Annotated in this window: 52 protein-coding genes and 2 pseudogenes (2 of these 54 only partly in view); 31 read left to right on the top strand and 23 right to left on the bottom strand. The window is 59.9% G+C overall.

What is annotated here, in order from left to right; translation table 11 throughout:
- The 4 genes from KRR23_RS18600 to KRR23_RS18585 all read left to right on the top strand — a co-directional run.
- Positions 1 to 893: the 3' portion of a LysR family transcriptional regulator gene (locus tag KRR23_RS18600; RefSeq protein WP_216743683.1), read on the top strand. The gene continues 25 nt to the left of window position 1, outside the view; 893 of the gene's 918 nt are visible here — the last part of the coding sequence; its start codon lies off the left edge, out of view; the stop codon is at positions 891 to 893.
- 125 nt (positions 894 to 1,018) lie between these two features.
- The gene (locus KRR23_RS18595; RefSeq protein ID WP_216743682.1) at positions 1,019 to 2,941 is read left to right on the top strand and encodes an IucA/IucC family siderophore biosynthesis protein; all 1,923 of its coding nucleotides are present in this window, start codon (positions 1,019 to 1,021) and stop codon (positions 2,939 to 2,941) included.
- Positions 2,931 to 4,142 (top strand): MFS transporter, encoded by a 1,212-nt coding sequence (locus KRR23_RS18590; protein ID WP_216743681.1) that lies wholly within the window; start codon positions 2,931 to 2,933, stop codon positions 4,140 to 4,142. The genes KRR23_RS18595 and KRR23_RS18590 overlap by 11 nt, the downstream gene beginning before the upstream one ends.
- A gap of 14 nt (positions 4,143 to 4,156) precedes the next feature.
- On the top strand, positions 4,157 to 6,268 hold the full coding sequence (locus tag KRR23_RS18585) for a TonB-dependent receptor (RefSeq protein ID WP_216743680.1): 2,112 nt from the start codon (positions 4,157 to 4,159) through the stop codon (positions 6,266 to 6,268).
- Positions 6,269 to 6,361: 93 nt separating this feature from the next.
- Here the strand turns inward: KRR23_RS18585 and KRR23_RS18580 are convergent, their stop codons facing one another.
- From KRR23_RS18580 to KRR23_RS18570, 3 genes are read right to left on the bottom strand one after another with little or no spacing between them, the layout of a single operon-like run.
- On the bottom strand, positions 6,362 to 6,904 hold the full coding sequence (locus KRR23_RS18580) for a DUF2937 family protein (protein ID WP_019692484.1): 543 nt from the start codon (positions 6,902 to 6,904) through the stop codon (positions 6,362 to 6,364).
- Between the two features lie 13 nt (positions 6,905 to 6,917).
- Positions 6,918 to 7,694 (bottom strand): class II glutamine amidotransferase, encoded by a 777-nt coding sequence (locus tag KRR23_RS18575; protein ID WP_216743679.1) that lies wholly within the window; start codon positions 7,692 to 7,694, stop codon positions 6,918 to 6,920.
- A 32-nt stretch (positions 7,695 to 7,726) separates the two neighbouring features.
- A complete protein-coding gene (locus KRR23_RS18570; protein WP_123582251.1) occupies positions 7,727 to 8,224 on the bottom strand; it encodes an MFS transporter in 498 nt (165 codons plus the stop codon).
- A 100-nt stretch (positions 8,225 to 8,324) separates the two neighbouring features.
- On the opposite strand from KRR23_RS18570, the gene KRR23_RS18565 reads away from it, so the two are divergent.
- Positions 8,325 to 10,379 (top strand): S9 family peptidase, encoded by a 2,055-nt coding sequence (locus KRR23_RS18565; RefSeq protein ID WP_216743678.1) that lies wholly within the window; start codon positions 8,325 to 8,327, stop codon positions 10,377 to 10,379.
- A gap of 116 nt (positions 10,380 to 10,495) precedes the next feature.
- On the top strand, positions 10,496 to 10,969 hold the full coding sequence (locus KRR23_RS18560; protein WP_054598263.1) for a cyclic nucleotide-binding domain-containing protein: 474 nt from the start codon (positions 10,496 to 10,498) through the stop codon (positions 10,967 to 10,969).
- Here KRR23_RS18560 and KRR23_RS18555 read toward each other — a convergent pair.
- The gene (locus KRR23_RS18555) at positions 10,966 to 11,256 is read right to left on the bottom strand and encodes a hypothetical protein (protein WP_054598262.1); all 291 of its coding nucleotides are present in this window, start codon (positions 11,254 to 11,256) and stop codon (positions 10,966 to 10,968) included. The genes KRR23_RS18560 and KRR23_RS18555 overlap by 4 nt on opposite strands.
- Positions 11,257 to 11,373: 117 nt before the next feature.
- On the opposite strand from KRR23_RS18555, the gene KRR23_RS18550 reads away from it, so the two are divergent.
- From KRR23_RS18550 to KRR23_RS18535, 4 genes and pseudogenes are all read left to right on the top strand, one after another.
- The gene (locus KRR23_RS18550) at positions 11,374 to 12,060 is read left to right on the top strand and encodes a spermidine synthase (RefSeq protein WP_216743677.1); all 687 of its coding nucleotides are present in this window, start codon (positions 11,374 to 11,376) and stop codon (positions 12,058 to 12,060) included.
- Positions 12,061 to 12,109: 49 nt separating this feature from the next.
- Positions 12,110 to 12,484, top strand: coding sequence for a YajD family HNH nuclease (locus KRR23_RS18545; protein ID WP_054596159.1), 375 nt, complete (start codon positions 12,110 to 12,112; stop codon positions 12,482 to 12,484).
- A gap of 236 nt (positions 12,485 to 12,720) precedes the next feature.
- Positions 12,721 to 13,191 carry an RNA methyltransferase gene (locus tag KRR23_RS18540; RefSeq protein WP_019692493.1) on the top strand — a complete coding sequence of 157 codons (471 nt, stop codon included), beginning with the start codon at positions 12,721 to 12,723 and terminating at the stop codon, positions 13,189 to 13,191.
- Between the two features lie 77 nt (positions 13,192 to 13,268).
- A pseudogene (locus KRR23_RS18535) lies at positions 13,269 to 13,538 on the top strand (DUF2892 domain-containing protein); the annotation flags it as partial.
- Positions 13,539 to 13,722: 184 nt separating this feature from the next.
- On the opposite strand, the gene KRR23_RS18530 reads toward KRR23_RS18535, so the two are convergent.
- The gene (locus KRR23_RS18530) at positions 13,723 to 14,952 is read right to left on the bottom strand and encodes a hypothetical protein (protein WP_216743675.1); all 1,230 of its coding nucleotides are present in this window, start codon (positions 14,950 to 14,952) and stop codon (positions 13,723 to 13,725) included.
- 39 nt (positions 14,953 to 14,991) lie between these two features.
- Positions 14,992 to 15,441 (bottom strand): YcgN family cysteine cluster protein, encoded by a 450-nt coding sequence (locus KRR23_RS18525; protein ID WP_054596149.1) that lies wholly within the window; start codon positions 15,439 to 15,441, stop codon positions 14,992 to 14,994.
- Positions 15,442 to 15,723: 282 nt separating this feature from the next.
- On the opposite strand from KRR23_RS18525, the gene KRR23_RS18520 reads away from it, so the two are divergent.
- Positions 15,724 to 16,317 carry a nitroreductase family protein gene (locus tag KRR23_RS18520; protein WP_216743674.1) on the top strand — a complete coding sequence of 198 codons (594 nt, stop codon included), beginning with the start codon at positions 15,724 to 15,726 and terminating at the stop codon, positions 16,315 to 16,317.
- Positions 16,318 to 16,497: 180 nt separating this feature from the next.
- Here KRR23_RS18520 and KRR23_RS18515 read toward each other — a convergent pair whose 3' ends face one another.
- From KRR23_RS18515 to KRR23_RS18500, 4 genes are all read right to left on the bottom strand, one after another.
- A complete protein-coding gene (locus KRR23_RS18515; RefSeq protein WP_216743673.1) occupies positions 16,498 to 17,430 on the bottom strand; it encodes a D-2-hydroxyacid dehydrogenase in 933 nt (310 codons plus the stop codon).
- A gap of 127 nt (positions 17,431 to 17,557) precedes the next feature.
- On the bottom strand, positions 17,558 to 17,851 hold the full coding sequence (locus KRR23_RS18510) for a YcgL domain-containing protein (protein ID WP_019692499.1): 294 nt from the start codon (positions 17,849 to 17,851) through the stop codon (positions 17,558 to 17,560).
- Positions 17,848 to 18,981 carry a ribonuclease D gene (gene rnd, locus KRR23_RS18505; protein ID WP_216743672.1) on the bottom strand — a complete coding sequence of 378 codons (1,134 nt, stop codon included), beginning with the start codon at positions 18,979 to 18,981 and terminating at the stop codon, positions 17,848 to 17,850. Before rnd ends, KRR23_RS18510 begins: the two co-directional genes overlap by 4 nt.
- A gap of 112 nt (positions 18,982 to 19,093) precedes the next feature.
- Positions 19,094 to 19,756 carry a class I SAM-dependent methyltransferase gene (locus KRR23_RS18500; RefSeq protein ID WP_216743671.1) on the bottom strand — a complete coding sequence of 221 codons (663 nt, stop codon included), beginning with the start codon at positions 19,754 to 19,756 and terminating at the stop codon, positions 19,094 to 19,096.
- A 205-nt stretch (positions 19,757 to 19,961) separates the two neighbouring features.
- On the opposite strand from KRR23_RS18500, the gene KRR23_RS18495 reads away from it, so the two are divergent.
- Positions 19,962 to 20,747 (top strand): transporter substrate-binding domain-containing protein, encoded by a 786-nt coding sequence (locus KRR23_RS18495; protein ID WP_216743670.1) that lies wholly within the window; start codon positions 19,962 to 19,964, stop codon positions 20,745 to 20,747.
- On the opposite strand, the gene cynR is transcribed toward KRR23_RS18495, so the two are convergent.
- Positions 20,741 to 21,613, bottom strand: a complete 873-nt coding sequence (gene cynR, locus KRR23_RS18490) for a transcriptional regulator CynR (protein ID WP_103316213.1) — start codon at positions 21,611 to 21,613, stop codon at positions 20,741 to 20,743. The genes KRR23_RS18495 and cynR overlap by 7 nt on opposite strands.
- A 319-nt stretch (positions 21,614 to 21,932) precedes the next feature.
- Between cynR and KRR23_RS18485 the strand changes: the two genes are divergently transcribed.
- Both KRR23_RS18485 and KRR23_RS18480 read left to right on the top strand, forming a co-directional pair.
- Positions 21,933 to 22,844 (top strand): DMT family transporter, encoded by a 912-nt coding sequence (locus KRR23_RS18485; RefSeq protein WP_216743669.1) that lies wholly within the window; start codon positions 21,933 to 21,935, stop codon positions 22,842 to 22,844.
- Positions 22,845 to 23,040: 196 nt separating this feature from the next.
- Positions 23,041 to 23,976: a LysR family transcriptional regulator gene (locus tag KRR23_RS18480; protein WP_054596141.1), complete on the top strand. Its 936-nt coding sequence runs from the start codon at positions 23,041 to 23,043 to the stop codon at positions 23,974 to 23,976.
- An 18-nt stretch (positions 23,977 to 23,994) separates the two neighbouring features.
- Here the strand turns inward: KRR23_RS18480 and KRR23_RS18475 are convergent, their stop codons facing one another.
- The 8 genes from KRR23_RS18475 to KRR23_RS18440 all read right to left on the bottom strand — a co-directional run bounded on the left by KRR23_RS18475 (position 23,995) and on the right by KRR23_RS18440 (position 31,348).
- Positions 23,995 to 24,357: a 5-carboxymethyl-2-hydroxymuconate Delta-isomerase gene (locus tag KRR23_RS18475; RefSeq protein WP_216743668.1), complete on the bottom strand. Its 363-nt coding sequence runs from the start codon at positions 24,355 to 24,357 to the stop codon at positions 23,995 to 23,997.
- An 84-nt stretch (positions 24,358 to 24,441) separates the two neighbouring features.
- Positions 24,442 to 25,632, bottom strand: a complete 1,191-nt coding sequence (locus KRR23_RS18470; RefSeq protein ID WP_216743667.1) for a low temperature requirement protein A — start codon at positions 25,630 to 25,632, stop codon at positions 24,442 to 24,444.
- Positions 25,633 to 25,710: 78 nt separating this feature from the next.
- Positions 25,711 to 26,655 (bottom strand): LysR substrate-binding domain-containing protein, encoded by a 945-nt coding sequence (locus KRR23_RS18465; RefSeq protein ID WP_216743666.1) that lies wholly within the window; start codon positions 26,653 to 26,655, stop codon positions 25,711 to 25,713.
- 100 nt (positions 26,656 to 26,755) lie between these two features.
- Complete coding sequence (locus tag KRR23_RS18460) at positions 26,756 to 28,852, bottom strand: DUF6311 domain-containing protein (protein WP_216743665.1); 2,097 nt, start codon at positions 28,850 to 28,852, stop codon at positions 26,756 to 26,758.
- A complete protein-coding gene (locus tag KRR23_RS18455; RefSeq protein ID WP_216743664.1) occupies positions 28,849 to 29,235 on the bottom strand; it encodes a GtrA family protein in 387 nt (128 codons plus the stop codon). Before KRR23_RS18455 ends, KRR23_RS18460 begins: the two co-directional genes overlap by 4 nt.
- Positions 29,232 to 29,942 carry a bifunctional 2-polyprenyl-6-hydroxyphenol methylase/3-demethylubiquinol 3-O-methyltransferase UbiG gene (locus KRR23_RS18450; protein ID WP_216743663.1) on the bottom strand — a complete coding sequence of 237 codons (711 nt, stop codon included), beginning with the start codon at positions 29,940 to 29,942 and terminating at the stop codon, positions 29,232 to 29,234. The genes KRR23_RS18455 and KRR23_RS18450 overlap by 4 nt, the downstream gene beginning before the upstream one ends.
- 2 nt (positions 29,943 to 29,944) lie before the next feature.
- Positions 29,945 to 30,913, bottom strand: coding sequence for a glycosyltransferase family 2 protein (locus KRR23_RS18445; protein WP_054596134.1), 969 nt, complete (start codon positions 30,911 to 30,913; stop codon positions 29,945 to 29,947).
- 243 nt (positions 30,914 to 31,156) lie between these two features.
- Positions 31,157 to 31,348, bottom strand: a complete 192-nt coding sequence (locus KRR23_RS18440; protein WP_054596133.1) for a DUF1508 domain-containing protein — start codon at positions 31,346 to 31,348, stop codon at positions 31,157 to 31,159.
- Between the two features lie 422 nt (positions 31,349 to 31,770).
- Here KRR23_RS18440 and KRR23_RS18435 point away from each other — a divergent pair, with 422 nt between their 5' ends.
- From KRR23_RS18435 to KRR23_RS18420, 4 genes are all read left to right on the top strand, one after another.
- Positions 31,771 to 32,430 (top strand): DsbA family protein, encoded by a 660-nt coding sequence (locus KRR23_RS18435; RefSeq protein WP_216743662.1) that lies wholly within the window; start codon positions 31,771 to 31,773, stop codon positions 32,428 to 32,430.
- A 1-nt stretch (position 32,431) separates the two neighbouring features.
- Complete coding sequence (locus KRR23_RS18430) at positions 32,432 to 33,547, top strand: efflux RND transporter periplasmic adaptor subunit (protein ID WP_216743661.1); 1,116 nt, start codon at positions 32,432 to 32,434, stop codon at positions 33,545 to 33,547.
- Positions 33,548 to 33,593: 46 nt separating this feature from the next.
- Positions 33,594 to 36,680 (top strand): MexW/MexI family multidrug efflux RND transporter permease subunit, encoded by a 3,087-nt coding sequence (locus KRR23_RS18425; protein ID WP_216743660.1) that lies wholly within the window; start codon positions 33,594 to 33,596, stop codon positions 36,678 to 36,680.
- An 89-nt stretch (positions 36,681 to 36,769) separates the two neighbouring features.
- On the top strand, positions 36,770 to 38,158 hold the full coding sequence (locus KRR23_RS18420; RefSeq protein ID WP_216743659.1) for a TolC family outer membrane protein: 1,389 nt from the start codon (positions 36,770 to 36,772) through the stop codon (positions 38,156 to 38,158).
- 54 nt (positions 38,159 to 38,212) lie between these two features.
- On the opposite strand, the gene KRR23_RS18415 is transcribed toward KRR23_RS18420, so the two are convergent.
- Positions 38,213 to 39,142, bottom strand: a complete 930-nt coding sequence (locus tag KRR23_RS18415) for a LysR family transcriptional regulator (protein WP_216743658.1) — start codon at positions 39,140 to 39,142, stop codon at positions 38,213 to 38,215.
- A 244-nt stretch (positions 39,143 to 39,386) separates the two neighbouring features.
- Between KRR23_RS18415 and KRR23_RS18410 the strand changes: the two genes are divergently transcribed.
- From KRR23_RS18410 to KRR23_RS18380, 7 genes are all read left to right on the top strand, one after another.
- The gene (locus KRR23_RS18410; protein WP_216743657.1) at positions 39,387 to 40,034 is read left to right on the top strand and encodes an FMN-dependent NADH-azoreductase; all 648 of its coding nucleotides are present in this window, start codon (positions 39,387 to 39,389) and stop codon (positions 40,032 to 40,034) included.
- A gap of 1 nt (position 40,035) precedes the next feature.
- Positions 40,036 to 40,905, top strand: a complete 870-nt coding sequence (locus KRR23_RS18405) for a glutathione S-transferase C-terminal domain-containing protein (protein WP_216743656.1) — start codon at positions 40,036 to 40,038, stop codon at positions 40,903 to 40,905.
- 631 nt (positions 40,906 to 41,536) lie between these two features.
- A complete protein-coding gene (locus KRR23_RS18400) occupies positions 41,537 to 42,145 on the top strand; it encodes a thermostable hemolysin (protein ID WP_216743655.1) in 609 nt (202 codons plus the stop codon).
- On the top strand, positions 42,142 to 43,674 hold the full coding sequence (locus KRR23_RS18395) for an AMP-binding protein (protein WP_216743654.1): 1,533 nt from the start codon (positions 42,142 to 42,144) through the stop codon (positions 43,672 to 43,674). The genes KRR23_RS18400 and KRR23_RS18395 overlap by 4 nt, the downstream gene beginning before the upstream one ends.
- 12 nt (positions 43,675 to 43,686) lie before the next feature.
- Entirely contained in the window at positions 43,687 to 44,556 is an 870-nt protein-coding gene (locus KRR23_RS18390) for a TauD/TfdA family dioxygenase (protein ID WP_216743653.1), read from the top strand.
- Between the two features lie 8 nt (positions 44,557 to 44,564).
- Positions 44,565 to 45,689, top strand: coding sequence for an aminotransferase class III-fold pyridoxal phosphate-dependent enzyme (locus tag KRR23_RS18385; protein ID WP_216743652.1), 1,125 nt, complete (start codon positions 44,565 to 44,567; stop codon positions 45,687 to 45,689).
- The gene (locus KRR23_RS18380) at positions 45,679 to 47,007 is read left to right on the top strand and encodes an aspartate aminotransferase family protein (RefSeq protein ID WP_216743651.1); all 1,329 of its coding nucleotides are present in this window, start codon (positions 45,679 to 45,681) and stop codon (positions 47,005 to 47,007) included. The genes KRR23_RS18385 and KRR23_RS18380 overlap by 11 nt, the downstream gene beginning before the upstream one ends.
- Before the next feature lie 177 nt (positions 47,008 to 47,184).
- Here the strand turns inward: KRR23_RS18380 and KRR23_RS18375 are convergent, their stop codons facing one another.
- Entirely contained in the window at positions 47,185 to 47,823 is a 639-nt protein-coding gene (locus tag KRR23_RS18375; RefSeq protein WP_253912163.1) for a metalloregulator ArsR/SmtB family transcription factor, read from the bottom strand.
- 134 nt (positions 47,824 to 47,957) lie between these two features.
- On the opposite strand from KRR23_RS18375, the gene KRR23_RS18370 reads away from it, so the two are divergent.
- Positions 47,958 to 49,376, top strand: a complete 1,419-nt coding sequence (locus KRR23_RS18370) for an MFS transporter (RefSeq protein WP_216743650.1) — start codon at positions 47,958 to 47,960, stop codon at positions 49,374 to 49,376.
- 195 nt (positions 49,377 to 49,571) lie between these two features.
- On the opposite strand, the gene KRR23_RS18365 is transcribed toward KRR23_RS18370, so the two are convergent.
- Complete coding sequence (locus KRR23_RS18365) at positions 49,572 to 51,017, bottom strand: hypothetical protein (protein WP_216743649.1); 1,446 nt, start codon at positions 51,015 to 51,017, stop codon at positions 49,572 to 49,574.
- 77 nt (positions 51,018 to 51,094) lie between these two features.
- Between KRR23_RS18365 and KRR23_RS18360 the strand changes: the two genes are divergently transcribed.
- On the top strand, positions 51,095 to 51,337 hold the full coding sequence (locus tag KRR23_RS18360; protein WP_216743726.1) for a short-chain dehydrogenase: 243 nt from the start codon (positions 51,095 to 51,097) through the stop codon (positions 51,335 to 51,337).
- Positions 51,338 to 51,446: 109 nt separating this feature from the next.
- On the opposite strand, the gene KRR23_RS18355 is transcribed toward KRR23_RS18360, so the two are convergent.
- Positions 51,447 to 51,923: a hypothetical protein gene (locus KRR23_RS18355; protein WP_253912162.1), complete on the bottom strand. Its 477-nt coding sequence runs from the start codon at positions 51,921 to 51,923 to the stop codon at positions 51,447 to 51,449.
- A gap of 323 nt (positions 51,924 to 52,246) precedes the next feature.
- Between KRR23_RS18355 and KRR23_RS29155 the strand changes: the two are divergent.
- From KRR23_RS29155 to KRR23_RS18340, 4 genes and pseudogenes are all read left to right on the top strand, one after another.
- Positions 52,247 to 52,366, top strand: a pseudogene (locus KRR23_RS29155) (short-chain dehydrogenase); the annotation flags it as partial.
- Positions 52,367 to 52,980: 614 nt separating this feature from the next.
- Entirely contained in the window at positions 52,981 to 54,519 is a 1,539-nt protein-coding gene (gene hutH / locus KRR23_RS18350; RefSeq protein WP_216743647.1) for a histidine ammonia-lyase, read from the top strand.
- 575 nt (positions 54,520 to 55,094) lie between these two features.
- Positions 55,095 to 56,795 carry a urocanate hydratase gene (gene hutU / locus KRR23_RS18345; protein ID WP_216743646.1) on the top strand — a complete coding sequence of 567 codons (1,701 nt, stop codon included), beginning with the start codon at positions 55,095 to 55,097 and terminating at the stop codon, positions 56,793 to 56,795.
- A gap of 204 nt (positions 56,796 to 56,999) precedes the next feature.
- A protein-coding gene (locus KRR23_RS18340; protein WP_253912161.1) for a transporter substrate-binding domain-containing protein crosses the window boundary here: on the top strand, positions 57,000 to 57,201 show its 5' portion. It continues 656 nt past the right edge of the window; 202 of the gene's 858 nt are visible here — the first part of the coding sequence; it begins with the start codon at positions 57,000 to 57,002; its stop codon lies beyond the right edge, outside the window.

Below are 57,201 nucleotides of genomic sequence, written 5' to 3'. Positions count from 1 at the left end.
TCGTTTGGGTCGCCCGGCTGAAAAGCTTTCGCCTGACCGCCGACAAGCTCTTCACCACCCAGGCCTCAATTTCCAGCCGCATCGCGGTGCTGGAAAGCGAGCTTGGGGTGAAGCTGTTCCTGCGTGATTCACGCGGCGTGAAGCTGACGCCCGAAGGCGTGAAGGTGCTCGATTACGCCGAGCAAATGATCGACACCATGCAAGCGCTCAAGCAGTCGCTGGAAACCCGCTCAAGCAAGGTCGGACGGGTTCGCATCGGCGTGATGGACACGGTGATTCACACCTGGCTCAGCCCGCTGGTGGCGCAGATGACCGATCACTATCCGCTGGTAGAAATCGAGTTGGTCGCCGATACCTCGCTGAATCTCTGCGATCAGCTGCAAAAAGGCTTTCTCGACCTGATTCTGCAAACTGACCTGCTGCGCCAGGAAAGCGTGCGCAGCCTGGAACTGGCCAGCCACCCGATGGGCTGGATCGTCGCCAGCAATTCGATCTACAACCGCAACTATGCGAGCGTCGCCGAACTGGCCCGTGAACGGATCATCACCTACTCGAAAAACTCCCACCCGCATCAGGACGTGCTCAGCCTGATGCAGGCCAATGGCGTACTCGCGCCAAAGCTCAATTGCGTGAACTCGGTGTCGGCGATTACCCGATTGCTGCGTGACGGTTTCGGCATTGGAGCCTTGCCGCCGGTGCTGGTCAGTGAAGAACTGGCCCGGGGCGAATTGACCTTGCTGGCCGTCGATCAACGCCCGCCCAACCTGCAAGTGGTGGTGTCGTGGCGGGTCGGCGCGGAATGGGTCGAGGAGATCGTCGCATTGTGTCAGCACGTGGTGGAGAGCTATGCGCAGAAGGTCGGCGAGCACTACATCGTCTTGAGCAAAGACTAGAACGACCTCTGAATAGGAGCTTTCCCACACCACAAGTAGGAATTACTATCATTTGCATTATTATTTTTAGGCGGTATTCTCAGCGCGCATTCAGCTAAACAACTGTCCAGAAGGAGTCGGACCTGATGCGCGCCTACACGCAACAACAGCAGCAACTGCTCGCACACTGGAGCGAAGCCCTCGGCACCCAGGCTTTCCAGTCCCACCGCATCACCCTCGATCATTTGAGCAATGCGCTGGAACCCGCCGCCCAGCGCTGTTTTCAACGCCTGATCCAGGCGCTGTTTCGTGAAGACCTGATCAACCCCGACACCTGCGAATACGATGACAACCGCCGCTGCTGGTTGCCGCTGGGCAACGGCGCACACCTGTGCTTCGATCATCTGTCCGGCGGCAGGATGAGCAGTTGGGACGTGCGCGGCAGCATCGTCCTGCACACCCCTGACGCACTGCCTCACAAGATCCAGCTGCCCAGCGAACTGCTCGCCCATCTCGCCACCCAGCTGAACCCGCCCGCCTCCCCGCAGGTACTGGAACGTCTGGCCCGCGAGCTGGATGACAGCTACAGCAACGACACCCTCTGCCTGGCGTTCCACCATGGATGGACCGAACGTCTGAGGGAGCAGATCGGCACCGAACACGACGACAATCTGCTCGCCTGGCTCAAAACCAGCCCCGCTCACCAGAACCCGACATCACTGCTTGAACAGTGGGGCACGCTCGGCCATCCGTGGCACCCGAACTACAAGACCAAACTGGGCTTGAGCGCCACTCAGGTCATCGCTTTCTCGCCGGAGTTCGAAGCGAGCTTCCCCATTGTGCTGTGCGCCCTGCACCGCCAATACGCCCACGTCGAAACGCTGGCTGGCAGCGCCGATTACTGGGAGTGGTGGCAAGGTCACTTCCCGCAGGCCGCCGAACAATTGCAGCGCCATTTGCAGCAACTGGGCCTGGAAGTTACGGACTACCTCCCGCTCCCGTCGCACCCATGGCAAGCCGATGAAGAGCTGCCAAAATCGTTCGCCAACGAAATCGCCGACAACCTGCTGATCGTCACCGACATCGTGGCCTTCACTGGCCATCCGACCATGTCGTTCCGCACGGTCGTACCTGAGGCCAGTCGCGTTGCGCCAATGGTCAAGTTGCCGGTGGCCTTGCGCCTGACCAGCGTGCAGCGCACCGTGTCGCCGCGTTCGACCCGGATGGGGCCGCGCATCAGTCAGCTGTTGCTGGATATTCTCGATCAGGAGCCGCAGATTCAGCGTTTGCTGAACATCGTGCCGGAGCGTATCGGCGTGCATTACGCGCCACAACCGGCCAATGACGAACTGTCCCGGCATGCCGCCGTGCTCTACCGCGACAACCCGCTGACCCTGCTGCAAGCAGGCGAGTTGGCGATACCGGTCGGCAGCCTGTTCGCCGTCAACGAATTCGAACAGCCGTTGCTGCGCGATTGGGTACGCCTGGCCCAGGGCCGTGACGACAGCGAGGCCATGCTGGCGTTCTTCGATGACTACCTGTCGATTGCCGTACCGAGCCTGTTGGGCATTTACCTGATGTATGGCGTGGCGTTCGAAGCGCACCAGCAAAACAGCTTCATGCTGATGGGCGCTGACGGGCAGTTGAATCGGCTGTTACTGCGTGACTTCGGCGACATCCGCATCGATCGCAAGACCCTGCATGCCAAGGGTCTGGATATCCAGCTGCACGATCCGAAAATGACCCTGTACGACGAGCCCGGTTTTGTCCGCGACAAACTCCTGCACACCACGTTCATGTGCCACCTCGGCGAGCTGACGTTGCTCTGTGCCCGTCACTGGAACGTATCGGAAAACCTCCTGTGGGAGCGATTGGCAGCGCACGTTGCAGAGTGCTTCGACGCCTTGCGCGAACGTGTCGAACCGGCACGCTGGGACAGCGAGCGCGCGGCCTTGCTGGAACAGGATTGGCCAGCCAAATCGTTCATGCGCATGCGCTTGCACGACAGCCACGCCGACATCGTCGGACGCTTGAGCAACCCACTGCGATCCAGCGCCCATGCTCGCTGACAGTCGCGCATTGCGACTGCTGATCGTCATCCAGTTGGTCTCCATGGGTGCCATGGAAATGAGCGGCCCGTTCTGGCCCTTGCAGATCCGCCATCTGCTCGGGCCAGAGGGCGCCGGCTACACCGCACTGTTATCGGCGCTGGTCTATGCCGGTCCGATGCTCGCGGCCATGCTCCTGACTCCCGTGTGGGGCCAGTTGGGTGATCGCACCGGGCACAAGCCGATGATCGTTCGGGCGTTGCTGGCATTGGCGTTGTGCCAAGGGTTGGCGGCCATCACCGTCGACCCGTGGCTGCTGGTGGGCATTCGCGTGATGCAAGGCGCATTGGCCGGGTTTCTCGCCGCCGCGCAAGCCTATGCCCTCGCCTGCTGCGACAGTTCCCGGCGCGGTCACACCCTGGCCCGCCTGCAATCGGCGACCGCCGTCGGCTCGTTGATCGGTCCGGTGCTGGGCGGTTGGTTGATGGATATCTCGGGGTTCGCCCTGCTCTGTTATGGCGCGACGGCGATTTGCCTGCTGTGCGCACTGGGGAGTTTTTTCCTGCCGGCCGACAAGGCGCGCGCCTCGACGAAAATACCGCTTGCGCCGGTGGCCCTGCCCAAAGGCTGGCTCGGTGGAATCCTGCTGGTGATCGTGTTGATTCAGGCCGCGAAGATGATGCCGCAGCCGTTCTACGCACTGTACGTCGCCGAGATTCTGCACGCACCGAGCTGGCTGATCGGCGCCACTTATGCGGCGAGCGCCGCGACCCTGGCCATTTCCGCCCCGCTGTGGGGACGCCTGTTCGACCGCTGGCAACCGGCCTACACCTTGCGCGTCATCGAAGGCGTCGCCTGGCTCTGTGCCCTCACTTTAGCCGCCACCGCACTGGCCAACGAATGGCTGGGGTTTCTCGTCAGCCGGCTGGTCTGGGGTATCTGGCAAGGCGCCCTGCTTCCGGTCGCCTACGCGCTGATCGCCAACACCGTTGCTTCAAGCCAACAGGGTTTTGCCCTCGGCCTCGGCAACAGCGCGGCCAAGGCTGGCGCCTTGCTCGGTGCCGTGCTCGGCGGGATCGGCATGGGGCTGGTCGGGCTGGCCCACAGCTTCTGGCTGGTGGCGCTGACTTACGCGCTGGCCGCCATCGGGATTCGCTGGGTGCGGTCCTTCACCTCCACACCCGGCCCCACTCCCTTATCTACCCACACTTATCAAAACTAAAAAAAGACCACGTCATGACCCGAACCAAACTTTCTCTGTTGATTCCGCTGCTTGGCTCCTTCAGCGCCCAAACCTGGGCCGAGGAGACCGAGCAGCAACCCGGCACCTTGAACATGCAAGCCACCGTTGTTTCCGCGACTCGCAGCGAAGCGAGCATTGCCTCGATTCCGGGCTCGGTCCAGGTCATCGACGAACAGCAGGTCCGCGAGCAGAGCGGCGCGGGTCGCCGGGTCTCCGACATTCTCGGGCAATTGGTGCCCGGCCTGGCACCGTCCAGCGGCGGGATGAGCAACTTCGGCCAGACCCTGCGCGGGCGCAACATGCTGGTGTTGATCGACGGCGTATCGCAGAACGCTACGCGCGACAACTTCCGCCAGCTCAACAGCATCGCACCGGCCAGCATCGAGCGCATCGAAGTGATTTCCGGCGCCAGCAGCATCTACGGTGCCGGCGCTTCGGGCGGCATCATCAACATCATCACCAAGCGCAATCAGGGCCAGGACATTGCCTACAGCAGCAAACTGGGCCTGACCAGCGGCAATAACCTCAACAGCAAAGGCTTCGCCTACGAAGCTTTCCAGAGTGCGACCGGGCGCAAGGATGCGCTGGACTGGTACGTGTCCGCCGACCTGACCCAGCGCAACGATCAGTTCGATGGCAACGGCAAGCGCATCCCTCAGGACACCTCCCAGGGCAGCAACATGGACACCGAAACCTATGACCTGCAAGGTCGTTTCGGTTACGAACTGGATGCCGATAAAAAACTCAGCCTGTCGCTGCAGGACTACAAGGACCAGCAGGACACGGACTTCACCAAAGACCCGAAAAACCTGCAGCAAGCCGTAGCGGTCAAAGGGCTGAAACTCGACGACCAGCCCTACACCCATAACCAGGCGGTCAACCTCAACTACACCGACAAGGACTTCTACGGTCAGGGCCTGCAGCTGGAAAGCTACTGGCGCCGGGCCGACGCGCTGTTCTTCCCGGACCTGTCGCGGGGCAAGGCCGGGATCGCCGACAACAACAGCGTGCAGGATGTCTACGGCTTGCGCGCGGCCATCGACACGCCCTTGCCGGCCATCGGCAGCGCTACGGGCAATCTGGTCTGGGGCGCCGACTACGATCACGAGCGCTCGCGCCAGCGTGGCGACCAGTACACCCTCAAAGGGCTGACCTACACCAAGACCGGCACCACCTACGAGATGGGCCCGGATCTCGAAACCACCACCAAGGCGCTGTTCGGGCAAATGTCCTGGGACGTTGGCGACTGGACCTTGCGTGGCGGTGTGCGTCGCGAGTGGATCGAAAGTGAGGTCGCCGACAGCATCGCCTACGGTCAGATCGTCCAGACCGGTGTGCGCGCCACCCTGCCCGGCGATACCCTCAAATATGACGCCACGCTGTACAACCTGGGCGCGGTCTATCACCTGAGTGAAAATCAGGACATCTTCGCCAATTACAGCCAGGGTTTTTCGCTGCCGGATATCCAGCGCTTCTTGCGTGATGTGAACAGTACCTTCGACATCCAGAGCCTCAACGCCCAGGCCATCAAGGTCGACAGCTACGAGTTGGGCTGGCGCGGTAACTGGGATCAGTGGCAGGCCGACGTCACCGTGTATGAAAACACCTCGGACGTGACCCAGTTCTACGATGCCAATGATCGTGTCCTGCGCCTGATCAACCAGAAGGAACGGGTACGCGGCATCGAAAACAGCCTGACCTACCGCGCGACCGATCACTGGTCGGTGGGGGGCACTTATGCGTGGGCCAAGGGCGAGACCGAGCAGAACGGCAAATGGATCGACCTGCCGGCGACACGCATCTCACCGGCCAAGACCACGCTGTTCGTCGGCTACACCGAAGATGACTACACCCTGCGTTTGCAAGGCATGCGCCTGGCCAGTTACGACGCCGCCGCCAAGGACAACAACGGGCGTGACATCAAGGGCTATACGCTGGTGGACTTGTTGGGTTCCGTGCGATTGCCGGTCGGGCGTCTCGAAGGCGGAGTGTATAACCTGACCGATCGCACGTACGTCAACCTGTTCGCCCAGGCCAACGCCAAAGCGCCGTACGCCAACGCCGAAGGCCGTACGTTGAGCATGAGCTACTCGATCGATTGGTAATTTTTGTAGGAGCAGAGCTTGCTCCGGGCGGCGTTCCGACGATAGCGATCTCAAGGACGCCATCGCCGGCAAGCCATGCTCCTACGAAGGGTGTTACAAACCGCGCAAATCGCGCTCTTCAATCGGCCGGCTCTGGCGCAGCCGCTTGCCGCCCAACACCACCCAGTCGATCAGGCGGAACAGGCATTCCAGCCCGAACGACAGCAACATCGCCCCGCTCAGCCCCCAGCCCATGGCTTCAGGTGTCAGCAACAGCTGGTAGCTGTAGCCATTCCAGGTTTCCTTGCGAATATCCGGGTCAGCCGCCAACACCACCTGCAAGACACGGATGTACCACGGGCCTTGCATGGCCTGGAATTGCTTGTCCAGCGCCAATTGGCGAGTGAGCAAGGTGCTCAGGCTGTCAGCATCGCTGCGAAACACCGGGTCATCACTGGCGCGGTAATGAGCAACCAATGCTTGCAGGTCGCCCTTGAAGAACTGCTCGGCGGTGCCTTGAAACCCTCGCAAGCCGGTCTGCGCTTCGATCAGGTGCGCCTCGACCCGCTTGGCGTAATCGTTGATGAAACCCGGCACCTGCACACCCACCAACAGGCCGATCGCAAACAACACCAGCCGCAAATAACTGAGCAACATAGAAAGGTGTTCCTTATTCGGTCTTGCCCTGGCTGACGCATTCACCGCGTCGCCACAGGCTCCATTGGCCCGGTTCGTAACGGGTCCAGGTTTCGTTTTCGGTCAGGGGTTCGGTAGCAATGACCGTCACCACATCGTTGGGCGTGGTTTCGGCCTGGAAGTCGACGATGACGTCCGCATCCTTCAAGCGTGCCGGACCAAACGGCGCACGTCGGGTGATCTGCGCCAATTTGGTCGAGCAATAACAGAACAGCCAATCGCCGTCGCTCAACAGGCAGTTGAACACACCTTTGCTACGGTATTCGGCGCACGCCGCCACCAGGCTCGGTAGCAACTGCTCGACTTCAACCGGCTCCGGGAAGGCTTCACGTACGCGGTTGAGCACATCGCAGAACGCCGCTTCACTGTCGGTGTCGCCAATGGGTCGGTAAAAACTGGCAGTCGGCTGGAAGTCGGTCAGTTGGCCGTTATGTGCGAAACACCAGTTGCGGCCCCACAGCTCACGCACGAACGGGTGAGTGTTGGACAGGCAGACCTTGCCGACATTGGCCTGGCGGATATGCCCGATCACCACTTCGCTCTTGATCGGATAGCGCTGCACCAGCAGCGCAACTTCGGAATCACAACTCGCCGCCGGGTCCTGAAACAAGCGCAGGCCGCGGCCTTCATAGAACCCGATACCCCAACCGTCCCGATGCGGGCCGGTTCGACCGCCTCGCTGCATCAGCCCGGTGAAGCTGAACACGATATCGGTCGGTACATTGGCGCTCATGCCCAATAATTCACACATGCCTGGACTCTCGCTTCAATGCCGGGGCAACGTCAAAGACGGGGTTCAACTCGCGAACGCTGGGGGTTACTCGGAACCGGCGGACGACCATAACGATCGTCACCAGCACCGCCAAAGGGCTGGTCATCATCCGGATCGGCAGCCTTGGCAGCGGCTTTCGCGGCGGCCTCCCGCTCCTTGCGAGCATTGGAGGCGCGCTCGATGGGAAAGCGGATCAACGCGAAGATCAGGTAAATGCCAAAGGCGATCATGCTGTACATGACCAGGTCGGAAATCGCGCGCCAGATGTTGTTACCGACCTTGAACAGCAGGTCCAGGGCAGTAATAGCGATGGCCGGGGCGAATTTTTCCTTCACCGGGTCGATAATGGTCGGGCTGAACAACAGCACGACCATGAGCAGACGCAGTGGCTCGCGCAACCAGCGCCACATCCAGCGGGTCAGCCGCATCCACACCAACAGGCAGCCTAAAGCGGCAAAGGCGTAAAGGCCCCAAGCGATCAGATAGTCGTTCTCGGTCATGGTGTCCATGGCAAGGCAGGCAAAGAGGCGCTTATGATAACGGCTTTTCAGCGATCAGGCTGCCCCGCTGTCTGTGAAGCCATTTTTACACAACGCTCGAGAGTCCTTCATGCCCCTATCCGCCCACGTTTGCAGCGCCCCGATTGCCCACAAGGCCGACGGCGATGACCCGTACGCCTGGCTGCAGGAGCGCGACAGCGCACAGGTGCTCGACTACCTCAAGGCTGAAAACACCTACCAGGAAGCACAACTGGCCGACCAGGCCGAGCTGCGTGAAACCCTGTTCAACGAAATAAAAAGCCGGATTCTCGAAACCGACCTGTCGCTGCCCTCCCCGTGGGGGCCCTACCTGTATTACACCCGCACCGTCGCCGGTGACGAATATGCCCGGCATTACCGCTGCCCGCGCCCGGCCGACGACAGCCTGCAGGTCGACGAAAGCCAGGAACAGCTGCTGCTCGACCCCAATGTGCTGGCCAATGGCGGTTTTTTCTCGCTGGGCGCCTTCAGCATCAGCCCGGACCACCAGCGCCTGGCCTACAGCCTCGATACCAGCGGTGAAGAGATTTACACGCTGTTCGTCAAGGAGCTGTCCAACGGCAAGGTCAGCGAACTGGCGTTCGAGAATTGCGACGGCAGCATGACCTGGGCCAACGACAGCCTGACGCTGTTTTTCGGCGAGCTGGATGACACCCATCGCCCGCACAAGCTGTTCCGTTATCGTCTCGACGGTACCGCCGCCGAAGAAGTCTTCTTTGAACCGGACGGACGGTTTTTCCTGCACTGCTACCGCTCAAGCTCCGAACGCCAGTTGCTGCTGTCGCTGGGCAGCAAGACCACCAGCGAAGTCTGGGTGCTCGATGCGTCGCAGCCACAACAGGCCTTCACCTGCCTGGCACCACGGGTTGAAGATCACGAGTACGACGTCGACCACGGCAAGCTCGACGACCAATGGACCTGGCTGATTCGCAGCAACCGCGACGGCATCAACTTTGCGCTGTATCAGGCTGCCGACACCGGGGTCGCGCCAACCGAAAGCGACTGGCAAAACCTGATCCCCCACAGCGACACGGTGATGCTTGACGGCATGAGCCTGAATGCCTCGGCCATGACCCTGAGCCTGCGCGAAGGCGGCTTGCCGATCATCGAAGTTCACCCGCAAGGCCTGCCCGCTTACCGCGTGCAACTGCCGGACGCGGCCTACAGCCTGCATGTGCAAAACAGCCTGGAGTTTGCCAGCGACAAGATCCGTCTGCGTTACGAGGCGTTGAATCGCCCGGCGCAGATTCGCCAGCTCACCCTCGCCAGCGGCGAACAGAAAGTGCTCAAGGAAACCCAGGTGCTTGGCCCTTTCGACGCCGATGCCTACGTCAGTCAGCGCTTGTGGGCGACCGCGCCCGATGGCACACAGGTGCCGATCAGCCTGGTGGTCAAACGTGAAATGCTCGGCAAGCCGACGCCGCTTTACCTTTACGGCTACGGCGCCTACGGCGAAAGCCTCGACCCGTGGTTCTCCCATGCGCGCCTGAGTCTGCTCGATCGCGGCGTTGCCTTCGCCATCGCCCACGTGCGCGGCGGCGGTGAGTTGGGCGAAGCCTGGTATCGCGCCGGCAAGCAGGAACACAAGCAGAACACCTTCAGCGACTTCATCGCCTGCGCCGAACACCTGATCGCCAACGGCCACACCACCGCCAAACAACTGGCCATCAGCGGCGGCAGTGCCGGCGGATTGCTGATCGGCGCGGTGCTCAACCAGCGCCCGGAACTGTTTGCGGCGGCGATTGCCGAGGTGCCGTTCGTCGACGTGCTCAACACCATGCTCGATCCGGACTTGCCGCTGACCGTCACCGAATACGACGAATGGGGCAATCCTGAAGAGCCGGCAGTTTATGATCGGATCAAGGCATACGCGCCGTACGAAAACGTCGGCGCTCACGCCTATCCGGCAACCCTGGTGATCGCCGGCTACAACGACAGCCGCGTGCAGTATTGGGAAGCAGCCAAGTGGGTGGCCAAGTTGCGAGCGACCAAAACCGACAATAATCTGTTGCTGCTCAAGACCGAACTGGGTGCCGGTCATGGCGGGATGAGCGGGCGTTATCAAGGATTACGTGACGTAGCCCTCGAATACGCATTTGTTTTCAAGGTACTGGGTATCGCCTGAGGAACTCTGCAAGGCGTATGGGTCTTAAATGTGGGAGCAAGCTCGCTCCCACAAGGGATTGGTAATTACCCACAAAGCCCGAACCAGCAACAGACACAAAAAAAGACTGTGATGACATGTCAGAACCGACCCTGCTGAACAAAGAAATTCGCGACTGGCTGATGGACTGTGGCCTGTTCGATCAACTGCAACTGGCCGATTTCACGGCGGCTGCCGGCTACTTCAGCATCAGCACCATCGCCGAGGGCCAGGAGATCTTCCACGAAGGTGATGCCGGCAGCTTCATGTGCATCATTCACTCGGGTCAGGTGGCGGTGCAGAAAACCAATAGCGACGGCAAGCCGGTGACGATCGCAACGCTACGCAGCGGCCGGGCATTCGGCGAAATGGCCGTCCTCGATGGCGAACGGCGCTCGGCCAGTTGCGTGGCGGCGAGCAATTGCCAATTGCTCAATCTGGGCAAGGACTCGCTGGAAAAGATGCTCAACGACGCACCGAAAATCGCCGCGAAGATCATCCGCGCCATTGCCGTGTCGCTGTCCAAACGCCTGCGCATGGCCGACGGCCAATTGCTCTCGCAACAGATTTAACCGCCGGGAGATTTGTTTTTTTGCTGAATCTGCTCAAGCCCCGGCAAGGTCTGGTCCTTGGGCGGGTTGGGCATTTCGATCGGTGGCAACAACGGTTCACCGCCGCTACTGCTGCCGACCTTGGGTACAGTGGTCGGGGTAATCTGCGGGTATGGCGTGGGGGTTGCGGTGCCGGGTGAACCGGGGGCCGCTGATGGTGCAACAGGGACCGTTTGCAACTCTTGCGCCTGCGCTGCACTTATCGAGAGCGCGGCCAACACAATGACCGTTAGAATGGTGCACTTCATCAATGGCTCCGTTGCCCTTGCTTGTTGCCTTAAGGCTACTCCCAACCGCGCAAGATTGCCCTTCTCAATGCCGGTTTCTCCTCCCTGATGCCAGTTTCCCTCCTTAAAGAGAGCCCCATGAAACGTTTCGTTCTGCTCGACACCACCCCGATCCCCGAAAACGGCGGTGCCCTGTGCCTGTTCGAGTATGGCGAAGATTTCGTCATCAAGATCCAGGGCGGTGACGGCGGACAATTGATGAACACCCGCATGCACGGCTCCGAAGACGCCTTGGCCGAGATTCCTTGTCGCAAGGTCGCCGGCCGGCCGAATTCACGGGTGCTGATCGGTGGCCTCGGCATGGGGTTCACCCTCGCTTCGGCGCTCAAGCACCTGGGCAAGACCGCTGAAGTGGTGGTCGCCGAACTGGTGCCAGGGGTGGTCGAGTGGAACCACGGGCCGCTGGGCGAGAAGTCCGGGCGACCGCTGCTCGACCCGCGCACGGTGATCCGCATGGAAGACGTGGCCAAGGTCCTGCAGGCCGAGCCGCAAGGTTTCGACGCGATCATGCTCGACGTCGATAACGGCCCCGAAGGCCTTACCCAGAAAGCCAACAGCTGGCTGTACTCGGCCGGCGGCCTGAGCGCCTGCACCAAGGCCCTGCGCCCCAAAGGCGTGCTCGCGGTGTGGTCGGCCAGCGCTGACCGGCAATTTTCCGACAAATTGAAAAAGGCCGGCTTCAAGTCCGAAGAAGTGCAAGTCTTCGCCCACGGCAACAAAGGCACCCGACACACGATCTGGATTGCCGAGAAGCTCAAGGGCTGAGCTAAACTCTGTTCATAACCGTCATTAGTCTTTTTACAAAGGTGAACCCATGAGTTCGTCAACGCCTCCCTCCAACACGGCCAAACTGGACCGCATCCTCGCCGACGCCCAGCGCGACCGTGAAATGGGTTACCGCGACAAGGCCCTGAAGATGTACCCGCACGTCTGCGGACGCTGTGCCCGTGAGTTTTCCGGCAAGCGCCTGAGCGAGCTGACCGTGCACCACCGCGACCACAACCACGACAATAACCCGCAGGACGGCTCCAACTGGGAGCTGCTGTGCCTGTACTGCCACGACAACGAACACTCGCGCTACACCGACCAGCAGTACTTCGGCGACGGCTCGCTGAGCACGCCGAAAATCGCCAAGGCAACGCATAACCCGTTCGCCGCGTTGGCCGGGCTGATGAAAAAAGACGACTGAGGTCGCACTCGGCCTCTGTGGCGAGGGAGCTTGCTCCCGCTGGGTCGCGAAGCGACCCTAAAACCTGTAGTTGCGGTTTTCAGAAAGAACGCATCAGCCGGTTTACGACCGCTTCGCGCCCGAGCGGGAGCAAGCTCCCTCTCCACAACAGCGCACCCAATCCAGATCACCCTAATCTGCCCACCCTCCGAGCAATCCCCGTATAATCGCGGTTTTTCTCGAAGGGCACCCCGCTCGTGGCAAACAAACGGTACAGCTGCATCGGTTTGTATAACCCCAAATCACCGGAGAACGTCGGTTCGGTGATGCGCGCCGCCGGCTGTTACGGCGTGGCGTCGGTGTTCTACACCGGCAAGCGTTATGAACGCGCCCGTGACTTTGTCACCGACACCAAGAAAATCCACCACGACATTCCGCTGATCGGCATCGACGACCTGAAGAAAATCCTCCCGCTGGGCTGCGTCCCGGTGGCGGTCGAGCTGGTCGATGGCGCCCGTTCGTTGCCCGAGTACACCCACCCGGACCGTGCGCTGTACATCTTCGGCCCGGAAGACGGTTCGCTCGATAAAGAGATTCGCGAGTGGTGCGAAGACGTGGTCTACATCCCGACCACCGGCTGCATGAATCTGGCCGCCACCGTCAACGTGGTGCTTTACGACCGCATGGCCAAGGGCAATAACACCCGTTCCGGTCCAAAATTTCGCTGATACGCTGAGTGCGGCATGGAACAAGGCGGCCGACTGCGCAGTCAGCTGTATAGCCATTGCCCCTGAGGAGACAGATCATGAGCGACATCAAACACGTAGAACCCACGCCGTTCCAGACGCAGCCAACGCAAAACGTCCAGGGCTGGGAACGCATCGCGAGCACGGCCGGTGGTGTGGTGATGGTCGGCAAAGGCCTGCGCCGTGGTGGCGTGTTCGGGCTGATCGAGGTGGCACTCGGCGGTGCAGCCCTGGCTCGCGGTATCACCGGGCACAGTTCGGCAAAAAGCTTCTTCGAAAAAAGTCGTCAGGACCTGAACAACATTCGTTCGAAAATCGAACGGGCCGGCGCAGAGCTGAAGTCGCCCAAGACCGGGGTTTGAGCAACATCGCAAAACCTGTGGCGAGGGAGCTTGCTCCCGCTGGAGCGCGAAGCGGTCCTGAATGCGGCAGATGCGGTTTATGACTGCTTCGCCCGAGCGCGGACCGGCCGGCGGGAGCAAGCTCCCTCGCCACAATTGCGCTTGACTCAAGTTATCTGAGCAACTCGGTGTCCAGCACTTTCGATGGCTCGCCAATGATGCTCTGGGCCAATACCACAAACTCCTTGGTGCTCACCCGTCCAAGGTCCATGGCGCCGCGCAACATGTCGTCCAACGAACGCTTGTTACGGGTTTTCAGGCGAATTTCGCGGTCCAGTTCCTGCAACAGCAACACCGCTTTGGCGAGCTGTGCCGTGCTGAGCTGATCGCCGCGCAGGGTGCTGACATGATGGCTGGCCTTGGCCATTTTATCTTCCAGCACCTGATAACGATCATCGCTCATGCCACCGGCACGGCGCAGCAGTTCAATCGCGTAGTACTCGGCAAAGCCTTCATTGATCCAGTCACTGCGATCACTGTCCTTGATTCGCCCCAATACCTGGGCCAACTCACGGAGCAACGGGCTGCTGCCGCTTTCGCTGACCAACGGCAAATGACTGTGCAGATAAATCGATTCGTGCCCGGCCAGGCTGCCGCGCCACATCGGGTCGGCGGCCCCCACAATCAGCAGCTTGCCGGGATGACGCGGATACAGCGCCTGCACTTGCGGCCAGACGAAGGTCAGCAGCGTCAACACGTCCATCCGGTGCATGCCCTGCCCTCGCGGCGAGGCAACCGTGACTTCGGTTTCGCCCAAGCGTGTGCGACGACTGCCCAGGTTGCCGGCGAGCATCCAGCCCGTAGGCCGGTCGAGCCGTCGAGCAACGTTGTCGATGCGAAAGCGGTTCTTGCCGACCCGCGGCCAGGAAGTCTCGACGCTTTTCCAGCCTTCCGGCAATTCAAACTCGAGACGCGATACCAGCTCGACACCGTCCTGCTGATCCAGGCGCGCCGCCGGGACCAGGTCGTCGCCACGCATCAACGCCCAATTCGGCGTCATGCGGGTATCGAAACTGGAATTCTTGAAGGTGTGACTGATGCGTACCCGGTAGGTCAGGCTGGCCTTGTCAGCGGCCGGATGCCAGACGCCACGCGCCGCGTTGCCCGGCGTGAGCTGCCACTGACCATCGGCCTTGAAGTCGCTGTACTGGCTGCCATCGCCCAGATCAAAATCCAGGCTGTGCACCGCCGAGCCACGTGCCAGGGTCAAGCGCACTTCAGCCTGATCGCTTTGCGGCAATAATCGTACGTGGTAATCGAGATCGACTTTTTTTGCCGCCCACACCGGTGAACTCAGCACCAGCAACGACAAAACCATCGGCAGCTTCAACCCAACAGCCATACACACTCCTTCGTGACTTGCTCGTACTACGACAGGTGCTTAACCCGCCCGAAAAATCAGATGATCTTCCCAATCATCCTCAGCCACGCTGCCTTCGGCGAGCATGCGCCCGGACTGGGAAATGCGCTCGTGGTGCACGGCATCCCGATCGCCGCAGACCAGGTGATGCCAAAGCGGCAAGTCCTTGCCCTCGCTGACCAAACGGTAACCGCAGGTCGGCGGCAGCCACTTGAACTGATCGGCCTTGCCCGGCGTGAGCTGGATGCAATCCGGTACCGAGTCGCGACGGTTAGCGTAGTCGGTGCACTGGCAGGTTTTCAGGTCCAGCAGTTTGCAGGCGATGCGCGTGTAGTAGACGCTGTTGTCTTCTTCGTCCTCAAGCTTTTGCAGGCAGCACAGGCCACACCCGTCGCACAACGACTCCCACTCTTCTTGATCGAGTTGTTCGAGGGTTTTGCGTATCCAGAAAGGTTCGACTTTGGCGGCCATGGCTCAAGCATCAACATCAGGTGGTGAAAAGGCCGCCAGTCTAGTGCCCCAGCCCCTGCGGGCCAAGTGCTGGCGACTGCCGGTAGAACAGAACTTGTCAGTTATGCCGCCACGAAGTAGCTTTGCGAGTCGCAACGACCCATGCCAAGGTGCCATTAACGCTCTACCGCGTTGCATTCAGGGCAATTGCCCCGGGGCTGAAAAACCTCACTGCCCAGCTCAACTGCGCGCGTCGGTTTTTACTCAACTTTTCCTTCATAAATGTAGTCAGGAAACTCGTCCATGAGCGCTAATCCCCGCGTTGCCGAATATGCCATTCACCCACAGTTCACTGATCGCTGGTCGCCGCGAGCCTTCACCGGCGAAAGTATCCCTGAAGAAACCCTGCTGAGCTTTTTCGAAGCGGCTCGCTGGGCACCGTCGGCCTACAACTCGCAGCCATGGCGTTTTCTCTACGCGCGCCGCGACACGCCGAACTGGGAGCGTTACCTGGGTCTGCTGAACGAGTTCAACCGCAGTTGGGCGCAACACGCCTCGGCCCTGGTGATCGTGATCTCGAAAACCACCTTCACCGCGCCAGGCGCCACCGAAGAAACCGCCGCGCTGTGGCACACCTTCGACACCGGTTCCGCCTGGGGCCATTTGGCCCTGCAAGCCTCTATCAGCGGCTGGCACACCCACGGCATGGCCGGTTTCGATCAAGAGCTGACCCGCAAGGAGCTGAATATTCCTGAAGGCTACGCGCTGCACGCGGCGGTCGCGATCGGCAAGCTGGGTGACAAGGCGACGCTCGCCGATTACCTGCAAGCCCGGGAAGTCCCAAGCCCGCGTCGTCCGCTGAGCGAACTGGCGGCTGAAGGTGATTTCAGCCTGTAAGCCACACTGAAAAACCTGTGGCGAGGGAGCTTGCTCCCGCTGGGTTGCGAAGCAACCCCAAGACTGGCAACCGCGCTTTATCCGATAGAACGCATCCGCTGGTTTACGACCGCTACGCGGCCGAGCGGGAGCAAGCTCCCTCGCCACAACAAGCTCGCTCCCACAGTTGTCCGGGGTTGATCAGTAACCCCGTGTGAAATCCACTTCGCCGCGCAACGCTTCGCCCGCCTGAAACGCCCGCAAATTCTCGACAAACAGCTGCACCATCATTGGCGGTGAGGTAGGTGCCGAGCTGTGGCCGGTCAGCAGCAAGCCCCAGGCGGTCCAGAATGGATGGCGCTGCGGCAACGGTTCCTGACGGCAGACGTCGATCACCGCCCCCGCCAGATGCCCTTCCTTCAGGGCCTCTACCAGGTCCGCATCGACCACCGCCACGCCACGCCCGACGTTGATGAACAAACTGGTCGACTTGAACTGCTTGAACAACGCGGCGTTGTACAGATCGTGAGTGTTCGGCGTATTCGGCAGCAGGTTGACCACGTAATCGACTTCACCGACCAGGCGCCCCAGATCCTCCAGCCCCGCGACCTCAATGAACGGCGCCTGCTCGCGCGGCGAACTGGCGATCCCGTACAGCTTGACGCCAAAAGGTACCAGGAACTGCGCCACGCTCTGACCGATGTCACCGGTACCGACGATCAGCACCTTGCGCCCCGCCAGGCTCTGACCCAGACGGTTGTCCCACTTGCGCTCGACCTGGCTGACCAGTCGCGCCAGCACTTCGCGCTCATGGCCAAGCATGTAGGTCAGCACATATTCAGCCATCATCTGACCGAATATCCCGACCGCACGGGTCAGCCGGTAGTGGCGTGGCAAGCCGTCGGCGAGCAACGGTGTAATGCCGGCCCAGGTCGATTGCAGCCACTGAGGCTCATGACCTTGACGCAACAGCGTCGCCAACAGGTCCGGCTGGCCGAGCCAGACCGGGCAGTCGGCGGCCATACTGGCCAATTCAGCGGAGTCGCCGCTGGTCAGTACCTGCAGTTCAGGCGCGGCCTGTCGCAACAGTTGGGCATATACAGCGTGGTCGTGTTCGGCAATCAGAACGCGCATGGTTCAAACCTTCAAAAACAGTGCACAAGGCCGCCGAAGGAGTGTTTCTCCCTCGCTCGCGACCCTCGCCAAAATTATCAATTCCATTGTTTCCAGAGGCTCTGGACAGAGCCTCTACAGATATCCGTCAAACCGGATCATTACGTCGTAGCAGCTCTTCCGGCAAGTGTTCGATGTACTCGTCTTCAGCCGGCGGCATTTGCAGGTGATAGCCCTGCTTGTCGAGGTTTTCCAGGACCACCGTGATGTCTTCGCGCGAGAGCTTGCGCTCGGGGGTCAACACCAGGTCGAAGGCGTGATGCGGTTTACCGAACGCCAGCAGCAGGTTCTCCGGGACGCGCTCCAGTGCATCGCTTTTGAGCACATAGAGGTACATCTCGTTTTTCTTCAGGCTTCGGTAGATAGAGCAAATACGTTTCAAGGCTGTTCTCCGGCAGTGGCCAGGCAGTCGAGCAGGGCCTGGCCCATCAATTCGCGGCGCCAGCCACGCAGCGAATCAGGCAATTGGTAAGGGCCCTCGGGGAAGCCGCTCTTGAGCAAGGCTTCGAGGGTTTTCTTGCGCAGCATCAGTTCCGGGGCAATGTTCAAGCGTTCAGCTTCGGCCTGACCGAGCGCCCGCAGACGCTTGACCAGTGCCGCGGCTTCCACCGGCAAGGGCTCCGGCACCGCTGGCGGCCACTGGTCCGGCGGGACACTGCCCGCCTGCTTGATCAAGCCCAGCAGGAACTCACCGTCCTGACGCACAGTGCGCGGGTGCATGTCTTCGATTTTCGCCAGTGCCCCGAGATTGTCCGGCTGGGTACGTGCCAGCGGCCACAACGAATGCTCACGCACGATGCGGTTGCGCGGCAGATCGCGGGCGCGGGCTTCGCGCTCGCGCCAGGCGCAGAGTTCACGCAGCACGGCGAGTTGCGCGCGGGACAGTTTCCAGGCCAGCTTGGCTTCGCGATACACCTCGTAAGGGTCGACTTCGCGGCGCAGGTTGGCCACCAGTTCGGCGCCATCTTCCAGGACCCAGGCGTACTTTTCGTCCGACAGCTTCGGCCGCAGATGCACGAAAACCTCCGCCAGATGCACGGCATCTTCGGCGGCATAGCTGATCTGGGTTTCCGAGAGCGGACGTTGTAGCCAGTCGGAACGGGTTTCACCCTTGGGCAGGTCGATGCCGAGTACTTCCGACACCAGCCGCGAGTAGCCCATGGAGAAACCCAGGTTCAGGTAGGCAGCCGCCAGTTGCGTATCGAACAATGGCGCCGGCAGGCTGCCGGTCAAGCGCAACAGGACTTCGAGGTCTTCGCTGCAGGCGTGCAGCACTTTGACCACTGCCGGGTTTTCCAGCAATTGGGCCAGCGGTTGCCAGTTGTCGATCGTCAGCGGATCAATCAGGAAAGCCCGCTCGCCATCGCCAATCTGCAACAGGCCGGCGATCGGATAAAAGGTGTCGACCCGCATGAATTCGGTGTCGAGGGCGACGAACGGCAACTGCTGCCATTGGGCGCAAAACTGACCGAGGCTATCGTTGTCGCGAATCCAGTGAATATCGATGGCCACACGGCTCTCCCTTGAAGAATGGCGCGCAGTATATATCGGCCCCGGCGATTTCCGCGCACTGACTGAGCAAGCGCTTGAGCAAAACTCCCGCGGCTCGAGAAGAATAGGACAACTAGTCGGCTTTATGCAGCACGTAGACACGCGGCAGGTCGCTGCCTGGCAGGGTGTCCAGGTATTTGAGCGTCTTGAAACCCGCTTGCCGGAACTCTGCCTCAAGCTCGGCCTTGGTGGCCAACTGACGCGGTTGTGCATCCTCGCCGAACCGCGCGCGCAGCTTGAAGTACCCATCCCGCTGTACCGACACGATCAGCGCGTCGCGACTGACCCGGTGAAACTCACGCAGTATCGCCAGGCGGTGCTCACTGTTTTCGATGTGCTGAAACAACTGTGTGCAAAAAATGCAATCCACGGCATTTTCCGGCAAACCGATGGTGAATGCCGAGCCCTGAAAGGTTTTGACCCGTTTGAGCAGCTCGGCCGGATGATGAGTCTGGGCGTGGTCGAGCATTTCCTGGGACGGGTCGGTGGCGAGAATCACCCGGTTGGTGTGCTCGGCCAGCACCGGCCAGTTGCCCCCTGCCCCGCAGGCCACATCGAGAATCAGCCCCGGTTCGCCAGCCACCTTGAGTGCGCGCCGCACCAGTCGCTTGCCACGCCACTGCAAAAACCGCTGCACCAGCCCACGGGGATGCGGCTGGAGGCAGACTCGAGCGTGCTCCTGATCGTAGCGTCGAGCAAATTCGTGCTCGACTGAGGAAGGGGGTTGCGCAGACATAACTGGCGACTCTTGATAAAGGAAACGACTTACTGGCGACAGGTTATCAAGTTGCGCGTGAAAAAAAGGTTTAATGACGATGCCGGGGCTAGCCTGCAGCTTTTGCTGCGCCGCACGCTGGTTTCACCCTTGCACCAGCGCACCCGGCCAACAAATACTGACGTCGACCTCCCCTCCTCCTCTGGCAACACTCAAGGACGACCCGATGAAAGCTCGTTTGCTGCTCTGCTCCTTGCTCACGTTCAGCGTCCAGGCAATTGCCCAGAATGCACCTTCGCACCTGGACCAGGTGATTGAACGAGGTCATCTGAAGGTCTGTACTACCGGCGATTACAAGCCTTACACCTATCTGCGCGCAGAGGGCGGATACGAAGGGATCGATATCGCCATGGCCCAATCCCTGGCGAAAAGTCTGAACGTTGATGTGCAATGGGTCCCCACGACCTGGAAGAACCTGATGACGGATTTTCTGGCTGACCGTTGCGATATCGGTATGGGCGGCATTTCGGTTTCACTGGAGCGACAGAAAAAGGCGGCTTTCAGCGACACGCTGGGCGTCGACGGAAAAATCCCGCTGGTGCGTTGCGAAGATAAACAACGCTATCAAACCGTCGAACAGCTCAACCAGTCGTCCGTGCGGCTGATCGAGCCGGCAGGCGGTACCAACGAAGTATTTGCCCGCACTCACCTGCCCAATGCCACGCTGACCCTGTTCCCGGACAACGTGACGATTTTCGAGCAATTACTGGAAAACAAGGCCGACGTGATGATCACCGACGCTTGCGAAGCACGCTATCAGCAGAAGCTCAAACCCGGTTTGTGCGCGGTCAACCCCGAGCAGTACTTGCAGTACAGCGAGAAAGCCTACTTGCTGCCTCGCGATGACGTGGCCTGGAAGGCTTATGTGGATCAGTGGCTACACCTGAGCAAAGCCACCGGCGCCTATGATGCGGTGCTCGCTCAGTGGTTGGCGACCGCTCCCGGTCACTGAACACTGACCAGCACCCGGAATGCCTCACTCGCCGCGCTGCGATAAGCGCCCTTGCGACTGAGCAAGGCCACCGTGCGTTGTGGCAACGCTGGTTGCAGCGCCAGCGGGCGCAACCCCGGCAGCGCATGGGTGATGGCCTCGGGGAGAATGGTCGCCAGGTGCCCGCGACGAACAATCTCGACAATCGCGCTGATGGAGTTGGCTTCGATGACGATGCGTGGCGCGATGCCTTGCTGTCGGCAATACAGGTCGATGTGCTGACGGGTTGCAAAGTCGCCGCTGAGCAACACCAGCGACTGCTGGCCCAGCGCCTGCGCATCGAGTGCTTGTTGCCGGACAAACCCCGGATGCGCCTCACTGACGACCAGGCTCAAGGTTTCGGCAAACAGCGTCTGGCTGTCGATGTCCGCCAGGTGACTGCCGGTGAATGCGATGCCGAGGTCCAGTCGGTCTTCGGCCAGCGCGGCCTCGATCTGGTCCTGGGTCATCTCCTCGACACTCAGGGTGAGGCCCGGGTACAGGCTGTTGAAACGCGCCAGCAACGGGCCGATCAGGTAGGCGGTGAAGGTCGGCGTCATGGCCAGCCGCAACGAGCCGCGCGTCAGGTCCTGCACGTCGTGCATCGCGCGTTTGGCCGCCTCCAGGTCTTGCAAGGCCAACCGCGCATAACGCACATACGCCTCGCCGGCATCGGTCAAACGCACCGTGCGCCCGGAACGATCGAACAACGGCGCACCGAGGACATCCTCGAGTTGCTTGATCTGCTGCGACAGCGTTGGCTGCGAGACATGCAATGCCTCGGCCGCCCGAGTGAAGTTGCGATGCTCGGCGACCGCGAGCAAGTAACGGATATGGCGTAACAGCATGCCGGCTCAACTATAGACATGGATTATGGATGACATCATAAGCCCGTCCGCGACGCTATAGCTGAAAACGTTATCCGTGCACCATCCCTTGCGATTTTCTCTGGCAAGCCGAGCCGTATTTAATTTTTAAATACCGCACATGACTTTCTGATTTGCTGACTCCCGCCGCACACCGCCTAATCCATACCTTGTTCTTCAAGGTGTGGTTATGGAAAACGTTCGCGCCACCTCCCGCCCCGCTGTCTGGCTGATGATCGCCGTGATCCTCGGCCCGAAACACCTGTTACACCAAACACATTGATTGATCAGGGACACACCGATGAAACACATCAGTTTCGCCTCCGCCAACGCCGGCATGTTGCTTTGGGCCATGTTGGTTGCCGCCTCTTTTTTCGCCGCCGCCGAGGTCAGCCAATCCATCGACCCGATCCTGCTGACCGGCCTGCGGCTGCTGTTTTCGGCTTTGGCGTTTCTGCCGATGCTGCTGCTCAAAGGCGGCACCGCGATCACCGCCAAAGGCCTTGTCAGTCATGCCTGGCTCGGGCTGTTGCTGGCCGTGTATTTCGGCTCGTTGTTTGAAGCGCTGCGCTACACCTCGGCGGTCAACACCGGAACCCTGTTTACCCTGGTGCCGTTGATGACGCTGTGCTTCGAGGCCTTCCTGATACCTGGCAACCGTTCGAAAAGCCGTCTGCTGCCGATGCTGATTGCGGCGGCCGGTGCGCTGCTGCTGATCCTCAAGGGCACTGGTCCCGGCGAAGTCCCTTCGCTCTACGCGGTGTCGGTGTTCGGGGTTGGCTGCCTGGCGATGGCGCTCTATTCACCGTTGAGTCAGCGCTTCAAGGCCCACAGCCTCAAGGGTCGTGGGCCTGTGGTGATGACATTCTGGAACATGCTCTTCGGCTCGCTGTTCCTGTTCGCGTTCAGCCTGGTCAATGGCGGCTGGCGATCCGGCGCCCTGTTGTCCGCCCACGACCTGTTCTGGCTGGTCTACCTGGCGCTGTTCGCGACCCTGGCAACCTTCTGGTTGCTGCACCGGGCGATCGGGGTGATTGCACCGTCCACGGTCATTTCCTACGTCTACCTCAGCACGTTGTTCATCACCTTGTTCCATTGGTTCTGGCTGGCGCAGCAACCGCTGATGCTGGAAGTCGTGGGTGCCTTGCTGGTGGCCATCGGGATGCTCGCACTGGTGATGTCCAGTCGTCGCGCACTTGCGGTAACCACGTAAATACTGCGGCTGAAGGCTGAAGGTGCTCACCCGCCTTCGGTCCGGATTGCGACAGACGTCGCATTTGCTACAACTTCTGTCCCACACTTGTCCGTGAATAATCCTACGAACCATTCTCCTAGGACGATCGTTCCGCTAGCATCACTCGCACACGTTTGCGCACAACTTGCGCAACGAGCGGAGTGAGATAGTACGGATGCTGAACAGTAACTTGCTTAGAAAGCTCGACATGCAGGACCTCATGGTGTTCATCGCCGTGTATGAGCAAAGCAGCGTCACCGGTGTGTCTGAAGCGCTGTTTGTCAGCCAGTCCACGGTGAGTTACTGCCTGAAGAAACTGCGCACCAGTTTCGAGGACGAGTTGTTCATCAATACCCGCACCGGTATGCGTCCGACCTACAAGGCCGGCACCATGTACACACACGTGCAGAAGATTCTCGAAAGCATCAACCTGTGCCATGCCGGGGTTCAGGCGTTCGACCCGACGCAGCAAGCCGTGACCTTCAATATCTGTGCGCCGGAATACTTCGAGCAACTGATCCTGCCGCGGCTATTGAAGAACTTCGATTTCGCCGACCTGCCGGTGATCGTCAATGTGCACAAACTCGAAACCGACATCCCCGCCGAAGAGCTGCGCGATGGCAGCCTCGACCTGGTGATCGGCTTCGGCCCGAACTTTCATCGCAGCCACACTGATTTCAGATCCCAGGTGTTGCTTGAGGACGATCTGGTGTGCGTTTTCGATAAACGGGCGACACCGCTGGAGCCTCGCATCAGCCTCAAAGCCTACGTCGAACGCCGACACGTGTTCCCCACGCCGTGGACGTCCACCACCAACATGGTCGACGGCTGGCTCGCCCAACAGGCGCACAAACGCCAGATCGTTGCACGCGCCAACAGCTACAGCGCTGCACTGAAGCTGATCACCGGGACTGACTTCATTCTGACCATGCCCCGGCGCATCCAGCACCTGCTGGCCAAAGACTCGGTCTTCAGCCATTGCGAGGCGCCGAACGGCGTACCAGGGTTCACCCTTGAGATGCAGTGGAGTCAAACCCACGAGCTGGACAGCGCCAACACCTGGCTTCGCGAGCAAGTGGTCAAGGCCTGCACAGAACAGGGTTTTATCTGAGGATCGGCGCGCAGGATATCAGTGACTGATGGCCGTCTTGGCGTAGGAATCGCGATCGATATCCAGAATCTCGACGCATAGCTGCACATCAACACTGGCAGGCCATTCGCAGAGATCCTGCACCACCGCCAACAGGCTTTCGGACAATTGCTTCTTGATCGCGGGCGAGCGCCCGCTCAGCAAGGCCAGTTTCACATGCACAAAAGCACGCTCACCCAACTCGGTTCCGACTCGGAATGCGCCGACCTGCACCGCACGGCTCTTGATATCGAACTCCTCGAACTGCCCAGACGCCACCAATGCGTTGTTCAAGCGCAACAACGCCACATCGGCATTGAGGTTCGGCAGGTTGGCGGTGTATTCCATGTGCAGGTGAGGCATTGCGATGCTCCTTGAGGATTGAACGAAGGGGCGTATATATACCATAGAGCGTCCCTGCCCTTCCCCGCGAAAACACCTGGCGCGTCAATGCTCCTGCGCCGGTAGCGATTCACGCAGTACCCGCGTTTCCCACGCCGCTACCAGAATCATCACTGCGGTTGTCAGCCCTCCCAGTACCAACGCTGAAAACAGCTGATTCAGCGCCGCAGGCAATAGCGCGAGCAGCAGTGCCAGGCCCGCCAGATGCGACAGTGGCGGTAAAATCCGATCGGCCATGACCCACTTGAACAACGCACACCCCAGCAAGAACAGCCAGGGCCCGGCGACAATCACGATGATCCCGGCATCGCTCGCATGCTCCGGATGCACCAGCACCAGTTCATCGGCCACCGCGCTGACGATGATCCCGGCAACGATCAACACATGCAGATAGGTGTAGGCAATCCGCGCCTGCCGCCCAGGGTCGCTGGAATGTGCAATCCGGTGGTGAGCGCGCTCGGCGCCGCTGTCGAAATACACCCACCACATGGCCACGCTGCCCAGCACGGCAATCAAAAACCCCGCCAGCGCCTGCCAGTTCAGCACCAGATCGGCGAACGTTGCGCCGGTCACCAGCAACGACTCGCCCAGGGCAATGATCACGAACAGACCACAGCGCTCGGCCATGTGATTGCCCTCGACATTCCAGTCGGCCAGCGTTGAACGGCCGAGCCCCGGCACCCAGAAGTACAACGACGGCGAGATCAGTTCGATCAGTAATGCCAGCGCCCAACAGGCCAGGCGCTGATCGCCTTCAAGCAGCGCGCCGCTGATCCAGAACACCCCGGACAGCACCATCCACGCCAGAATTCGCTGGAAGTTGCGGGTCATGTTCAACGGCTCGCCACGCACCGCCCAGATCGCGAACAGCGTGCGGCCGACCTGCATGAAGACAAAGGCTGCGGCGAACATCACTCCACGCTCGGTAAAGGCCTTGGGAATCGATGACGACAGCAACAGGCCGGCAACCATCAAACCGAACAGACCGAGGCGGATCGGCAACTTTTCGGGGTCGAGCCAGTTGGTGACCCAAGAAGTGAAGATCCACACCCACCACACCGCCACCATCATCAACGCGACCTGCACCGCGCCACCTAGCGTCAGGTGCGCGAGCAGGGAGTGGGAAAGCTGGGTGACGGCGAATACGAACACCAGATCGAAAAACAGCTCGACCATGCCGACCTTGCCACTGTCTTGACTGCCGCGCCCACGCAACAGAGAACGGGAACTGCTCATGGGATGGATCTCCAGTCAGTCATCGGGAAAACACTGGCAGCAAAACAACACTATGTCGGGCAAGCAAGCCGCCGCCGGTTACCGTCCGAGCAACTTGTCGCTCTGTATCCCGGACACACCGCGCTCGCTCATGAAGGCTTCGAGCCGTGCACGCAGCCAGCGTTCGGCGGGGTCGCTATCGACGTGGCTCAGCCAGACCATGGACAGGTCCAGAGTCGGCGTCTTGAACGGGAACGGTTCCATGAACAACTGACCCGAGGCAGCCATCGCCGCTGCCGCGTAGTCTGGCAGGCTGGCAATCAGGTCGGTCCCCGCGAGCAGGGCCGGCAAGGCACTGTATTGCGGCACCGAGAGCACCACCTGGCGTTTGCGACCGATTTCGGCCAGCCACTCATCGGCATAGCCACTGACATTGGCCGTATGCGAAACCAGCACATGCGGGCGCGAACAGTACTCGTCGAGGGTCAGCGGCGTATCGGAGGCATCGGCGCGCAGTATGCAGGGCTGAATGTGCCGCAACAGTTTGCGCTTGGCATTGGCCGGCAGGCCGCGGGTCTGGCTGATGCCGACCGTGATATCACCGGACGCGAGCAAGTCCGGGATCCGCCAGTAATCGACATGCTGAACCACGAACACCACTTGCGGCGCTTCCTGGCGCAATGCGCGCAACAGCGGTGGCAGCAAACCGAACTCGACGTCATCGGACAAACCGATGCGAAAGGTCATGGTGCTGCTGGCCGGATCGAAGTGGTGGGTCAGGCTCAACGCCGAGGACAACGCGTCCAGCGCCGGCGAGAGGTGTTGAATCAGCTCCTCGGCCCGCGCCGTCGGCTCCATGCGGTGGCCGACCCGGATAAACAGCGGATCGTTGAACATCGCCCGCAAACGGTTGAGCGCCGAGCTGATGGTCGGTTGCCCGAGAAACAGCTTCTCTGCCACTCGCGTCACGTTGCGTTCGAGCATCAGCGTCTCGAATACCACCATCAAATTGATGTCGGCCTTACGCAGTTCATTGCGGTTCATCAGCGGCTCCCGGCTCTCAATACTTGGGCCAGTTTAGAAAGGCCGGGGGGACGGCGTCTATCGACATGAGCGCTGCACGTGAACGAGAGGCTGCGACGGCTTACTGTACCGTCAGCGACTTCACTCCCAGGCCCATCACACGCTGATCTTCTCCAAGCCCCAATTGTTTCGGGCTGATTGCGTCGGGTAACTGCACATGAATACGCATCAGCGTGTCCCGGGCGATGGCTTCGTGGATGGCCGCAGTCAGGGGGATTTCGATGCGATTGTCCTGAAGCCGGGTCAGACGTGTCGAACTGGCTTGTACACCGTTGATGGTAAAAACCACGTTCTGGCCAAGATGCATCGGTAGTACGAAGGCCAGCGCCTCGATCACGATGGATTGAGCCTGAGGCGGAACCCGAAGCACGATCTCAGCCTCCTCTCCCTCGGACCATGTGCCCCAGGTTTCCGGGGTCGACCAGCCATGGGCCAGATGAGGGGTCTTGTAGTTGAACCGTTGTTGCTGCCCGAGTTTGATCAACGGCACTAACTGCATCGAACGCCCTTCGTCCACGACCGGAAGGCATTCAGCGCATTTTTTCCAGCCCGGCGCAAGCACCACCAGGCCGTCAATGCGGGCCAGCAGATCGGTGTCGCTGTTGACGCTTTTCACGGCGTCAAGCATGGCACTCTCGTCGAGGATATACAGCGAATCAGGGTCGAACTGCCCCGTCACAAGCATTTGCCCGGCTTTTTGCTGGGCATGCTCAAGCGCCGTAGAACTCATGCGCCCCAGATAAGCGGTATCGGTTTTCAGACCATGAGTAGACGCGTAGTAGGCTAACGCAAGCCAGGTCTGCGACTGGTTCTGCGGCAGTAAAGAACGAATATTCGCGTAGTGGGCGGCGGCGCTGGACCAGAACGGGTCACGCAATGCTGTTGACCATTCGGAGGCAGGCGTCATCATCCTCGCGTGCCATACCCCTCTCCATCCGTTGCAGGTATCAACCACCTGAACAATCAGTGCCAAGGTCAGCAAACACAGCGCAGTGCGCGGCCGGTTGCCACGCACCACCAGGAAAATGACGGCAAACACGATGGCATAGAACACCGGCCAGAACATCCGCCCCGACGCCCGAAAGATATTCGCCAGCTTGATGATTTTTTCCGGCAATGGGTAATGAACACTGAGCAGGCCGACACCTATCTCGTTCGAGAGCGCAAACAGCGTCAGCCCAATCAACGCCAACAGCAGAACCGGCAGACGGCGCACCGCACTGCCGAAGTCAGTTGTACGTCGCAGCAGTACGACGCAGGCGCAGATCGCCAGCACCAGCGTCCCCAACCCGAGGTAGTTGAAACCCTCGTAGTCGCCGCTGGCCTCGGGCAAGTCCGGCAAGATCAACGACCAGCCGCTGGAGTCGATCGGCGCCAGCAGATTCATACGGTACAAGCCAAAACCACCGGAAACCATGCCATCCGCGATACTGAAATAGCCCGCCTGCCAGCAGCACAGACTCACCAGCAAAAACAGCAAGACCACCTCGATGAATGCAGTGCGTCGAGTCAACTGGCCTTTGAGGGTTCGACCGGCAACATCGGCTACCCAGATCAAAGCCACCATGGCCAGCAGATAAGCGTGGATCATCGCCGTCGCCGCCAACAGCGCTCCCCAGGCCACCCGGCGCTTCTGCACGCCCGGGTGCAGGGCCAGATAGAGCGCGGCCAGAATCAGAAAATGCCCGGCCAGGGACAAATGCCCCCCCATGCGCAAGAACATCGGCGGCGAAAACAGAAACAGGCCTGACCCCAGCACCCTGAGCGCAACACTGGGTGTAACCAGCCCCAGCAACTTCCAGGCAAACCAGGCCTGCAGAACAAAACATGCCAGCAGCCAAATACCGAAATACTGGAACGTCTCGGGAAGGATTGAGTTGAAGGGTTTGAACAGCAGCGCCAACAGCGGATTGGAATCGGAAAAAATGATCGCACTGCCCAGTTCCAACCCATAGGACGGGTTAAGTCCGAGCGGAAAAGTCCAGGGAGAACGTCGAAAGAACATCCAGCCCAAGTAATGGGTCGCCGGATCGCCGCTTTCCAGCCAGGCAATGTTTTGCGGGTCCAGGGCCCGTGGCCCGATCACCATGAAAAATGCCACCACGCCCATTAACAGGGGCAATAACCCGATCGCCCAATGCTTGCCCGAAACCTTCATCGATACGTCCAGAAGTTATGCAATACAAACGTAAAGGCCGGAATGGTCAGCGCCACTGCCCCTATCCCCAGCAAGTAATGAAGCCCGGCCATTTGTGCGGCCCAGGCCACCAGCATCGCCAGTAGTAAACCGGCCCCCGAAACCATCATGAAGCGCACCAGCGTCCGGCCATGCAATCGGCTGGAAAAACTCCAGCTCGTGTTGATCACATAAGAAACCAGGGTCGCCACAGAAAACGCTACACCGTTGGCCACGGGTGGCAGCGCCAGCACGTAGTTGATGAGCAACACGGCCACCACCGCATGCAGGGCCGTTACGAATAACCCGGTCACGGCAAAACGCAGGCCACGCTTGATCAGGGCTGATTTTTCGGCTGAGGTCACGGTTTCTGCGCCAGCACGAACACCGTCAGACCCGCCAGGCGGTTCGCGCCCATGAACGGACGTTCGATACTGCACAAGGTCTTGAGCAGCGTATTGACCAATGGATGGTGCTGCTTGAGTTGCGAGCGTGGCGGCGAAGGTTGTGCGCCTTGGGACAGCAACCGCAGGGTCGCTGCAATCGGGAACACCGCGCCGAAATAATAAGCACCCTTCTTCACTATCAAACCGGAGTCCCTGGCCACTGCTTCCATTTGCGCCAAGGTATAGCGCCGTTTGTGTTCAAGAAAGTCATCGTGTCCGCTCCAGAGAAACTGGAACGCCGGCACGGTCATCAGGAAACGACTGCCGGACGGGACTTTATCGACGTACGCCTTGAGTAACCCGACATCGTCATCGACATGTTCCAGCACATCCATCAGCAGCACCAGATCGGCATCAACCAAGTCGATCGAACGGCGATAGTGCACTGGTTTCCCGGCGGTCGTGGCGTCCGAGTCCGCTTTGTAGCTGATGTCCACGCACCAGGCCTCGGTGGCTGCTGTATGGGTCAGCAGATGATGGGAAAAAAAACCCGAACCCGCACCTACGTCAAGAATCCTGTCGACCCGCGCATTACCCAGCAGACGAGTCGTCGCCGCCGCTTTTGAACAGTAATACCAATGCTCCTTGATGCTTGAACCGAGGATGTCGGTTTCCTTGAGATCCATGGTCAGTCCTTGGCGTTATGGACGCGACGCACCAGAAAAACCGGGCGGCGTTTTGATTCGATGTAGGTTCTGCCCAGGTACTCACCCAGCACCCCGATGCCGATCAATTGCAGCCCCCCCAGAAAGGTGACGGCAACCATCAGCGAGGCGTAGCCCGGGACATCGATCCCGGTCAACAACGTCCGCAACACAATGAAAGTGGCAAATGAAAAAGAAACCACCGACACCAACAGCCCCAGGTAGGTCCAGACCTTGAGTGGGTCGGTGCTGAAACTGGTGATGCCTTCCAGCGCGAAATTCCACAAGCGCCAGCCATTGAATTTGCTTTCCCCCGCCACCCGCTCCGGACGCTCGTAATCGACATGGGTCGTCCGAAACCCGACCCAGGCGAACAAGCCCTTCATGAAACGCCGTGACTCCGGCAAGGTCTGCAAGGCATCGATCACGCAGCGGTCCATGAGCCGAAAATCACCGACATTTTTCGGCAGCGGCTGATCAGAGATTTTGTTGTGCAGGTGATAAAACCAGTTGGCGGAGGTTTGCTTGGCCCAAGAGTCGTTGTGACGACTCACGCGATGGCCCAGCACCACTTCATAGCCTTCACGCCAGCGGGCGATCATCTGGAGGACGACTTCGGGCGGGTCCTGGAGATCGACATCGATGGGCACTACCACCTGGCCAGTGGCAGTCTGCAAGCCCGCGGTCAACGCCGCTTCCTTGCCGAAATTGCGACTCAGATCGACGATTCGCACGCGGGGGTCAGTCTTCTGGCGCTCCAGAAGCAGCTCCAGCGTGGTGTCGGTACTGCCGTCATTGACGAACACCATCTCCAGACCGACCAGCGCCTCATCCTTGAAGACGTCAGTGATCCGCGCCATGAACAAATCGATGGTGGCAGCTTCATTAAAGACCGGAATGACGAGCGATAGCGCCACATGCTCGCCCCAATGCGTTCCATGCTGATGAGTCACTGATTGCTCTTTTTATAGTGATTTTTCTGCTATCCGAGGTCGCCGGCTAATCTCCAGCGCCATGAGCTGCGTGACATTAAGCAGGAGCGTGGGAGGTGATGCAAGGGCGAAATCGCGGCGATTTTGGCCATTCATTTACCCCCTTTCGCCACCTGGTGGATGACCTGACTCACCAGACGCCGAAGTCGCGAAGCTGCCCGATGTGCCTGAGCAGCTTCGTTTCCACACACCAGCAGGTACAGCCTAGATTTCCTTCACCGACGTTTCGTTGTGGACGCTTTTGATCAACCCGATCACGTGCAGGCAATCCGCCTTGTTGACGTACGACTCGCCGCTGGCAACCGTCTCATGATTGGCCGCCCTTAAACGCCAGCGCCATTGGCCCTTCCCGGTAAGCGGAGTGCCTCGCGACTGCCTGTAGATCTCAAAGTACATGGTTCGCTCCTTGCGACTGCTGATAACGACAGACTCCTGGTCTGTGCAGGCAGAGTAGACGAGTGATTCAAGATTTAACGGCGATCAAAAGTAAGCAGACATTACCCAAAAAAACCTCCACCCCGACGAAAGCCAACAGACACTGAGGCCAGTTAAAAAGCTGACTGAACAGCGTCACTTTTCAGGAAATCGTACTTGTTTTTCATACAGCGCCTAGGCCGCATTCATCCCGACCGGCTCAAAAAAAAGCACGGAACAAACAGGATCGTTCCGTCTTTGCACCGCCCCCATACCTGTCTGCTCCGACAGCTATCCGCCCGATGATGAGCACCATGGGTGGATATACCTCAAAAAAGTCGCTTTTTTGTTCATCACCCGCCAAGGGATAGTCCTGCCATCTCATCGATTTCAGGAAATACCCCATGCCGTCTCTAAAAGTTGAATATTTTCATGATGTTGTGTGTGGCTGGTGCTTTGTTCTGGGCCCGCGTTTGAAAGCTTTGAGCGAAGAGTTCGATCTGGATATCCAGCACCGCAGCTTCGTCCTGCAATCGAACAACGCACAAATGATCCAGCGTTTCGGTTCGATGCCCAAGGCCAAGGAAGTGATCCTCCAGCACTGGGAACAGTGCGCCAAAGCCGAAGAGGTCAAGCGCATCAATATCGAAGGCATGCGCCAGCAGGCGTTTGAATACCCCTCGGGTCTGCTGGCCGCCAAGGCCTGTCAGACCGCCCAGTCCCTGGCCGGTCCCAAGGCCCACGAGCTGATGTTTGACCGCCTGCAACACGCCCATCTGGTAGAGAGCCGTAACATCGGCAGCCTGCAGACCATCCTCGAAGTGGCTGAGGAGCAAGGCTTCAGCGCGGAACACTTCTCCCGGTACCTGGAGCAGCACGCGCTGAGCGATCTGGAAAACGACCTCGCCCGAGGCCGCGCCCTGAACATCAGCTCGGTGCCAAGCCTGGTGGTCGAGGGACGGTGGGTGATAGCGGGGGCGCTGTCGCTGGACATGCTGCGCGGCAACTTCAAACAAATCCAGCAAGCCACTGCCGACAACCTGCCGATCGTCGAGGACAACTGAGATGAAAATGACTTATTGGCTCAGCGGCGGCACGGCGCTGGCAGCGGCGATCGGGATTGCCGCGTTCACCCCGCTGCTCGCCAGCGGCAAGACCGACAAGCCCGCTGCATCAGTGGCGGCACTGACTCCGGTGGCCGTGACCAGCGTGATTTCCGGCCCGATCCCGGTGGAGTTGTCCGGCGTCGGCACCCTAGAAGCGGTGAATCAGGTCCAGGTCTCGCCGGAAGTCGGCGGGCGGATCGTGCAACTGAACTTCACCTCCGGCAAAAGCGTCAGTGCCGGCCAGGTGCTGATCAAGCTCAATGACGAACGCGAACAAGGTGACATGAGCAAGCTCCAGGCCCAGGCCAAGAACGCCCGACTGGCCCTGGAACGCACCCGCAAAGTCTTGCTGCTGGCCTCCACTCAATCGCAACTGGACCAGGCCCAGGCCAACTATGATCAGGTGCGCGGGGACATCGCCAGCGTACAGGCCGTGATCAACCAGAAGACCATCCGCGCTCCGTTCACCGGCGTCCTGGGGATTCGTCGGGCCAACCTGGGGCAGTTCCTCAACCCCGGTGACCCGGTCGTGACCCTGACCGATCTGTCGCGCCTGTTCGTCAACTTCCCGATGCCGGAACAGACCGCTGCCCAGTTGCAACCGGGCCAAGAGGTCCACCTGCGCGTCGACGCCTACCCGGACCGGTTGTTCAAGGCCACCGTCAGCACCCTCGAACAGCAGATCGATCCGGGCGCCCGCTCCATGCAGGTGCAGGCCACGCTGGACAACCCTGAGCTGTTGCTCAAACCGGGGATGTTCGCCGACGTCACGATTTCATTGCCCAACCCGGCCTCCGCCCTGACCGTGCCGGAAACCGCAATCAACTACACCGCCTACGGCAACTCGCTGTTTGTGGTGCGCGACAACGACGGCCAACTGAAAGTCGAGCAGGTGTTCGTCAAGGTCGGCCCGCGCCATCGCGATCGCATCGTCGTACTCGATGCGATCAAACCCGGCGATCGTGTGGTGATTTCCGGCCAGATCAAGCTGAGCAACGGCATGCCGGTGCGCATCACCGAGGATGCCATGGCCCAGAACAACGGCCTGCTCCTGGATATGGCGCAAAAGCAATGAAGCGTTCCCTTCGCCAACGAGCAACTGAAGAAGGCTCTGTTCCGGTATGAAATTCACCGACCTGTTTATTCGTCGCCCCGTGCTGACGCTGGTGGTCAGCACGCTGATCGTGATGCTTGGCGTGCTGGCCCTGCTCAAGCTGCCGATACGCCAGTACCCGGCGCTGGAAAGCGCGACCATCACCGTCACCACCAGCTATCCCGGCGCCCGATCGTCGCTGATGCAGGGGTTCGTCACCCAACCGATTTCCCAGGCCGTGGCCTCGGTGGACGGGGTCGATTACCTGACGTCCAGCTCGACCCAAGGCAAGAGCCTGATCAGCATCCGCCTGAAACTCAACGCCGACTCCAACAAGGCGCTGACGGAAATCATGGCGGCGGTCAACCAGGTGAAATACCGCCTGCCCGAAGGTGCCTATGACTCGGTGATCGCCAAGTCGTCCGGTGAAGGTACGGCGGTGATCTACGTCGGCTTCTCCAGCAAGGATATCGGTCTGCCGGCCATTACCGATTACCTGTCGCGGGTGATCCAGCCGTTGTATTCGTCGATCGACGGCGTCGCCAATGCCGAAGTGCTCGGCGGCCAGACCCTGGCCATGCGCCTGTGGCTGGACCCGGTGCGCATGGCGGCGCGCAATATTTCCGCCAGCGACGTGGCCGAGGCGATCCGCAAGAACAACTTTCAGGCGGCCCCCGGCCAGACCAAGGGCGCATACGTTTCGGCCAACATCAACATCAACACCGACCTGACCAGCGTCGAGCAGTTTCGCCAGTTGGTGATCAAGAGCAAGGGCGACACGCTGATCCGCCTGAGTGACATCGGCACCGCCGAGCTGGGCGCCACCGCCTATGAAACCAGCGGCATCATGGACGGTGAAAAAAGCGTCTTCATCGGCCTGCACCCGACGCCCAGCGGCAACCCGCTGACCATCGTCAAAGGGGTCGAGGACATGATGCCCCAAGTGCAGAAAACCCTGCCGCCGGGCATGACCATGAACATCGTTTTCGAGGTCGCGCGCTTTATCAAGGCCTCCATCGACGAAGTGATGCGCACCTTGCTCGAAGCGGTGGTCATCGTTGCCGTGGTGATTTTCCTGTTCCTCGGCTCGATGCGCACGGTACTGATTCCACTGGTGACGATTCCGCTGTCGCTGGTCGGTGCGGCGGCGATGATGCACCTGTTCGGCTTCAGCATTAACTTGCTGACATTGCTGTCGATGGTGCTGGCGATCGGGCTGGTGGTCGACGACGCCATCGTGGTGGTGGAGAACGTCCACCGGCATATCGAGTCAGGCAAGTCACCGCTGCATGCGGCGATGGTCGGTGCACGGGAAATCAGTGGTCCGGTGATTGCCATGACCATCACCCTGGCGGCGGTTTACGCGCCGATCGGCCTGATGGGCGGCCTCACGGGCGCACTGTTCAAAGAGTTCGCCTTCACCCTCGCCGGGGCGGTGATCGTCTCCGGGATCGTCGCCTTGACGCTGTCGCCGCTGATGAGTTCATTGCTGCTTACCAGCAAGTCCAACGAAGGCATGATGGCCCGTGGCGCAGAACGGTTCTTCCACTGGCTGGGCGACAAGTACGGCCGGGTGCTGGACTTCTCGCTGCACCACTCGTGGATCACCGCCGTGATTGCCCTGCTGGTGTTCGCCAGCCTGCCGTTCCTCTACCTCAACGCCCAGCGTGAACTTGCCCCCGGCGAAGACCAGGCGCAGGTGCTGGCGGTGGCCAAGGCCCCGCAATACGCCAATATCGACTACACCGAAACCTACTCGCGCAAACTCGACACCTTGCTGGGTACCTACCCGGAAACCGACATGACCTGGGTCGTGGTCGGCAACGACGGCCCCCGCAGTGCATTCGGCGGCGCCAACCTCAGCGAATGGGACAAACGCAGCCGCAGCGCCGACACCATTCAGGCCCAGGTGCAGCAGGAAGCGAACGAGATCGAAGGCATGAGCATCTTCGCCTTCCAGTTGCCGTCGTTGCCGGGTTCCACCGGTGGCCTGCCGGTGCAGATGGTGATTCAGAGTTCCCAGGATCACCGCGTGGTGTTCGAGGAACTGGAACGCATCAAACAAGCGGCGCGCGCCAGCGGACTGTTCGCGGTAGTCGACAGCGACCTGGACTTCAACAGCCCGCTGGTCAACATCAAGATCGACCGCACCAAGGCCAACGATCTCGGGATCAGCATGCAGGCGATCGGCGATTCGCTGGCGGTACTGGTCGGCGAGAACTACATCAACCGCTTCGCCCTCAATGGCAGGGCCTACGATGTGATCCCGCAGGTACCGCGCAATCAGCGCATGTCCGGCGAACTGCTGGTGGGCCAATACGTCGAGGCGGCCAATGGCGCGCACATTCCGCTGTCGACCCTGGTCAGTTTCGAGATGGCGGTGGAAGCGAACAAGCTGACCCAGTTCAACCAGCTCAACTCGGCCACCCTGCAAGCGGTTCCGGCACCCGGCGTCAGCATCGGCGATGCGGTGAAGTTCCTGACCGCGCAAGCCCAGACATTGCCCGCCGGCTTCACCCATGACTGGTTGTCGGATGCCCGCCAGTTCGTTCAGGAAGGCAGCGCGCTGATGATCACCTTCGCCTTCGCGATCCTGGTGATCTACCTGGTGCTGGCGGCGCAATTCGAAAGCCTGCGCGACCCGTTGGTGATTCTGATCAGTGTGCCGTTGTCGATCTGCGGCGCGTTGATTCCGCTGTACCTGGGCTACGCCACCGTCAACATCTATACCCAGATCGGGTTGGTGACGCTGATCGGCCTGATCAGCAAGCACGGGATCCTGATGGTCGAGTTCGCCAACGAACTGCAACAGAGCCAGCAACTCGACCGGCGCACCGCCATCGAGCAGGCGGCGCTGATCCGCTTGCGGCCGATTCTGATGACCACCGCCGCCATGGTGGTGGGGCTGATCCCGCTGCTGCTGGCCAGTGGCGCGGGTGCCCACAGCCGCTTCAGCCTGGGTCTGGTGATTGTGGTCGGGATGCTGGTGGGCACGCTGTTCACGCTGTTCATCCTGCCCACCGTTTACACCTACCTGGCCAAGGATCACCGAGCCGCCCAGCACTCGGCGCGCAATCAGGAACTCAGCCGGGTCAGCAACGCCCTGACCAACTGATTCCGCCCCCAACCGTTTTCATCTTGCCACCTGCCCCAGAACCCGCACCGGGTTCTGCGGGACAGGCTGGCCGAAAAAGAGTACCTGTCATGTTCAGATTGTCCTTGATCACCCTGCTGATCTTCGCCACCCAGGCCAACGCCGTTGAAACGTCCCCGCGCAGCACACTGATGTCGGTGTACAGCCAGGTCGTGGAACACAACAGCGAAATAGCCTCCGCTCAGGAAGACTACTTCGCCCGCCGCGAAGCCGTGCCCCAGGCACGCGCCGACCTGTTGCCACAGATAGACCTGCAAGCCCTGAACGGCAGCACCCGAACCAACCTGCACGATGTCGACACCCGCAACGGCAGCCTCTACCGCGTGACCTTGAACCAGCCGCTGTTCGATGCCGCGCACTGGTTCAATCTCAAGTCCGCGAACGCCCTGAGCGAACAGGCCAAACTGGACTTCTCCACCGTCCAGCAAGAGCTGGTGCTGAAGACCGCCCAGGCCTATTTCGACACACTGCTGGCCGAAGACACCCTGGCCGCCACCAAAGCCGAACTGCGCGCTTTCGAACGCCAGTTGAACCAGACCCGGCAACGCTACGAGGCCGGCCTCTCGGACCAGAATGATGTGCTGTCGGCGCAGGCCAGCTACGACCGCTCTCATGCCAGCGTGATCAACGCCCAGCGCCTGACCGACGATGCTTACCAGGCGCTGAATCGCCTGACCGGCCAGCCTCAGGCACCCTTGATCGGCATCCGCCATACCCTCCCCGTCGAGCCACCGATACCCAACGAAGCCCAGTCCTGGGTTGACCAGGCGCTGACGCAAAACCTGCGCCTGCGTGCCAGCCAGGCAAGAACCCAGGCGGCACAGGAAAACCTGCGCAGCCAAACGGCCGAACACTTGCCCACCTTGGGGCTGCAATTGGGGTATGCCGAGGGCGACGCCGATGTGATGGACAACCCACCAGGGTTCGGCCAACGTGGCGGTAATGAGAAACAGAGTTCGGTGCTGCTGAACTTCAAGCTGCCGCTGTACAGCGGTGGCCGCACCAGCTCTCGGGTTCGCGAGGCGTATCACCGTTTCGACGAAAGCGAATACGACCAGACCAGCCTGCAACGGGAGGTGGTCGAGGCCTCACGCAATGCCTTTCGCTCGGTCAACAGCGAACGTGAGCAGGTACGCGCCTTACGCCAGACCATCATTTCCAGCCAGGGTGCGTTGCACGCGACAGAAGTCGGCTATGAAGTGGGTAACCGCAACATCGTTGATATCCTGTCCGCCCAACGCGATCTGTACAACGCGGTGCGCGACTACAACCTGGCCCGCTACAGCTACATCCTCAGCGGCCTGCGCCTGAAGCTTGCGGCCGGAACCTTGAGCCCTGCCGACCTGCAAAGTCTGGCGCAGTACCTGAAACCCGATTACGACCCCGACAAGGACTTCCTGCCGGCAGACCTGGCGCAACAAGGTGCGAAGACACTCTGAACAGAGTCCCTGTGGCGAATGGGCAAGCCCGTTCGCCACAGGTGGATCACGGCTTCAGAGTGCCAGGGCCAGGGCCAGGGCCTCGGACTTGTCACTCTTGATGCCCTGGCACAGCTCGCGAATGATGTCGGTCATCAACCGGACTTCCGGGTTGAGCTTGTACTCTTCCGGGAAACCCATATACATCGGCACTTCGCGTTCACGCTGATGACACAGCGGCACCGTCTGCAACTGACCGCTTGCCAGCTTCTCGCTGACCATGTGCTCCGGCAGCCAGGCAAAGCCCAGGCCTCGTTCGACAAAGGTCAACGCGGTGCTCAGGTTGCTTACAGTCCAGCGCTGCGACGTACCGAGCCAACCGCTGTTCTGCGAGGTGCGCATGCCCGGATCGCGAATCACGATTTGCCGGTAATCTTTCATGTCGGTAAGGCTCAGCTCGCCGTTGAAATGGGCCAGTGGGTGATTGGACGCCACGACGCACAGCAACGAGACGTTGAGCAGGAACTCCTGCACATAACCTGCCGGCAGACTGCTGGCGATGCCCAGCTCGACCTTACCGTCTTCCAGCAGTTCGCGTGCGCCGGACAACGCCGTTTCGTACAGCCGGATTCGGTGCCCTTGCAAGACTGAGGAGAATCTGAACAGCGCCTGCTCCAGCAAATCAGCGGGAAACAGCATGTCGACCGCCAGCGCGTGTTCGGTAAACAGCCCTGGCTGGTATTGATTGGCCAGTCGCTCAAGCTTTTGCGCCGAGCCCAGCAAGTGCTTGGCCTGAGGCAGCAGCGCCTGGCCCAGAGGTGTCAATACGGCCTTGCGCCCCTCGATCAGGAACAGTTCCTGCCCCAGCAGGGCTTCCATTCGGTTAACCGAATGGCTGATGGCCGACTGCGACTTGAACATGTGCTCGCCGGCCTGCTGGAAACCGCCACACTCAACCGTCGAAACAAAAGCCTGCCACTGGTCGAGACTGATCCTGGAAAACATTCGAACCTCCTTGTCCGCATCGGGTAAACATCAGAGCTGCTGCAGATCGGCGTTTTACCACAAAAAACGCTCTCGCCCTACGCCCATCGACACCTCGAACCTTAGCTGTTCGCTGACGATTCATGGCGCCTGAAACCCATGAATGGCATGAGTGGGTGAACCTGAATTTATGCGCTATTCCTGCCTCGCCGATTGTTCAAAACTTCCTCTCAAACAGCCGCTGCATTACTTGAGAGAGAAAGCCATGAGTCAAAAAATACTGGTGATACGTTCGTCGATCAAAACCGATGGTGGTTTTTCCGGGCAACTGGTGGACTACTTCCTGGACCAGCTCAAAGAAGTCCTTCCTGGATGCTCCATCGTCGTTCGCGACATCGCCAAGACACCGATTGCCCACCTCAATGCCAACACCATGGCCGCGCTGTATGGCCGCGAGCCAAGCGACAATGAAGGGCACCAGGCCCTGAGCCTGTCGAACGAACTGATCGAAGAAATCAACGAAGCCGAGCGCATCGTCATCGGCCTGCCGCGCTACAACTTCGGTGCGCCTTCGCTGATCCACGCCTACATCGATCACTTGGTCATCTCCGGTGTGACCTTCAAATACAACGAAACCGGCCCTGTCGGCCTGATCGACAGCAAACCGGTGTACGTCCTGACCGCCAGCGGCGGCATCTACAGCGATGGCCCGGACACCCTGGCCCTGTGGCTGTCGAGGATCCTCGGTTTCATTGGCCTGACCCAGGTCAACTACATCTATGCCGAAGGCTTGGAAATGGGTGAAGAAAGCCTGGCCAAGGGCCTGAAACAAGCGCGTCACGAGATCGATCAGACGATCAACGAACTGGGCGAACGACCTCGCCTGAAAATGGTTGGTTCGCAAGGGAGGTAACATGACCAAAGCGGTGAACAACACCCTCAACGATCAGCTGTTTCTCTCGGAGCTTGTGGCCGAAACCGACCGTTACCATTTGTACATCTCGCAGGCTTGCCCCTTTTCGCACCGTGCCTATCTGGTCCTGAGCGTACTGGGGCTTGAGGGTGTGCTGGACGTCTCGTCAGTTGCCGCTCGCCGCCATGACCGGGGTTGGGAATTCGACGACGTAGACCAGGACCCTTTGCACAAAGAGACGGCTCTGCTCTCCACGTTGTATGAAGGTTCCCGGCCCGGGTTCACCGGCAACCAATCGGTGCCGGTTTTGTGGGACAAATACCAGGAGCGGATCGTCCATAACGATTCCGCAGACCTCGCCTGGCAGATGGCGACCCGGTTGCTTCCGCTGGCGAAGACGCCCATGGAACTGGTGCCCGACGACCTGAGCGACGAAATCGCGAGCCTCAACGACTGGTTGCACACGCACGTCAATCGCATGGTTTACACCATGGGATTTGCCAGCGACCAGCAGAGTTACAGCAAGGCGTTTACGGTGTTCTTCAACGCCATGGATGAACTGGAAGCGCGTCTCGCTGACCAACGCTACCTGTTCGGCAACCGACTGACGCTGTCCGACTTGTTCCTGTTACCTACGCTGATTCGTTTCGAGGCTGTGTACTGCCTGCACTTCAAGGCCAATCTGCGCCCGTTGCAAGACTACCCGGCCCTGTACGACTACCTGCGCCGGATGACCCAACGCGAAGACGTGCGGCGCACCATCGACATGGACCACATCAAGCTGCATTACTACTACTCCCATAACCACATCAACCCGACACGCATCGTTCCCGACGGCCCGCAACTGGCCTGGCTGGCACAATCCGCCTGATCGAATAGACACCCTCGGAGTCCGGGCCCTGCCCGGACTCATATCCTCCGACATCCCCCTCGCCTGTATTCGTTCTGTCATACAACTAGAACGAAACAATTAACACCCCGCTTTTACTTGCCCCCCTTTCAAAATAACACCCGACAGCGACTTCATGACTCACATGAAAATTCTGAACGGGTACGGGTTAATTAATTCACTAATCAAACTATTTATGATAAAAACCACACAGCAGCAGGACGCTGTCTAATGACTTCATCGAAAGGATTCACTGTTCACTGACATACCGGACTACCCCCCCACCGATCCCGACCAGAAAACCCTACGCGCCCCGGCGTGGTGTTAGCTGCGAACACGAGTGGGAGCCTGAAAACAACAGGCATCCAATGGTGAACTAACACCGTCGAGGAACATGGCCCAATAGCGGATTGGGCCAGGCTGTTACAGGGGCATGGAAGAGCGCCTGCTGCCGTAAATAACAACACCAATCAGTACATATGTACCAGAACAACAACATCAATTAGGACATATGTACCAGAACAACAACATCAATTAGGACACGCGTACCAGAACAACCAGACCACTCAACAATCCGCCTATCGACTCACGCAGAAAAGAAAGGAAAACTTGCATGCGTACTCAAGTAGCCAAACGCAACACCTTACTCTGGAAGTCCGCCGTTGACTTTGTAAAACGTCGGTACATGAAAGCCTTTAATGCCATCATCGAGCCATCCCCCGAGTACTTTTTAATCGTATTCGATAGCAATGACTCCATTCAGTCGTGTGCCGGTTTCAGTTTCGCCAAGTCAGGCCCTCTATTGTCCGAGTGTTATCTGGACTCACCGTCCGAGGAGACGCTGTCCCGCATCACCAACACCCGGGTCGAACGCGACTGCATCGTCGAAATCGGCAATACCGCGTCGATCAATTCGGTTGCCGGCCAGACCCTGTTCAACATGCTCTCAATGGTGACCTGGTGCATGGGCGCACGCTACGTTCTTTGCACCTGCACACCGCAATTGATCAAATCGATGGGCTACTGCAACGTCAAGGTCAACAAGATCTGCGATGCCGACCCGCAACGCATGACCCCACAAGCGGAAATCGAATGGGGCTCCTACTACGAGCAGACGCCCATCACCGGCTACATCAAGCTGGGCGAGATGAAGCATCACTATCACGAGACCGTCCTCAAGACCGTTTTCCGACTCGACGTGCAGAGCGAGCAAGCAGCATGACGCATTTCGTCGAACACTTGCTGGCCCAGGCCCAACGCACACCGGATGCCGTCTGCGTCGTCGATATTCCTGCGGCAGACGGCACGGGCGGGCGCCGCCTGACCTACACCCAGGTGCTGGAGCATGCCCGGCAGCTTGGGCAACACATGAACCGTCAGTTCACCGACGAAAAGCGCACCATCGGCATCGTCATGCGCAACAGCAGCGACTGGGTCATCGCCGACTTCGCCTGCCTGCTCTTCGGCTTCACCTCCTTGCCGCTGCCGTTGGGTTTCAGCAAGTACCAGGCCGAACACCTGGCCTTCGAATGCTCGGGCTTCCTGGTCGACGACAAAGGCCGGGAGACGCTGGAAAAGCGCTGGGAAATCGACCTCCACGCCAGCCGCCTGGTCCATGTGCCCAGCGCACTCGAGACCCCGCTTCCAGTGTCGGCGGGCCCAAGCTTCATCGACAGCGCCAATGCCGAATGGACCTGCAAAGTCATCCACACCTCCGGCACCACCAGCAAACCCAAAGGCGTGAAGCAAAGCCTGGGCGGCCTGAGCGCCGTGCTGCAATCGCTACTCGGTGTGGTCCCGGCCACCTATCAAAAACGCTACCTGTCGGTGGTGCCGCTGAGCCTGTTGATCGAACAGGTCACGGCGGTCTACCTGCCGCTGCTGTCCGGCGGCACGGTGTACTTCCTCGACGAGCACACGCCGTTGATCGGCGAGGCTGGCTACAACACCTCGGCGATTCTGGCGCAACTGCTCAGAACCCGGGCGAGCGCGGTCACCGTACCGCCGATAATGCTCGACGTGCTCCTTGAAGTGGCCGAGCAAAACACCGACCCGGAGCTGCTGTCGTTGCTGCGCAACGAGCTGTACATCACCGCCGGTGGCGCTCCGATCAGCAGCGAAAAACTGCAGCGCCTGAGCGCGCAGGGTATTCAGGTTCATCAAGGTTACGGATTGAGCGAGAACGGTTCGGTGGTAAGCGTCAACACCCCGGCCAACAGCAAGCTCGGCAGCGTTGGCAAACCTCTGCCGCACGTCCAGGTCCGGGTGACGGATCAGCAACGGGTAGAAATCAAAAGCAGCTCAATGTTCCAGGGCTACTCGTGGGTCGATCCGAGCGCCTGCTCCTTCACCGAGGATGGCTGGCTGCGCACCGGTGATATCGGCGAGTTCGATGACGAGGGTTTCCTGTTCATCACCGGACGCGAGAAAAACATCATCTGCCTGCCCAATGGCCGCAATGTTTCTCCGGAACAAATCGAGCTGGAGTTCAAAGAGCAAACCGGCGTGAACGATGCGCTGATGTTCATGACCACAGACGGGCAACTGGCGATCGTACTCAGCATCGGACCGCTATTCGATCACCAGCACACTCAGGACTGGGCGCAACAGCGCTTCTCGGAAGTCGAGCTGCCGCAGGCCATCTGGCCACTGGCGCCGGACGCCCCGCAGCTGCAAAGCCTCTATGCCCTCAATGGCCCGGCCCGTAGAGCGCACGCCACCGACCTGCATCGTCAGACATGTACTCACTAAAGGACTAGCGACATGACTCAATCTACTTATCAGGCGAGTGTCATCACCGATCGTGCGTATGCCTTGAACGCCGACACTGCGGCGGTGTTCGAAGAGCTTTCGAACGCTGGTGTGATTATCTTCCGCAACTGCATCCAGTCGCTGGACGAGTTCGGCGCCTTCGTGAAAAAACACAGTTCGCGGCTGAGCCTGGACCCGGGTCGCGTGATCGCCAAAGGCGTCGCACAACTGGTCGACGCCGGCACCGACGCCGTAGGCCTGCACTGCGAAAACGGCAACGCGCCGATCTGGCCGGACCTGACCTGGTTCTTCTGCGAGATCGCCCCCACCAAAGGTTCGCAAACCACCTTGTGCGATGGGGTGAAGGTCTACCAGGAACTCAGCGAAGAGGCCCGTCAGCGCTTCGAGAGCAGCCGCATCCGCTACCGCCGCACAGTGACGGGCGAAAAGTGGCGCAAGATCGTCTGCTACTACAAACCGCAAATCCAGCAGCTGGAAGACGCCAGTTTCGAGCACCTGAACGAGATCATCGGCCAGGACCCCAACACCCGGATGGAGTACAACCCAAGCACCGATTGCGTGGCCTATGCCTACAGTGTCCCGGCGTGCCAGACCTCCAGTTTCTGTGAGCACCCGGCCTTCGCCAACAGCATTCTCGGGCCGTCCTTCAACTACGAAAAACCGGTGATCGACTTCGAGAACGGCGAAGAGATTCCCGCCGACCTGCTGGCGGAAATCACCGAGGTCACCGAACGCAATACGCACACCGTGGGCTGGCAGGACCTGGACCTGGTGATGATCGACAACCGTCGGGTGATGCACGGCCGGCAAGCGATCATCGATGACCAGCGTCGCATTTTCAATGCGCTGAGCTATCGGTAATGGCCGCCATGATGAATCACCCAGAGCAAACCTGGGCCGTCGAAGGCCAGTACGAAAGTTTCATCGACAACCGCGGCCATCAACTGATTGACCTCAGTGGCGGGTTCGGCCTGCAAGTGCCCGAGGTGGTGCAGGCCGTGAGTCGGCAGGTCGATAAAATCGGCCTGTCCAACCGTGTCCTGCTGTCCGCGCCGTTGATCGAGTTGTGCAAGCAACTCAGCGAGTTCATGCCCGAAGGATTGGAGAACTCGTATGTCTGCAACTCTGGCGACGAGGCGTTTGAAGGTGCGCTGAAACTCGCGCGTTCGCTCAACCCCCATCGGCGCACGGTGATCGCCGTGGGGGGCGTGGCGTACGGTTCGTTGTCTTACGGGCGCTACCTGAGCGCCCCTGGGCTTTATCCGGAGTCCGGGGAGTTTCTGGGGATCAAGGTGGTGCACGTCGACTCGGTGCACGACCTGCCACACATGGCGATCTGGCAGGACTGTTTTGCCCTGTGCTACGGCCCATTGCGCACGGCCGCCAACGGGCTGCTGGAAGCGGTCGACCCGATGCTGATCGCCAGCCTGGAACGGATCGCCAACAGCCAGCGAATTGTGACCCTGTTCAATGACGTCGACACCTGCCTGGGCAGCGTCGGGCATCTGCTGTCGCAGAACCTGTCCGGTGCGCGCCCGGACATCGTCGTCCTGGGCAAAAGCCTGGGCGGCGGCTGCATCCCCATCGGCACCTACACCTGCAGCCATGCGCTGGCCTACAAGGCCTACGGCAAAGCCTCGCCGGCCAAACACGGGAGCACCACCGCCGGTAACCCGCCATCGTGCATCGCGGCCGGGACTGCCCTGCGCTACGCGCAGGAACAACGGCTGGACCAGCGCAGTCTCGACAACGGCAAGGCGCTGGCCAGCGAACTGGCCGACCTCAACGCAAGGGCCATCGGTGGCATCGTCAAGGTTCCGCTGGCCAGCACCGAGCAAGCCGTCGAGGCGCAACGGGCGCTGTACGCCGCCGGTGTGCATATTCGCCGGCCAAGCGGGCGCGAACTGCTCTTGCGTTGCCCATTGGTCGCGCGCACGGAGCGCGTCGTCGACGCCGCACACCTGATAAAAAGGACTTTGCAATATGCTGCTTAACCGCCTTGTGGATGACTGCTACAAACACTGGACGCCCTCGGCGGCCAAGCTTTATCGCATTGCCAATACCGGCATCGAACGCTCCGCCGAAGGGGCGATCGTTACCGACCATCGCGGCAAGCACTTCATCGATTGTGCGTGCAGCTATGGAATATTCCTGGTCGGTCATCAGAACCCTCAGGTCAAGTATGCCAGCCAGCGTCAGCTGAACCGAATGGCCTGGCAGCCCGAGGGGCTGACCCACAATTCGCAGCACCAACTGAGCGAGACCCTCAAGCGTCTGGCTCCCGGCGAGTGGGGCGACGTGCGCTACACCATGACTGGTGCCGAAGCCATCGAGCAAACCTTGCGCTATGCGCTCAAACGGCAGTTGCCGCGCAAACGGATCGTGGTCATGCGCAATGCCTACCATGGCAAAACCCTGACCACCATGGCGATCCTCGGCCAACAGTACCAAAGCAACCAGCATGGCCTGAACCGGGTGATGGTCGACTTCATTCCCTACGGCGACTTCGCCGCGCTGGAACACGCCATCACCAACCAGGTGGCGGCGGTCTACATCGAGCCGATCCTCGGCGGCGCCCACCTGACGTTGCCCGAAGCCGGCTACAACACGCGGATCCGCGAGTTATGCAGCGCCCACGGCTGCCTGATGATCGCCGATGAAATCCAGACGGCATTCGGTCGCTGCGGTAAATGGTTCGGCGTCGATTACGACAACGTGGTGCCTGACATCATGGTGCTGTCCAAGGGCTTGACCGGCGGCTACGCAGCCATCGCGGCGGTGATGTACAGCCGCGCCTTGATCGACCGGCAGCCACTCGACCCTCTTGAAGATCAGGTCTGCGGCCAGGGCGGTTTGCCCTATGCCTGCGAAACGGCCCTGGCCGCAATTCGTGCGATTGAAGAAGGCCAACTGATCGAAAAATCCCAGGCGGCCAGCACACAGTTGTGCCAGGGATTGCAGCTACTGGCCGAAGCCTACCCGCAGATTATCAGCGATGCGCCAGCGATTGGCCTGATGACCGGTTTACGTCTCAAGGGAGCCGTCTGGGAAAACCTGATCAGCATGGAACTGACCAAGCGCGGAGTGCACTCCGGGCACTCGTTGAACGAAAAGGCCACGGCGCCGGTGCTGCGTTTCTATCCACCGCTGACCATCACCACCGCGCAAATCAGCCAGGTCCTCAAGGCCCTGGAAGAATCCCTCGAGGCCGTTGCCAGCAAGCCGCGCTGGATGCTCAAACTGATGACGCCGATCATCCGCAACCTCTACCGCATCCCTTACGGCATGACCCCACGGAGCGCAGACCAATGATTCGCGTGGATGATCTTTCCCTGGTAGTTCGGCAAGCGCCTGGAGGCCGCCTTGCCAAAATGGCAGGCGGTGATTCCCGCTCAGTAACCCTCCCCCACTGACATCGTTGCCGGGGCCATCCCCGGCAGCGCGATCAGCTGGCCCTGGTATGCCGCAAATGAGTATCTCGAGGGCACTTCAGACCGGAGTAATGCGGTAAGCGCAACGGCGGGCATTCATCAGAATGTGCTCCACACGCTCAACCCTGGCTTGCAGAACGTGCTCGAACACATCCAGTTCGGCGCGACAAAAACCCTGACACGCAGCCGCCGCCGCGCAGATCGGACAATGGTTCTCGATAAACATGAAGGCCCCGTCCGGTTGCTCGCTCCATTCGGCCATATAGCCTTCACGGGCACGCAGGGCGGCAAGGCGTTTGACCCGTTCCTGAAGGGTCTCGGCGCCAGCCAGCTCTTGCAGGTACAAGGTGCGACTCTGCTGCTCGCGAACGTCGATCAGGCGATCGATGGCCTCGGGCCCGAAGGTCTCGCGCACGGTCTGCAAGAGCTGCACGGTCAGCTCCGAATGAGTATCGGGAAACCGCGCATGGCCGGCCGCCGTCAGGTGCCAGACCTGCGACGGGCGCCCAACGCCTCGGGCCTCTGACCGGGCCTCCACCAAGCCGCTGGCAGTCAGCTTGACGAACTGCTGGCGCGCCGCCTCCCCCGTGGTGCCCAGCGCGCGCCCGGCATCGGCCGCCAGTTGCGGGCCGCGAGTCTTGAGCATGTGAAGCAGTCGGTCGGCAGGCGACAGCGATGCTTCATCCTGGTTTTCCAAGTATTTTCTTGACAAACAACGGACCCCGCGGCTTCAATATTTAAAGAATTTACTTGGTAAATCTAACCCAAGCCTTGAAAACAGGCAATTGACTCTCGCAATCCGCCGGGTCGCGAGTCACAGCAGGAGGTTGTATGTCTACGCAAGGAAGCAGCTGGAGCGATTTACTCTCCGGAAAAAACGCCGCGCGATCCATCGCACTGTCAGGAGGCGTTACGCTGCACGCGATCAATATCTACATCGCTACAACTATCCTGCCCTCCGTGGTCAAGGAAATCGGCGGGCTCGACCTGTACGCCTGGAACACCACACTGTTCGTCGTCGCATCCATCCTCGGCTCCGCGCTCACGGCCAAAATCCTGCAACGCACAGGGCCACGCGTTTCCTATGCGATAGCCTCGTTATTTTTCCTCGCTGGCAGCCTCATTTGTGCCCTGGCACCGAGCATGCCGGTGATGCTGGTCGGTCGCGCGGTTCAAGGCCTGGGCGGCGGCTTGATGTTCGCCCTGTGCTACTCGATGATTCAACTGGTGTTCGAAGAACGCCTCTGGCCTCGGGCCATGGCCCTGGTCTCGGGCATGTGGGGAATCGCCACGCTGATCGGCCCGGCCATCGGCGGCATTTTTGCGGAGATGGATGCCTGGCGTTTAGCCTTTGGTTCGCTGGTCCCGGTGACGTTGGCGTACATCCTGCTGACCAGCAACGTGCTGCCCAAACGTGACATGAATCAACCGCCCGTGGGCCGCTTGCCCTTGTTGCAATTGTTCCTGCTGGCTGCGGCGGTGCTCTCGGTATGCATCGGCAGTGCTTCGTCGCTTCCGACCTGGAACCTGCTGGGCATAGGCCTCTGCCTGCTGCTGGTGTTTTTCCTGGTTCGTCATGAATCCAGCACCCTGACACGCCTGCTGCCCAAGGATGCCTTGCGGCTCAATACCCCACTCTTTGCGCTGTACGCGACCATGGGGCTGTTGGTGGTCGGCATGACCAGCGAAATCTTCGTGCCGTACTTCCTGCAAACCCTGCACGGGCAGACACCGCTGATTTCCGGCTACCTGGCGGCCCTCATGGCGGCTGGCTGGACGCTGTCCGAAGTGATGAGTTCCGGCTGGCGCGAGCGTGGCGTGCGCCGCGCAATCATCAGTGGCCCGGTGTTCGTACTGGTCGGACTGATCATCCTGGCCGTCGCCATACCGTTCGACAGTGGTGGCGACTGGGCGCTGCTCACCCCGATCTGCATTGCCCTGACCCTGGTGGGATTCGGCATCGGTATCGGTTGGCCACACCTGCTGACCCGAGTCCTGCAAGTGGCCTCGGCCGAAGACCAGGACTCGGCGGCTTCATCCATCACCACCGTACAACTGTTCGCCACCGCACTTGGCGCGGCACTGGCCGGGATGATCGCCAACATGGCCGGGCTCAACGACCCGACCAATATGGAAGGCACCGCCAACGCCGCACGCTGGCTGTTTGCGCTGTTTACCATTGCGCCGATTCTGGCGCTGGTGACTGCGGTGCGGTCGGCGCGGATTCGGCCGGGGCTTGCAGCGGTTTGAATCGGGTCGCGCTTCAATAAAAAACCCGGCATTACCCGCGATTCTGTTCACTTAAGCCGGAGACCAGAGCTTTTTTATTTCAAACTCTACGGTGAAAACCAAGTAAAACGCCGCTACCTCATGTCGAGACAAGCGGCGTTTTCATCATTCGCCATCACCAACACTGGATGTCATGGCGTCATGCTTCCGGGCTTATCAGCGCACCGACTCGATGCGCCACTTCCACAGACCTACCGGACTGTTCTCGAGAACATGAACGAACTGTCCATAGTCGGCGAGGTACCAGGACAGATCGGTCCAATCCAGCCCGCGGGCTTTCATCTTGGTGCAATTGAGGAGCTTGGCCGGGCCCAGCAGAGTCGGATGCAAGGCGCTGGCAGGTTGTTCGCGGACGATCTGGCAGGTCACAGTCCTGGGTTCACTGGTCTTGTGCGAAGGGCTACCGTCAGCGTTGGCAGGCTCTGCCCGGGTTTCGATATAGCTGACCTGGGTCTTGAGCGGCAAGTTGCGCCAGTCACCCTGAAAGCTCAGGTCGACCAGGGGCCGCGAATCCGCCACTTCCTTGCCGGTTTCTTTGTCGATGTTGTGGCTGGCCAGATCGAACAAGCCACGGAAGGTCAGGTTGATCGCAGGCGGGAGCACAAAGTCCACTGGCTGCACCAGAGTTTGCCCCGAGGCGCTGTCGGTGCTGATGAAGACCTCCTTGGAGAAGTCGCCAAGTTTAGTCCCGTTAAACATCACCATGTCATAGCGATATCCCAGGTGGCGCAGGGGCCTGGCCGGCGCGGGCAGGTCCAGGGCCTGGATGGCCGCTACGACTGACGGTGCAACCGTCGGCGTGCTGATGACCGGCGGCAAGGTTTGGCGTGCGTTGAAGACGGGCAACCTGGCCAGCTCCGCTTGCGGCAGGCAAGCGGCCTTGAACACGCGTTGCCGGTCGGCCGAAGCCTGCATCAGCGGTTGCGGCACAGCCTGCCTTTCGACTTTGCCGCTGGAGACTTCGTGCGAGCCATCGATCATGAACTGGCTTAGTGCAGTGACCGTTTGCTGCTTGCAGTCCAAGGCCAGTCGCTCCTGGCTCTGAGCTATCAGCGCGGCTCCGTCGCTGGCAATAAGGTAGTGCCGATAATCGCGGCCGGCCCAGACATACAGTAGTCCGCCTTCCTGTTGCAGGCTATTGCGGTCAAGCATCAGCCAATCCTGATCCTCGGCTAATTCCAGCATCCGCCAATCTGGCGTGGGACGTTGTGTGCATACCTGTTGCAACTGCTCACTGTGCTGCAACTGCTGACTTTGCTCCGCCGGTAAAGCAGTGCTGGTCTTTGGCTGGTCGGTAAACGCGCTCAAACCGTTACGGGTGGGATAGAACATGCTGTTCGGACCCTGCTTGCAGGACGCATTGAACCTGGCATAGATCGCAGTGTTGCCCACTCGCGTGACCAAGTAGGTCACCTTGTCGCCTTCGCGCACAATGGAGTGCTCCAGGACGGGCAACGTGAGGGCCTCATTGAAGACGGCCAGGCCCGGGTGCACCTTGGGTTCCTGCGGGATCGGCCTGGAGCTGCAACCGGTCAGACTCAGGGCCAGCAGCGAGAAGCCCAACACAACCGGGTGGCGGAAAAAGGCAGAGCTGGCGTCCATGCGGATACGGTCCTTGAAAATTAGGGGCGGGTGAAAGATAAAAATCTTGTTGATAGTTCGGCACATTTTTTTCGCCCATCACCGATGGGTATCTGAAATTGCACGTACTGCTCGACACGGCCGGTTATCGAATCCGGGCCGTTACGCAGATTCTGGAAAACCTCGCGATGCGCGGCGACATCACCACCGACTCAGTGATCCTCAGCGACTTCGCGCAGCTCTGCTGCATTCCTCTACGCGATGGCTGCGACTTGCTCGATGTGATTGCACTACGTCTGGATGCGCAGCCGTCGCCCGCAAGCGAACGCGCCAAGCCATAACCTCAAAAAAGAAAAAGCCCCCCCCTAACTTTTCAGCTACGGGGGCTTTTTTATATGTATGGCGCAGAGATAGGGATTCGCCCCCAAAATAACGGGGACAAACGCTTTCTTACTGGGCCAGCGACACCTGGCCAGCGCCGAGCTTCAGCCCAGCCAAGCGCTTGAGCAGTTCATTGATGTTCTCCCGCGCCGAGCCTTCGTTCGCCAGTCGCAGGCGTTTCACACCGAAGAAGGAATCACCGACACCGGCGGTGAAGGGAGCCTTGACCTTGTCGGTCCAGATCACCCGGCCTGTGGCATTCTCTACCAGGCTGTATTCAACCATCGAAGTAACGGTGAAGTTCAGACCGAACAGCGGCTGGTCGAGACTTACCAGATTGGCGCGCAGGGCGTAGTTTGCCTTGCTGTTCTTACCCAGCAGGCCAGCGTTGCTCAACGATTGCTCGAGCGCCGAACGGAAGTCCGCGCTTTCGATCTGCGAAGTCCACAGCGGGTTGGTCGTGCTGCCGCCGCCGACACTGTCGACTTTCATGTTGTCGCGAAGCGCAACGTCATAGGTTTGTGCTTGCCCGGGATTGACCTGCATATTCTCAATCTTGGCTGATGAAGCACAGCCAGTGAGAACGAGGGCAAACAGGGAGATAGAAAGCAAACGGAGCATGGTCGGTCCTTGATGGCCAGGAGGGGGAGTAACGGTAAACGTCGCATCAGGGTCTGCGAATGAAGACCGGAGTGTCGGCGGCTATCCCTGAAAACGTGAGGAAGGATAATAGAGTTGAGTTAATGGCTCAATGACATCATCACAAGAAATGCGCCTTGGAAGGGAAGCGGTCAATTAAAGGGGGGATATTTTCAGCACTCGCTTATCTAACGCCAAAATACTCGATACTTTTTCCAAGAGCTTGAACCCGGGCCGTTACGCAGATTCTGGAAAACCTCGCGCTGCGCGGCGACATCACCACCGACTCGACGATCCCCAGCGACTCCGCACAGCTCTGCTGTATTCCTCTGCGCGACGGCTGCGATTGACTCGATGTGATTGCTCGACAGAGACACCTTCCAGCTCAAACCATTCGGCCCAAGAGGGGGGCGAATCAAATTTCGGCTCTGGTTTGCAGCCGTTTCCTAAGCACACCCAATTGTTACCGAACGTCCCGGCGCGACGTAACTCCACGCTCAAGTAACAGCCGTTACGCCTTCGCAAAACCTTTCGAAAAAATCGCCTCCGGCCAAACCCTTGCCCCAAAAGCGTTCCAGCCAAACCCTGTGCTTTATTGAACAGCGATCCAACAAGTTGGCCGCTTGATTGCATATTCTTGTATGTACAAGTAAACGTGTGTGCACAAGAGTCGCGGGAACCTCTTCACCTCCACCGCCTTGCTTGTAGAGCAATGCCGCGCACAACAAAGACGTGTGCATCGGCAACCGCGTCGTGATTATCAAGGACGGCCGATTGATTCAGATCGGTGCGCCGAAAGGGATCCTTGACTCGTTTGCTGGCGAATAGGTTGATCGCTTCATTCAGCGTCCTGCTGAACCTGCTTGAAATGAGTTTTTCCGGACGACGTGTATCCAATGTGGCCAGGGGCCGAACCCTCTGGCCACAGGTGTAACTCGACAACAACCCTTGCGTGAGGCTTCACATGTCACAGGCTAAAAAAATTGTTATCGCCGATGCTCCGTTGCGTTGGCAGGATGTGGTCGCAGTTGCCCGGCACGGTGCTGTGCTTGAATTGTCGGCTCAAACCTGGGCGCGGATCGACAATGCCCAGGCCATCGTCCAGCACATCGTCGTCAGCGGCGAGCGCGCGTATGGCGTCAATACCGGTTTGGGCGCGCTCTGCAATGTCTCGCTACAAGGCGAACAACTGAGCCAGCTGTCGCGCAATACATTGCTTAGCCACGCGTGTGGCGTCGGTGCACCACTGACCGATGAGCAGACGCGGTCGATCATGTGCGCGGCGATCATAAACTACAGCCACGGCAAATCCGGTCTGCATCGGCAAGTGGTCGAAGCGCTATTGGCCTTGCTCAATCGCGGGATTACCCCACAAGTACCGTCCCAGGGTTCGGTCGGCTACCTGACTCACATGGCGCATATCGGCATCAGTCTGCTGGGGGTCGGCCAGGTCAGTTATCGCGGGCAGATCGTCTCTGCGCAGCAAGCTTTGGCTGAAGAAGGCTTGAAGCCGGTGCAGTTGGGCGCGAAAGACGGGCTGTGCCTGGTCAACGGTACACCGTGCATGACCGGCCTGAGCTGCCTCGCCCTCGCCGATGCAACCCGCTTGATCCAGTGGGCAGACGTGATCGGTGCCATGAGCTTCGAAGCCCTGCGCGGTCAGATCGACGCATTCGACGCTGAAATCATCGCCCTCAAGCCACATCCGGGAATGCAGCAAGTCGGCATCAACTTGCGCGGCCTGCTTGATGGCAGTGAAGTGATTGCCAGCAGCAAGGGCATTCGTACTCAAGATGCACTGAGCATCCGTTCGATCCCGCAAGTACATGGCGCGGCCCGTGATCAACTTGACCACGCGACCCGGCAGATCGAAACCGAACTCAACTCCGCCACCGACAACCCGCTGCTTCTGGGTACACCGGATAACTACCGGGTGATGTCTCAGGCCAACCCGCACGGCCAGTCGGTGGCCTTGGCTGCCGACTTGCTGGCGATCGCCATGGCGGAGATCGGCTCGATCGCCGAGCGTCGCCTGGACCGTTTGATCAACCCGCACGTCAGTGGCTTGCCGGCATTTCTGGTGAGCAACCCTGGGGTTAACTCTGGAATGATGATCGTCCAGTACGTTGCCGCTTCCCTGTGTGCGGAAAATCGTCAGTTGGCGCAACCGGCGGTGCTCGACAACTACGTCACATCGGGCCTGCAGGAAGACCACCTGAGCATGGGCACCAACGCTGCACTGAAGCTGCATCGGGCGCTGGAAAACTGCACTCAGATCCTCGCTATCGAGTATCTGCTGGCGGCCCAGGCCTTCGAATTTCTCAAGGCCGACTTTCTCAAGGGGCCATGCTTCGGTGCAGGCACGGAGGTCGCTTGGCGACTGCTGCGCGAGCGCGTTCCGGCCTACGACCAGGACCGCTGGCTGGCGCCAGATATCGCCAGTGCAGCAAGCGTTTTGAAAGATCCGCAATTGCTGCAAACCGCGTTACCGAGCCTGCACTAAAATCGATTCCCAAGCAGCGTGCCAAGCCGCAGCCACTCATAAGTGGCTGCGGCGGATAAATCCGCAGCGATGTGTTGTTAATAAAATGCTCAAGAGGAGCATTGATGTGACGACGCTAATGCTGTCCCGCGCTGCCGGTTTCGACGAGACCTTTTTGTCCGGCGAGACATTGAGCTGAGACGCGGCAAGTCCCCCTCGCCACAAAAGCACTCACCCAATCGTTCCCCATCGCGCACCAACATCTTTCAATTTGTTACCGAGCGCCCCGGCATGGCGCAATTCCACGCTCAAGAAACGGCCGTCACACCTTCGAAAAATCTCTCAAAAAAAATTGCCTCCCGCCAAACCCTTGTCCCAAAGCCATCCCTGCAAAACCCTGAGCTTTATAGGACAACGATCCAATAAGTTGGCCGCTTGATTGCATACTCTTGTATGTACAAGTAAGTATGTGTGCGTAAGAGTCACGAGCGCCTCTTCGCACCCTCCCCTATTTCGCTTGTAGCGCAATGCCGCGCACAGGCTTGCTCGCCCACTGCCTGGGCTGGTTTGGATTGATTGCTGAGGAGTTTTTTTTCGTGACTGACAATACCCAGAAACCGACCCCCGTCACTTTTACTAAGCATCGGGACGTTGAAATCCGTGCCCCGCGTGGCAACAAGCTGACCGCCAAGAGCTGGCTGACCGAAGCGCCGCTGCGCATGCTGATGAACAACCTCGACCCGGAAGTTGCCGAGAACCCTAAAGAACTGGTGGTTTACGGTGGTATCGGTCGCGCGGCGCGTAACTGGGAATGCTACGACAAGATCGTCGAGAGCCTGACCAACCTGAATGACGACGAAACCCTGCTGGTGCAATCCGGCAAGCCAGTCGGCGTCTTCAAGACCCACAGCAACGCCCCGCGCGTGCTGATCGCCAACTCCAACCTGGTGCCACACTGGGCGAGCTGGGAACACTTCAACGAACTGGACGCCAAAGGCCTGGCCATGTACGGCCAGATGACTGCCGGCAGCTGGATCTACATCGGCAGTCAGGGCATCGTTCAAGGCACCTACGAAACCTTCGTTGAAGCCGGTCGCCAACACTACAACGACAACCTCACCGGTCGCTGGGTCCTGACCGCCGGTCTGGGCGGCATGGGCGGCGCTCAACCACTGGCCGCTACCCTGGCCGGCGCGTGCTCGCTGAACATCGAATGCCAACAAGTGAGCATCGATTTCCGTCTGAAAAGCCGTTATGTCGACGAGCAGGCCAAAGACCTCGACGACGCGCTGGCGCGCATCGCCAAATACACCAAAGAAGGCAAAGCGATTTCCATCGCCCTGCTGGGTAACGCGGCAGAAATCCTGCCGGAATTGGTCCGTCGCGGTGTGCGTCCGGACATGGTCACCGACCAGACCAGCGCCCACGATCCGCTCAACGGTTACCTGCCGGCCGGTTGGACCTGGGAAAAGTACCGCGCTCGCGCCAAGACCGAGCCGGCTGCTGTGATCAAAGCCGCCAAGCAATCGATGGCCGTGCACGTCAAAGCGATGCTCGACTTCCAGAAGCAAGGCATCCCGACTTTCGACTACGGCAACAACATCCGTCAGATGGCGCAAGAAGAAGGCGTCGAGAACGCCTTCGACTTCCCGGGCTTCGTGCCGGCTTACATCCGTCCGCTGTTCTGCCGCGGTATCGGTCCGTTCCGTTGGGCTGCACTGTCGGGCAACGCTGAAGACATCTACAAAACCGACGCCAAGGTCAAAGAGCTGATCCCGGACGACGCCCACCTGCACAACTGGCTGGACATGGCGCGCGAGCGCATCAGCTTCCAGGGTCTGCCGGCACGTATCTGCTGGGTGGGTCTGGGTCTGCGCGCCAAGCTGGGTCTGGCGTTCAACGAAATGGTCCGCAGCGGCGAGCTGTCGGCACCGATCGTGATCGGCCGCGACCACCTGGACTCCGGTTCGGTGTCGAGCCCTAACCGCGAAACCGAATCCATGCAGGATGGCTCCGACGCCGTGTCCGACTGGCCACTGCTCAACGCTCTGCTGAACACCGCGAGCGGCGCGACCTGGGTTTCCCTGCACCACGGCGGCGGCGTCGGCATGGGCTTCTCCCAGCACTCGGGCATGGTGATTGTCTGCGACGGTACTGACGAAGCGGCCGAGCGTATCGCTCGCGTTCTGCACAACGACCCGGCAACCGGCGTTATGCGTCACGCCGATGCCGGTTACCAGATCGCTATCGACTGTGCCAAAGAGCAGGGCCTGAACCTGCCGATGATCACCGGTTGATCTGTAGGTCAGGGGGTACACAGAGATGGAACAGCTGTCCAGGCATGAGGCCATTTTTGGTGAATATTAACCGGCTGAGCTGACAGGCTGGTTTTTACGGCTTTGTCTGGTATGCACAAAAATAGTTGTGCATACCAGCATAGGAGATTCGGCCTGAGCCGGATCAGATCGCAACACTCCATTGATTAGGCAGGAATTATCAAGATGTCGAAGAAATCAAGCTGGTTGGGTTCTGTAGCGCTCAGTGCAATGGTTCTCGCCTGTGCTCCGGCACTGCAGGCCAAAGAATGGACTTCGGTGAACATTGCAACCGAGGGCGCCTATGAGCCCTGGAACGTGACTCTGCCAGGCGGAAAAATTGGCGGCTTCGAACCGGAGCTGATGGATATCATCTGTCCGCGCATGA

Origin of the sequence: Pseudomonas sp. CVAP#3, assembly GCF_018986375.1 — a bacterium.
Lineage (GTDB): Bacteria > Pseudomonadota > Gammaproteobacteria > Pseudomonadales > Pseudomonadaceae > Aquipseudomonas > Aquipseudomonas helvetica.
This window is presented reverse-complemented; position numbering and strand designations above follow the sequence as displayed.

Bases quoted from the DNA above. Each gene is read 5' to 3' on its own strand.
- KRR23_RS18595 (WP_216743682.1), top strand. From the start codon at position 1,019: ATGCGCGCCTACACGCAACAACAGCAGCAACTGCTCGCACACTGGAGC.
- KRR23_RS18590 (WP_216743681.1), top strand. From the start codon at position 2,931: ATGCTCGCTGACAGTCGCGCATTGCGACTGCTGATCGTCATCCAGTTG.
- KRR23_RS18585 (WP_216743680.1), top strand. From the start codon at position 4,157: ATGACCCGAACCAAACTTTCTCTGTTGATTCCGCTGCTTGGCTCCTTC.
- KRR23_RS18580 (WP_019692484.1), bottom strand. From the start codon at position 6,904: ATGTTGCTCAGTTATTTGCGGCTGGTGTTGTTTGCGATCGGCCTGTTG.
- KRR23_RS18575 (WP_216743679.1), bottom strand. From the start codon at position 7,694: ATGTGTGAATTATTGGGCATGAGCGCCAATGTACCGACCGATATCGTG.
- KRR23_RS18570 (WP_123582251.1), bottom strand. From the start codon at position 8,224: ATGGACACCATGACCGAGAACGACTATCTGATCGCTTGGGGCCTTTAC.
- KRR23_RS18565 (WP_216743678.1), top strand. From the start codon at position 8,325: ATGCCCCTATCCGCCCACGTTTGCAGCGCCCCGATTGCCCACAAGGCC.
- KRR23_RS18560 (WP_054598263.1), top strand. From the start codon at position 10,496: ATGTCAGAACCGACCCTGCTGAACAAAGAAATTCGCGACTGGCTGATG.
- KRR23_RS18555 (WP_054598262.1), bottom strand. From the start codon at position 11,256: ATGAAGTGCACCATTCTAACGGTCATTGTGTTGGCCGCGCTCTCGATA.
- KRR23_RS18550 (WP_216743677.1), top strand. From the start codon at position 11,374: ATGAAACGTTTCGTTCTGCTCGACACCACCCCGATCCCCGAAAACGGC.
- KRR23_RS18545 (WP_054596159.1), top strand. From the start codon at position 12,110: ATGAGTTCGTCAACGCCTCCCTCCAACACGGCCAAACTGGACCGCATC.
- KRR23_RS18530 (WP_216743675.1), bottom strand. From the start codon at position 14,952: ATGGCTGTTGGGTTGAAGCTGCCGATGGTTTTGTCGTTGCTGGTGCTG.
- KRR23_RS18525 (WP_054596149.1), bottom strand. From the start codon at position 15,441: ATGGCCGCCAAAGTCGAACCTTTCTGGATACGCAAAACCCTCGAACAA.
- KRR23_RS18520 (WP_216743674.1), top strand. From the start codon at position 15,724: ATGAGCGCTAATCCCCGCGTTGCCGAATATGCCATTCACCCACAGTTC.
- KRR23_RS18515 (WP_216743673.1), bottom strand. From the start codon at position 17,430: ATGCGCGTTCTGATTGCCGAACACGACCACGCTGTATATGCCCAACTG.
- KRR23_RS18500 (WP_216743671.1), bottom strand. From the start codon at position 19,756: ATGTCTGCGCAACCCCCTTCCTCAGTCGAGCACGAATTTGCTCGACGC.
- KRR23_RS18495 (WP_216743670.1), top strand. From the start codon at position 19,962: ATGAAAGCTCGTTTGCTGCTCTGCTCCTTGCTCACGTTCAGCGTCCAG.
- cynR (WP_103316213.1), bottom strand. From the start codon at position 21,613: ATGCTGTTACGCCATATCCGTTACTTGCTCGCGGTCGCCGAGCATCGC.
- KRR23_RS18485 (WP_216743669.1), top strand. From the start codon at position 21,933: ATGAAACACATCAGTTTCGCCTCCGCCAACGCCGGCATGTTGCTTTGG.
- KRR23_RS18480 (WP_054596141.1), top strand. From the start codon at position 23,041: ATGCTGAACAGTAACTTGCTTAGAAAGCTCGACATGCAGGACCTCATG.
- KRR23_RS18475 (WP_216743668.1), bottom strand. From the start codon at position 24,357: ATGCCTCACCTGCACATGGAATACACCGCCAACCTGCCGAACCTCAAT.
- KRR23_RS18470 (WP_216743667.1), bottom strand. From the start codon at position 25,632: ATGAGCAGTTCCCGTTCTCTGTTGCGTGGGCGCGGCAGTCAAGACAGT.
- KRR23_RS18465 (WP_216743666.1), bottom strand. From the start codon at position 26,655: ATGAACCGCAATGAACTGCGTAAGGCCGACATCAATTTGATGGTGGTA.
- KRR23_RS18460 (WP_216743665.1), bottom strand. From the start codon at position 28,852: ATGAAGGTTTCGGGCAAGCATTGGGCGATCGGGTTATTGCCCCTGTTA.
- KRR23_RS18450 (WP_216743663.1), bottom strand. From the start codon at position 29,942: ATGGATCTCAAGGAAACCGACATCCTCGGTTCAAGCATCAAGGAGCAT.
- KRR23_RS18440 (WP_054596133.1), bottom strand. From the start codon at position 31,348: ATGTACTTTGAGATCTACAGGCAGTCGCGAGGCACTCCGCTTACCGGG.
- KRR23_RS18435 (WP_216743662.1), top strand. From the start codon at position 31,771: ATGCCGTCTCTAAAAGTTGAATATTTTCATGATGTTGTGTGTGGCTGG.
- KRR23_RS18430 (WP_216743661.1), top strand. From the start codon at position 32,432: ATGAAAATGACTTATTGGCTCAGCGGCGGCACGGCGCTGGCAGCGGCG.
- KRR23_RS18425 (WP_216743660.1), top strand. From the start codon at position 33,594: ATGAAATTCACCGACCTGTTTATTCGTCGCCCCGTGCTGACGCTGGTG.
- KRR23_RS18420 (WP_216743659.1), top strand. From the start codon at position 36,770: ATGTTCAGATTGTCCTTGATCACCCTGCTGATCTTCGCCACCCAGGCC.
- KRR23_RS18415 (WP_216743658.1), bottom strand. From the start codon at position 39,142: ATGTTTTCCAGGATCAGTCTCGACCAGTGGCAGGCTTTTGTTTCGACG.
- KRR23_RS18410 (WP_216743657.1), top strand. From the start codon at position 39,387: ATGAGTCAAAAAATACTGGTGATACGTTCGTCGATCAAAACCGATGGT.
- KRR23_RS18405 (WP_216743656.1), top strand. From the start codon at position 40,036: ATGACCAAAGCGGTGAACAACACCCTCAACGATCAGCTGTTTCTCTCG.
- KRR23_RS18400 (WP_216743655.1), top strand. From the start codon at position 41,537: ATGCGTACTCAAGTAGCCAAACGCAACACCTTACTCTGGAAGTCCGCC.
- KRR23_RS18395 (WP_216743654.1), top strand. From the start codon at position 42,142: ATGACGCATTTCGTCGAACACTTGCTGGCCCAGGCCCAACGCACACCG.
- KRR23_RS18390 (WP_216743653.1), top strand. From the start codon at position 43,687: ATGACTCAATCTACTTATCAGGCGAGTGTCATCACCGATCGTGCGTAT.
- KRR23_RS18385 (WP_216743652.1), top strand. From the start codon at position 44,565: ATGATGAATCACCCAGAGCAAACCTGGGCCGTCGAAGGCCAGTACGAA.
- KRR23_RS18380 (WP_216743651.1), top strand. From the start codon at position 45,679: ATGCTGCTTAACCGCCTTGTGGATGACTGCTACAAACACTGGACGCCC.
- KRR23_RS18370 (WP_216743650.1), top strand. From the start codon at position 47,958: ATGTCTACGCAAGGAAGCAGCTGGAGCGATTTACTCTCCGGAAAAAAC.
- KRR23_RS18365 (WP_216743649.1), bottom strand. From the start codon at position 51,017: ATGGACGCCAGCTCTGCCTTTTTCCGCCACCCGGTTGTGTTGGGCTTC.
- KRR23_RS18355 (WP_253912162.1), bottom strand. From the start codon at position 51,923: ATGCAGGTCAATCCCGGGCAAGCACAAACCTATGACGTTGCGCTTCGC.
- hutH (WP_216743647.1), top strand. From the start codon at position 52,981: ATGTCACAGGCTAAAAAAATTGTTATCGCCGATGCTCCGTTGCGTTGG.